This window comes from Streptomyces sp. NTD91 (genome assembly GCF_059510455.1).
In genome coordinates this window covers 506,429-562,127 of sequence record NZ_JCAJZW010000001.1, presented here as the reverse complement: position 1 = coordinate 562,127, position 55,699 = coordinate 506,429, and the positions used below count along the sequence as shown (strand labels likewise).

The window sequence follows — 55,699 nt, the reverse complement described above, 5'->3', positions numbered from 1 at the left end:
CGGGCGAGGGCGGTCATCCGCCCCTCGAAGGTGAGGCCGGGCTTTTCGGCGGCCGTGGCCAGGGCCCGGTTCAGTCGCTCGTACCCCTCCAGCGCGAGGGCGTCCATGAGCGCCTGCTTGTCCTTGAAGTGCCTGCCGGGGGCCGCGTGGCTCACCCCGACGTCCCGGGCCAGCTCGCGCAGCGAGAGCGCGCCGACGCCCTTGTCGCGCAGGGTGCGCTCGGCGCTCTTGAGCAGTGCTGCGCGCAGGTCTCCGTGGTGGTAGGGGCGGCTCGCGGGCGACGGGGACATGCCGGCCATCGTATCTCGATGTTGTCGTTGACAGCATTGTTGTCGATGTCTACTTTGGGGGCATGGCTGACAAGTGGAACGCGACCCGGCTCCCCGACCTCACCGGCCGTACGGCCCTCATCACCGGCGCCAACAGCGGCCTCGGCCTGGCCGCCGCCCAGGCGCTGGCCCGTGCCGGAGCGCATGTGGTGTTCGCCGTACGGGACCTCGCCCGGGGCGGCGCCGCCGCGGCGAAGGTGAGCGGCAGCACCGAGGTGCGGCGCGTGGACCTGGCCGACCTGGACTCGGTGCGGGAGTTCGCGGACGGCTGGGACCGCCCGCTGGACCTGCTGATCAACAACGCGGGCGTGATGATGCTGCCGGAGCAGCGCACCCGGCAGGGCTTCGAGATGCAGTTCGGCACGAACCACCTGGGGCACTTCGCGCTGACCAACCTGCTCCTGCCCCAGGTGCGGGACCGGGTGGTGACGGTGTCCTCCGCCTACCACCGCTACGGCGACGGAGTGATCCACTTCGAGGACGTGAACCTGCGCGGCCGCTACACGCCGACCCGCGCCTACGCCCAGTCCAAGCTGGCCAATCTCCTGTTCACCCTGGAGCTCCAGCGCCGCCTCGCCGGGACCGGCTCCCCCGTGCGCGCCCTGGCCGCCCACCCCGGCTACGCGGCCACCAACCTGCAGAGCCATCACGCGAACCCGCTGGCCAGGGCCGCCATGTCCGTCGGCAACAGGATCTTCGCGCAGAGCGACCGAGCGGGTGCCCTGCCCACCCTCTATGCGGCCGCCCAGGACCTGCCCGGCGCGTCCTACGTCGGCCCCTCCGGTCTCGGCGAGATGCGCGGCGCCCCCACCCTGGTCGGGCGCAGCGCGGCGGCCGCCGACCCGGAGGCGGCCCGGCGCCTGTGGACCCTGTCGGAGGAGCTGACGGGTGTGGAGTGGGGGCTGAAGCCGGTGGGCTCCTGATCACCAGTGACGTGACGTACCGTGATCACAGCAGGTCGAAGCGTCGAAGAGGTGTGACGGTGCCCCGCGTTGGTGCCTGCGGTGCGGCCCGTCGGAAGGTTTCACAGGAAAATCTCAGATAAGTCTCGGTCGGATTCTCACATTCGTGGGGGACAGTGAGCACTGATGAAGCGCACCTCACGCATCATGGTCACCTCGCGCCCCGCGTTGCTGGGCGTCGTGGTGATGCTCGCCCTGACCTCGGCGTCCGTCGCGGCCGCCGACGACGGGCCGGGGCCCCTCGGGGTCACCGCCGACGCCGTCGCCACGCGGCACACGGCGCGGGTCGGCGCGCTGTTCGGTGCCGACCGGGCCGACGACCTGGCCGGCGGTCACTTCTGCACGGCTTCGGTCGTGCACAGCCCCAAGGGCAACCTCCTCGTCACCGCGGCGCACTGTGTGAACGGCGCCGACAGCGACCTGGTCTTCGTGCCGGGCTACCGGGACGGACAGGCGCCGTACGGGGTGTGGAAGGTGCTCAAGCGCTACCTTCCCGACGGGTGGGCCAAGGACCAGGACGAGGACAGCGATCTGGCCTTCGTCGTCGTGGAGAACCTGGACGGCAGGCGCATCGAGGACGTCGTGGGGGGCAACCGCTTCACCACCGGTACGGCCACCGGGGCCACCGCCGTGACCGTCATCGGCTACCCCGACTCCCGTGACGTGCCCATCCGGTGCACCAACAAGCCGGTGTCGCACAGCCGCACCCAGCAGCGCATCGACTGCCCGTCCTTCGCGGCCGGCACCAGCGGCAGCCCCTGGATCAACGGTGACGCCCAGGTCGTCGGCGTCCTCGGCGGCCACGAGGAGGGCGGCTCGACCGACGACGTGTCGTACAGCGTGGTGCTGGGCACCGAAGCGGCCGAGCTGTACAAGGACGCGATCGGCGATCCCTGAAGCGCAGGCGACGGGGAGGCGGCCGGCGCGCCACCGGACGGCCGCCGTCCGGACGCACTGACCACCCGCCAGCGGATCGCCGCCACCGGGGAGGCCGAGCCGTCCGCCGCCGCCACCCTCGGCTTCTCGGTCCTGGCCTTCGCCGTCGTCGCCACCGGCGTGTGCTGGGCGAACCGGCGCAGGTACGGCGTGTTCGGGACCGGCGCCGGCGGGGCGCCGGCCACGGGCGCGCCCGGCGGGACAGCACCGGCCGGCGCGGGCGCGACGAACACGGTGATGGGGACGACGTCCATGAAGAGGGCACCGCTGAGCGGGCGCAGGTAGCGGCCGCCGGAGTTCCGGACGGGCGCGCCCACGCGGCTCGCGAGGAAGCTCGCGCGGGCCTGCCCGGGCAACTGCTGGTGCCGTCCGACCGGATGCGCACCGCGCGTGCGTGAGATTCCGCTGTGAGCGGCGAATTGGGTTCTCGTGCCGGGACCCGGTGCGCTCGTAGACTGCTGCGGACGGACTGGCCGGTGGCGAGGGGCGGTTGACGGTGCGTAAGGCGTGGGTGGCCGGGGGCGCCCTCGTGGGGGCCGGGACGGGCTTCGTGATGCTGCTCGTCGTCGGGGTGTACGTCGTCGCCGGGAACCTCGTCAACGGACTCGGCACGGGCGGCCGGGCGCTCGCGAAGGGTGCCGTACCGGCCGCCTACAAGTCGCTCGTGCAGGAGTGGGGCAACCTGTGCCCGGCGCTCACCCCCGCGCTGCTCGCCGCCCAGCTGTACCAGGAAAGTGGCTGGAACCCGAACGTCGTCAGCCCGGCGGACGCGCGCGGCATCGCCCAGTTCATCCCCAGCACGTGGGCCACGCACGGCATCGACGGCAACGGCGACGGCAAGAGGGACATCTGGGACCCGGGCGACGCGATCCCGTCGGCCGCTTCGTACGACTGCGAACTGGCGAAGTACGTCAAGGACGTGCCGGGCAACGTCTCCGACAACATGCTCGCCGCCTACAACGCCGGTGCCTACCGCGTCATACAGGCCGGCGGCGTCCCGCCGATCAGCGAGACGCAGAACTACGTCAAGCGGATCCGCAGCCTCGCGCAGAGCTTCGCGGCCCCCGCCGGCCGGATCGACCCCACCCAACAGGCCGCCGGGGCCATCGCGTTCGCGCAGAGCAAGCTCGGGACGCCGTATCTGTGGGGCGGCGAGGGAGCGGCCTCGCAGGGCGGGCGGTTCGACTGCTCGGGGCTGACGCAGGCCGCGTACGGGAAGGTCGGGATCAGCCTGCCGCGGGTGGCCAACGACCAGTACAACGCCGGACCGCACCCCTCGCGGAACCAACTCCTGCCGGGCGACCTGGTGTTCTTCTCCACCGACCTGGGCGACTCGCGGGCCATCCACCACGTGGGGATCTACGTCGGCGGCGGGTACATGATCGACGCGCCGCGCACGGGCGCCGTGATCAGGTTCGACCCCATCGACACCCCCGACTACTTCGGTGCCACCCGTGTCACCGAAGATGGCGCAAAAGCGCTCTCCACGACGGTGTGACACACCGTGAACCAACGCCCTGAGCTGCGGTGATGAATCTCTCTTCGATAACGTCTGCGTGATCGTTCAGTGGAGAGTGGAACGTATTGATGGGGACCGTGCGTTCCTGTTGACGTAGCCGAGCGGACGTCAGTACGGGCAGTGCGACAGTGCAGCGGAAGCGGATCTACGAACCACGGGGGTAGGAGCGACGCACACGAGGTGCGTCCGGCAGACGACGAAGGGGCCGCAGCACCATGGCTGTACTCGCCGAATCCGGATCGAACCCCGACGTCGGCCTGCTCTACGACATCAACGGCCTCGCCAAGGGCGCCCCGCACTGGTTCGACCGGGCCATGGAGTTCGTCGGTGAGTACGGCCTGCTGCTCGCCATGGTCCTGCTCGTGCTGTGGTGCTGGTGGACGGTGCGGCGCCGGGGCGGCGAGGACGCCGCGTCCTCTGTCGCCGCGCTGGTCTGGGCGCCGCTCGCGGCCGGTATCGCCGTGCTGGTGAACGTGCCCATCCGGGGCTTCGTGGAGCGCCCCCGGCCCTTCGTGGAACACCAGGGACTCGACGTCCTCGTCTCCGGCAAGACCGACTTCTCCTTCGTCAGCGACCACGCGACCATCACCATGGCCGTGGGCGTGGGCCTCTTCGTCGCCGACCGCCGCCTCGGCCTCGTGGGGATAGGGCTCGCGCTGCTGGAGGGCTTCTGCCGGGTCTTCATGGGCGTGCACTATCCGACGGACGTCGTCGGCGGCTTCGCCCTCGGTACGGCCGTGGCGCTGCTGCTGTCCCCGCTCGCCATGGCGCTGCTCACCCCGCTGATGCGAGCGGTGGAACGCTCGCCGAGGGCGGGGTGGATCGTGCGACGCGGTCCCCTGCCGGGCGTCCCGGTCGTCCCCGACGTCGGTCGCTCGGTCGAGTCCGAGGAACGGGACCTGGCGGCGTAGCCCGGCGCTGCCGCCGACCGTGGGCGGGACGGCCCGCCCGCGCCGATGCGCCGCCGCCCGCGCCCAGCCGTGCCGCCCGGCGAACCGCCCTCCGGGGGACGACTGCCGGCAGGCCACGGCGGCATGCCGGCCGCTCCCGGCCCGGCCCTACAACCCCTGCGCGTACGAGAAGAACCGTTCCGGGTCGTACTGCTTCTTCACCTTGGTCAGGCGGCTCGCCGCGTCCCCGTAGTAGGCCCTCTTCCAGTCCGTCAGCGTCGGATCCGTGTAGTTCTGGTACGCCGCGCCGGAGGCGTAGGGCGACATCGCCTTGTGCGCCGACGTCAGCCACGACTGCGCCGTACCGCCGGACGCCCCCGCGCTCCAGGACGCGATGTACTGGGCCAGCATCCGGGAGCGGCGGTGGACGAATGCCGTCGCCGTGGGGGAGACGCGGTTGACCGCGCCGCCGAGGGCCGTGAACGCGATGCTGCCCGCGCCGCCCCGCACCGAGGCGATCTGGTTCAGCACCGTCCGGATGCCCGCCGCCGACAGCGAACGGTCGAAGAAGTCGGAGCGGGCCGCGTACGTCTCCCGGCCGAGGCGCCCCTGCGGGGAGCGGCCCGGGGTGGAGCCCGGCAGGTGGCACTGGGCGTCGGTGGAGAAGGAGGAGCAGCCGGCGTAGATCTCCATCGCCTGTTCGTAGCCCCGGCGGCGCAGGCTGACGGAGGAGGCGTTCGTGCCGGCCGCGTGGGCCAGCCGGTCCACGGCGTTCTGGAGTTCGCCGTAGGTGCCGAGGGAGAAGCAGGCCACGGAGACGGTGGGGGTGCGGCCCGGCGCGCACTCCAGGTGCAGGGACGACCAGATCTCGTCGGGCTGGCCGGGGCCCCACTCCTGCCAGGCCTTGAGCACGGCTGCGGCCTTCGACCAGGGGCAGGTCATGTACGCCGTCACGGCCTGCGGCGCCGGGTGGGTCTTGAACTGCAGTTCGGTGACGACGCCGAAGTTGCCGTTGCCGGCGCCGCGCAGCGCCCAGAACAGGTCGGAGTGGCTGCTCGCGTCGGCCGTCACCTGAGTGCCGTCCGCGGTGATCAGGGTGGCCCGGGTGAGACTGTCGCAGGTCAGGCCGTACGCCCGCGAGGCGACCCCGTGGCCGCCGCCGAGGACCAGGCCGGAGACGCCGACGGTGGGGCAGGAACCGGCGGGTATGGTCACGCCCTTCGCGGCCAGCGCCCGGTACACGTCGATCAGTTTGGAGCCGGCCCCGACCACGGCCCGGCCGCCGAGGACACGGATGCGGTTCAGCCGGGACACGTCGAGGACGAGGCGGTCGTCGCCGGAGGAGTAGCCCGCGTAGGAGTGGCCGCCGTTGCGTATCGACACCCGTATCGCGTGCGCCCGGGCGTAGGCGAGGGTCGTCCGGACGTCTTCGGCGTGCGCCGCATAGGCGACCGCGGCGGGCTTCAGGCCGTCGAAGCGGGTGTTGTAGAGCTGGTGGGCCGTCGTCCAGTTCGCGTCCCCGGGGCGGACCAGGGTGCCGTCCAGGTCGCGGGCGAGGGCCGCCCAGTTCGCGGCGGCGCTGTCGCTGGTGGTCTTCAGCGAGGCGAGCGAGGATGATCCCGTGCGCGTCGAGGCGGTCGAGCTGCCCGAGCCCGAACTGCACCCGGTCAGTGCGGTCGCGGCCAGTACGGCTGTGCCGCCCGCGATGAACGTACGCCGTTCCATGCCCATCGTCCTGTGTCGCCCTTCCGCAGGCCCCCGTGGCCTGTCGAGGGGTGAGACGACCGCTTCGGCGCGTTGGTTCGTAACAGTTCATCCACAGGGAACCGAACGCCGAAGACACACCCGCGCACCCCGACGGTCGGAACCTCCGTGTGCCCTCCCCGTGAGCATTCCGTGACCTAACCGGGCCGACGGCAGGGGTTCACCCCCCGTTCACTTCCGGCCATCGGCGGCTTCACCTGTTCTGCCTAATTTCGGCCGTGCACGGTGCGGAGCGCGGCCATATGCGCCCGCGCTCCTCCATACCTCGCACGCCGCCGGACAGCGGCGGCTCCTGGAAGGAACTCCTGAAAGTGATGCTTCAGCGCAAGAACCGGCTGCGGGCCCTGTCGCTCGGTGCGATCGCCGTCTCCGGCGCCCTGGCCCTGACGGCGTGCGGCTCCGACAACAACAACGACACCGGCGGCAAGAGCACGGCCTCGGCGTCGACCCAGGCCGGCTCCATCAAGTGCGACAGCGCCAAGGGCAACCTGCTGGCCTCCGGTTCCACCGCGCAGCAGAACGCGATCGGGCAGTGGTCGAAGGACTTCATGGCCGCCTGCAACGGCGTTCAGATCAACTACAAGGGTGTCGGCTCCGGCGCCGGCATCCAGGAGTTCCTGCAGGGTGCCACCGCCTTCGCCGGCTCCGACTCCCCGCTGAAGCCGGAGGAGATCGCTGCTTCCAAGAAGGTCTGCACCGGTGGCCAGGCCATCGACCTGCCGATGGTGGGCGGCCCCATCGCGCTGATCTACAACCTCGAGGGTGTCGACAACCTGACCCTGGACGCCAAGACGGTCGCCCAGATCTTCGACGGCAAGATCAAGAAGTGGAACGACCCGGCGATCGCCAAGCTGAACCCGGGCGTCAAGCTGCCCGACCTGGCGATCCAGGCCTACCACCGCACCGAGGACTCCGGCACCACCGACAACTTCACCAAGTACCTGAAGGCCGCCGCGCCGGCGGACTGGAAGTACAGCGGCGGCAAGGCCTGGCAGGCCCCGGGCGGCCAGTCCGCCAAGGGATCCTCCGGCGTCGCCGCCGGCGTCAAGCAGACCAACGGCGCCATCGGCTACGACGAGCTGTCGTACGCCACCTCCGGCAAGCTGCAGATGGCCCAGCTGAACACCGGCGCCTCCAAGCCGGTCGCGCTGACCACGGACTCGGCGTCCAAGGCGATCGCCGATGCCAAGATCGTCGGCACCGGCAGCGACCTGGCGCTCCAGCTCAACTACGCCACCAAGGCGGAGGGCGCCTGGCCGATCGTCCTGGTCACGAACGAGATCGTCTGCGACAAGGGCAACAAGGCCGACACCCTGCCCGCCACCAAGGCCTTCCTGAGCTACATCGCCGGCGAGGACGCCCAGTCCAAGCTCGCCGACCAGAGCTACGCCCCGCTGCCGGCCGAGATCGCCACCAAGGTGCGGTCCGCGATCAGCAGCCTGTCCTGACGCCCGGCGCCCGTCCCGCACCCGCAGGGAGCGGGAGGGCGCCCGAAGAGGCCGGTCCCGCGTCGTGACGACCGCGGGACCGGACTGGCGTCATCACCCATCCGGTGCACCGCCGCCGGGGGAGCGATCCCCCAACCAGACCGGAGAACGACATGGGAATATCGGTAGAAAAGAACTCACCCGCGCCTCCAGCGCCTTCCGCCGGAAAGGGAGCACGCTCCGTCACTCAGTTCGGTGACCGCGTCTTCTCGGGTCTGTCCCGGGGTTCCGGCATCCTGCTCCTCGTGATCATGGCCGCCATCGCGGTCTTCCTCACGGCGCGCGCCGTCAACGCGATCTCCCACGACCACGGCGACTTCATCACCACCTTCGAGTGGAACGCCAATGCCACCCCGCCGGTCTTCGGCATCGCGGTCCTGCTCTACGGCACGATCGTCAGCTCGCTCATCGCGATGATCGTCGCCGTGCCCATCGCGGTCGGCATCGCGCTGTTCATGACGCACTACGCCCCCCGCAAGGTGGGTGGCGCGCTCGCGTACATCGTCGACCTGCTCGCCGCCGTACCGTCCATCGTCTACGGCCTGTGGGGCGCCCTCTTCCTGGTGCCGCACCTGGGCGGGCTCACGTCCTGGCTGGACAAGTACCTCGGCTGGACGGTCGTCTTCGACCAGTCCAACCCCGGCACCGCGCCCCGCAACCTGTTCACGGTGGGCATCCTGCTGGCGATCATGATCCTGCCGATCATCACCAACGTCAGCCGGGAGGTCATCCGCCAGGTCCCGCAGGCGCACGAGGAGGCCGCGCTGGCCCTCGGCGCCACCCGCTGGGAGACCATCCGCATGGCGGTCCTGCCGTTCGCCCGCTCCGGCATCATCAGCGCCTCGATGCTGGGCCTGGGCCGTGCGCTCGGCGAGACGATGGCTGTCGCCACTGTGCTGTCGTCCTCGGACACCCTGAGCGCACACCTGCTCGACCCGGGCGGCGGCACCTTCGCCGCGAACATCGCCTCGCACTTCGGGGAGGCCACGGACCTCGGCCGTGACGCCCTCATCGCCTCCGGTCTCGTGCTCTTCGTGATCACCCTGGTGGTCAACGGCGCGGCCCGGCTGATCATCGCCCGCCGCAAGGAGTACTCGGGGGCCAACGCATGAGCGACACCATGACCGACCAGCGCCCGACCCGGGACCCCCTGGTCCCGCGCGGCGCCCTCACCCACCGCCGGTTGCCCCGGTGGGTGCCTGCCGCCATCGCGGTGATCGCCATCGCTCTGGGCGTCACGATCGGGCAGGTCCTCGACCTGTCCAGCCACGTGCAGTGGGGCCTGATCGCCCTGGTGCTCTTCGTCCTCGGAACGTACGTGACCACCGCGGTCATGGAAGACCACCGCCAGGCGAAGGACCGGGTGGCCACCAGCCTGGTGTGGGCGTGCTTCGTTCTCGCCGTCGTACCGCTGTACTCGCTGGTGGAGACCACCATCGCCAAGGGCGCGAAGGACCTCGACGGCAACTTCCTGACCCACTCGATGGCCGGCATCCTCGCGGGCGACGAGGGCGGCGGTGTCTACCACGCCATCATCGGCACCCTGGAGCAGGTGGGTCTCGCCTCCCTGATCGCCGTGCCGATCGGTGTGCTGACCGCCATCTACCTGGTCGAGTACGGGCGCGGCAAGCTGGCCCTGGCGGTCACGTTCTTCGTGGACGTCATGACCGGCATCCCGTCGATCGTCTCCGGTCTGTTCATCCTGGCCTTCTGGATCCTGGCCCTCGGCTTCCACTACTCCGGCTTCGCCGGCTCGCTCGCCCTGGTCATCCTGATGATCCCGGTCGTCGTGCGGTCGACCGAGGAAATGCTCAAGCTGGTGCCCAACGAGCTGCGCGAGGCGTCCTACGCGCTCGGCGTGCCGAAGTGGCGCACCATTCTGAAGGTGGTCCTGCCCACCGCGCTCGGCGGCATCACCACCGGCGTCATGCTGGCCGTGGCCCGTATCGCCGGCGAGACCGCCCCTGTCCTGCTGCTCGTGTTCGGCAACCAGATGATCAACAACGACCCGTTCAACGGGCCGCAGTCGTCGCTGCCGTTCTACATCTACGAGCAGTACCTCCTCGGCACGGACCAGGCGTACGCCCGAGCCTGGTCGGCGGCCCTGGTGCTGATCGCCTTCGTGATGATCCTCAACCTGGTGGCCCGCGGCATCGCCCGCTGGAAGGCCCCGAAGACCGGTCGCTGACGCGGCCACACAGCGACCGAGCTTGAATTTCTGGAAGTGAAGTAGACATGGCCAAGCGAATCGACGTAAGCGGTCTCACCGCCTACTACGGCTCCCACAAGGCGATCGAGGACATCTCGATGACCGTCGAGCCGCGGTCGGTGACGGCGTTCATCGGCCCCTCCGGCTGCGGCAAGTCGACGTTCCTGCGCACCCTCAACCGCATGCACGAGGTCACGCCCGGCGGGCGGGTCGAGGGCAAGGTCCTCCTGGACGACCAGGACCTGTACGGCTCCGGGGTCGACCCGGTCGCCGTGCGCCGCACCATCGGCATGGTCTTCCAGCGCCCCAACCCGTTCCCGACGATGTCGATCTACGACAACGTTGTGGCCGGGCTGCGCCTGAACGGCCGGTTCAAGAAGAGCGAACTGGACGACGTCGTCGAGAAGTCGCTCAAGGGCGCGAACCTCTGGAACGAGGTCAAGGACCGCCTGAACCGTCCCGGCTCGGGTCTGTCCGGCGGTCAGCAGCAGCGCCTGTGCATCGCCCGCGCGATCGCGGTCGAGCCGCAGGTCCTGCTGATGGACGAGCCCTGCTCCGCCCTGGACCCGATCTCGACCCTCGCGATCGAGGACCTGATCGGTGAGCTGAAGGAGCGCTTCACGATCGTCATCGTGACGCACAACATGCAGCAGGCGGCGCGTGTCTCGGACCGTACGGCGTTCTTCAACCTCGCCGCGGTGGGTCAGCCGGGCCGGCTGATCGAGATCGACGACACCGAGCGCATCTTCTCCAACCCGTCCGTGCAGGCGACCGAGGACTACATCTCGGGCCGCTTCGGCTGACGGACGCTGCCGCTTCGGCCTGGCCGGGGCGGCGCCGAGAACCCCTCGCGGTGCTGCATGGCGGTGCCACCGCGAGGACGCAAGAGGGCCCGCCCCCGTCCGGGGGCGGGCCCACTGCGTTCTCCTTCCGCGCCGCGCTCGGGGGCTCCGCCCCCGACCCCGCGGCCCACCGGGACCGCACCCCGCCTCTCGGTCCACCGGTCCCGCGCACCCTCGCTGCGCTTACCCGTGTCGCGGCTGTGCACCTGCGCTGTCTCTGTGGTGCCTCCGGACGGCCCGACCTCGTTGCTGCCTGGTGGCGGAACGCCCACCCTTCTTCGGCCCGCTGAAGAGTGGGTGGCCGAAGGGGGGGTGGGCGTTCCGGGCGGGAAGAGGGAGTTACAGCACCGTCAGCTTCAGGATGCCGAAGGCCAGCGCGGCGACCACGGCCGCAGCCGGCATCGTGATGAACCAGCCCAGGACGATGTTCTTGGCCACCCCCCAGCGGACGGCGTTGAGGCGCTTGGTGGCGCCCACGCCCATGATGGCGGACGTGATGACGTGGGTCGTGGAGATGGGGGCCTTGAAGAGGAACGCCGTGCCGAACATGATCGACGCGCCGGTCGCCTCCGCCGCGAAGCCCTGCGGCGGGTCCAGCTCGATGATCTTCCGGCCCATGGTGCGCATGATGCGCCAGCCGCCGGCGTAGGTGCCGAGGGACATCATCACGGCCGAGATCACCTTCACCCACACCGGGATCGGGTCGCCGAACGTCTCATGGCCGGAAATCACCAGTGCCATGACGACCACACCCATGGTCTTCTGCGCGTCCTGGAGACCGTGGCCGAGGGCCATGCCGGCCGCCGAGACCGTCTGTGCCATACGGAAGCCGCGCTTGGCCTTGTGCGGGTTGGACCGGCGGAAGACCCACATGATCACCAGCATGGCGACGAAACCGACGATCAGGCCCACCACGGGGGAGAGGATCATCGGAATGATGATCTTGTCGACCACGCCGTTCCAGTGGACGCCGGTGCCGCCCGCGAGAGCCGCTCCGACCAGGCCGCCGAACAGGGCGTGGGAGGAGGACGAGGGCAGGCCGAAGTACCAGGTGACCAGGTTCCAGGTAATCGCGCCGATCAGGGCCGCGAAGAGGATGCCCATCCCGTGCGAGCCCGAGGGCGACTCGATCAGGCCCTCGCTGACCGTCTTGGCGACCCCGGAGCCCAGAAAGGCGCCGGCCAGGTTCATGACCGCCGCCATGGCGAGAGCCGCCCGCGGGGTCAGCGCCCGCGTGGAGACCGAGGTGGCGATCGCGTTCGCCGAGTCGTGGAAGCCGTTGGTGTAGGTGAAGAAGAGCGCGACCGCGATGGTCACGACCAGGGCGAAGGTGGCCATCGACGCCTCAGGACTCCTTGACGGCGATGGTCTCCACCGTGTTCGCCACATGCTCGAACGCGTCCGCCGCCTCTTCCAGGACGTCCACGATCTGCTTGAGCTTGAGCACCTCGATCGCGTCGTACTTGCCGTTGAAGAGGTGGGCCAGCAGCTTGCGGTGGATCTGGTCCGCCTGGTTCTCCAGCCGGTTGACCTCGATCCAGTACTCGGTGAGGTTGTCCAGTGTGCGGAGGTTCGGCATCGCCTCCGCGGTCAGTTCGGCCGCCCGGGCCAGCACCTCGATCTGCTGCTCGACACCCTTCGGCAGGTCCTCGACGTTGTAGAGGACGACCAGGTCGACGGCCTCCTCCATGAAGTCCATGATGTCGTCGAGGGATCCGGCGAGGGAGTAGATGTCCTCGCGGTCGAACGGCGTGATGAACGAGGAGTTCAGCTGGTGGAAGATCGCGTGTGTGGCGTCGTCACCTGCGTGTTCCGCGGCCCGCATACGCTCTGCGATCTCGGCCCGGGCGGATGCGTCCGCCCCGAGCAGTTCCATCAGGAGTTTCGAGCCGGTGACGATGTTGTCCGCGGACGCGGCGAACATGTCGTAGAAGCTCGTCTCCCTGGGGGTCAGACGAAAGCGCACGTGGGTTCCTCTAGGTGCTTCGGTTTCGGTCAGGCTGATGCTAGGCGCATCATCCGGCCACGGCTAATGGGCCGCATCCCAGTGTCGCCCATCGGTCAGCGCGATCGGCACGGGGGCGGACCAAGGGCTCTCTACCCCGGAAAGTTGGTTACCATATACCCAGTAGGGGTATGTATCCCCGATTGTGCCCGACGCTTGTCCCGACATGGAGGCCCGCGATGACGACGACCGAGGCCGGCGCCACGGCACCCTCCGAGACCACCGGCGAGGCCATGGGTGAGACCCCGCACACCCCGCGCGCCACGCACGGCTACCACAAGCAGAAGGACGAGCACCTCAAACGGCTGCGCCGGATCGAGGGCCAGATCCGCGGCCTGCAGCGGATGGTCGACGAGGACACCTACTGCATCGACATACTGACCCAGGTCTCCGCCTCCACCAAGGCGCTGCAGTCCTTCGCGCTGCAGCTGCTGGAGGAGCATCTGCGGCACTGCGTGGCCGACGCGGCCCTCAAGGGCGGCGACGAGATCGACACGAAGGTGGACGAGGCGACGAAGGCGATCGGCCGCCTGCTGCGGAGCTAAGGGTTTTCGTTCGGATCAGAGCGGACCCGGGCCGATCCGAACGAACCCCCCAGGTGTACTCGGCCCAGAGTTGTTGCTCGCGTCGGTAGTTGATCGAGGGAAGACCTCCGGGCACGCCCGGGTGTTCTCAGGCTCCACGGTCCTCGCGTTCCTCGGCGACGCGCAGCACCTCGTCGATGCTCTCCAGACTGAGCCGGTCCTCGGCCGCGGAGGCCGCGATGATCAGCTCCCCGCACAGCTCGATCTCGGCGAGGGCCACGTAGTCCTGCACCGCCGTACCGCCGACCGGAGCCACCCGCCTCACCTCGTCTCTGCCGTCACCGGCTTCCAAGAGTAGGGAGTGGTCTACACACCGCGCATGGCACGGACGGGCTACTTACGCACCGGCGGTAGGGACTAGGGCGTGTTTCGAAAGTCCCGTCTGGTCCGCGACGCCTGGCACGGCACCTCGCCGCGTTGTCGGGATCGTCCCCGTACGCCCGGTACGAGGACGACCCTCCGCCTTGCGATGCACCGCACCAGACGCCGCGGACCCCGCCCTCCGGGCGGACGACGCCACTTTCGAAACACGCCCTAGTCGCCGTCCTCGGCGATGCGGCCCGCGTAGATGTCCGAGGAGTGCGGCAGCCGTACGTCGGCGGGGGCGCCGAAGTCGTACAGCAGGGTCGTCGAGGCGACCGCCACGGGGGTCTTCTGCCTGCCGTTGACGAAGCTGAAGCGCTGCCTGAGCTTGCGGATGCGGCCCTGGTCGTCGAGGTAGGCGTCGAACGGGACTTCGGCCGTGGCAAACCCTTTCGCCGCCGCGGCCAGCGGTCCCCTGTTCCCTGCGGAGGCCAGGCGGGCCGCGCTGCCCAGGTCGGCTGTGCCGCGGTAGTGCAGTACGGGAGTCCCGCCGACCTCGGTCCGGCCGACGTAGGTCGCGGTCCGGGTGCCGCGCAGAACCTCGGCCGCCGCGTACGGGTCGGTCGCGCCGCCGGTGACCAGATTGCCGTCGGACAGCGTGGCGATGTCCACTCGCACCCACTTGTCGGCGGGCACGCCCGCGCCCCGGTTCTTCATGAACAGGGCGCCCGGGGCGAGCAGTTCGGTGATCGGTTTGTGCTCGGAGGCACCTGTGGGGTCCTCCGGCAGGACGACGGTGAGCCGGCCGAGGCGGTGCCGGTAGTCGTAGACGCCCTGACCACGGATGGTGACCCGGGTGCCGCCCGTGGCCATCTCCATGGAGGTGGTCGCCTGCGAACTTTTCGCGCCGCGCAGCGTGTCGGCTGCCCGGCGCAGCACGGCGACCGGATCTCCGCCGCCCTTGACGTCCTCGGCGGCGGCGCCGCTGCCGGAACAGCCCGTGGCACCCGCCCCGAGGCCGAGCATGATGCCGACCGCGAGGACCGTAGTGCCCGCGCTCCTGTGCTGCCGCCGCTCCATCGCCTGCCTACCCCCAGCCGGTACGTCCGTCACGGGCCCCCACTCGTCCGGTCAACGACGAGCAGGGGGCCGCCGTCACGCGGCGAACGGGGTGGACAACGCTCTACGGTTCCTTTTTCCCAGGGGCCGGTAACGTTGTCGAAGTGGCGCAGCAGGAGGGGCCGGAGCGCGTCCGGCAGGGGCAGGAGCACCTCACCTCGACGACGGAACAGGGCCGTTTCTGCGTGGCTCGCTGCACCTGCGGCTGGCGCGGACCGGCCCGTCGCGCCCGCAGCCAGGCGCGTACGGACGCGGAGGCTCACACGGCGGGCCCGTGAAGGGCGTCGACCAGTTCGCGGTCCTGGACCCGGGTGAGCCGGCTGCGGGCGGCGGTGGGGGAGAGCCACAGGATCCGGTCCACCTCGGCGTTCGGGGTGAAGCGGCCGGAGACCGCCTCGGCCGCCCAGTAGCGCACCTGCTTGGGGCGGCCGCCCGCGACGTAGTGCAGGGTGGGCAGCTCGGCCCCGGGCCGGGCGGTGTACCCGGTCTCCTCCGCGACCTCGCGCAGGGCGCCCGCCAGGGGGTCCTCATCCCGCTTGAGCTTGCCCTTGGGGTGGGACCAGTCGTCGTACTTCGGCCGGTGGACCAGACAGATCTCCAGGTCCCCGGAGACCGGCGAGTGGCGCCACAGCACACAGCCGGCCGCCCGCACCAGGATGTCGCTCACACCGCCTCCTCGGGAAGCACTCAGGGCGTGCCGACCGTCCGCTTCTGCCAGGCCTGCTGGAAGGCGAACCTGGCGGCCTCCACCTCGTGCCGCTGATCGGCGTGGAGCACGCCGAGCGCGTACGCCGTCGCCGGGGCGATCCGGGGCGTACGGGCGGCCTGGGCCGCCGCCGCTGCCGCCTCCGAGGCGTCCCGGTGCCGGTTCAGCGCCCGGCCGGCCGCCAGCAGCCGCCCGTCCACCGGTGTCCCCCCAGGCTCTCGGCCTCGCTCCGGCCCGGAGGTACCCATATCGCCGTGCAGCGCCTCCTGGGCGTACCGGTGCAGCCGCAGCAGCAGCCTGACCTGGTGCCAGGGGCCGTCCTGGGGATGCGGGGACGGGTCCGGCGACAGGCCGTGCACCAGGGCCTCCGCGTTGTAGGGATGGCCCGCCGTGACCAGGGGGAGCGCCGCGATGGCGTCTGTCAGCCGTTCCTCGGCAGCGGCTGCCGGAGAGCGCAGGTCGGTGGTGGGCGCGGTGGGGGTGAGGGGAACCTCGCTGGCCAGCACGGCGACCTTGTCGGCGACGGCGTGGAAGCGGGACGAGCCGAGGGCCTGGAGCGCCGTGGAGTGGGCCCTTGTCCGGGCCAGGGTCAGCTGGCGTTCCAGCAGGGCGCCCGCCTTGGCCGCACCCACTGTCAGGTTGCCGCGCTCCTGAGTTGCCGTCGGGTGGGTCGGACCGCCGGGGTCCAGTCCCTCCTCCACGCTCGAATGCGCTCGCGCGGGGGCACGCCCACCGCCCACCCGTGCCGCCCCGGAGACATGGCTGCCCGCAACGACTGCCTGGGCGGGCAGGGCCGTCGCCCCCGACAGCCGGTGCAGGGCCAGCAGCAGTCGCTCCAGACGGGCCGCGTACGCGTGTTCAAGGCCCAGCGTGCCGGACAGCCACGCCAGTTCGGGACGCATCTCCTCGGACCAGTCGGGGTCGAGCAGCGGACGGAAGGTGTGCAGGCTGCCGCTGATGCGGCGGGCCGAGCGGCGCAGCAGGCGCGCCGCGTCGACGGACTCATCTTCACCGCCGTCCCCCACGCCCGCCTGAGCGCGCGCGGGAGCAGCCCCGCCTGCACCGCCGGTCTCGCGGTGCAGGCGCAGGGCACGGAGGAACTCCGTGGCCTGGGCGCGCAGGTACGCCGCGAGGGCCTCGCCGGTCACCACCCGGGCCGTGGGGTCCGTCGGGTCAAGGTGTTGCTGTGCCACGCCGGCGCCTCCGGGCGTCTATGAGCATCTCCTGGACGTTGCGCAGCGGCTGTCCGTCCGCGTCGGTCGCGTGTCGCGTCCACTCGCCGTCCGGACCGAGGTGCCAGGAAGAGGTCGCATCGGACATGCCGGTGTCGAGCAGCCGGTTCAGGGCCGCCCGGTGGGCGGGATCGACGACCCGTACCAGGGCTTCTATCCGGCGGTCGAGGTTGCGGTGCATCATGTCGGCGCTGCCGATCCACACCTCGGGCTCGCCGCCGTTGCCGAAGGCGAAGACCCGGGAGTGCTCCAGGAAGCGGCCGAGGATCGAGCGGACCCGGATGTTCTCCGACAGGCCCGCCACGCCCGGGCGCAGCGCGCAGATGCCGCGCACCCACACGTCCACCGGCACGCCCGCCTGGGACGCGCGGTACAGGGCGTCGATCACGGCCTCGTCGACCATGGAGTTGACCTTGATGCGGATGAACGCCGGGCGGCCCGCCCGGTGGTGCTGGACCTCCTTCTCTATCCGCGAGATCAGACCGTCGCGCAGCGACTTGGGGGCCACCAGCAGCCGGCGGTAGGTCTCCCGGCGCGAGTAGCCGGACAGCCGGTTGAACAGGTCGGAGAGGTCGGCGCCGACCTGCGGGTCGGCGGTGAGCAGCCCGAGGTCCTCGTACAGGCGCGCCGTCTTCGGGTGGTAGTTGCCCGTGCCGACGTGGCTGTAGCGGCGCAGGGTCTCGCCCTCCTGGCGGACGACCAGGGACAGTTTGCAGTGCGTCTTGAGGCCCACCAGGCCGTAGACGACGTGGCAGCCGGCCTCCTCCAGCTTGCGTGCCCACTTGATGTTGGCGTGCTCGTCGAAGCGGGCCTTGATCTCGACCAGGACGAGGACCTGCTTGCCGGACTCGGCGGCGTCGATCAGCGCGTCGACTATCGGGGAGTCGCCCGAGGTCCGGTACAGGGTCTGCTTGATCGCGAGGACGTCGGGGTCGGCCGCCGCCTGCTCCAGGAAGGCCTGCACGGACGTGGAGAAGCTGTCGTACGGGTGGTGCAGCAGCACGTCCCGGGTGCGCAGGGCGGCGAAGATGTCCGGCGCGGACGCCGACTCGACCTCGGCGAGGTCGCGATGGGTGCCGGCGACGAACTTCGGGTACTTCAGCTCGGGCCGGTCGAGGCTGTGGATGCGGAAGAGGCCGGTGAGGTCGAGGGGACCCGGCAGCGGGTACACCTCCGCCTCGCTGATCTTCAGCTCGCGGACCAGCAGGTCCAGCACCTCGCGGTCGATGGACTCCTCGACCTCCAGGCGCACCGGCGGGCCGAAGCGGCGCCGCATGAGCTCCTTCTCCAGGGCCTGGAGCAGGTTCTCGGCGTCGTCCTCCTCCACCTCCAGGTCCTCGTTGCGGGTGAGCCGGAAGGCGTGGGACTCCAGCACCTCCATGCCCGGGAACAGTTCCTCCAGGTGCGCGGCGATGACGTCCTCGACGGGGACGTACCGGCCGGGGCTGCTCTCCAGGAAGCGGGACAGGAGCGGCGGCACCTTCACGCGGGCGAAGTGCTTGTGGCCGCTGACCGGGTTCCGCACGATCACGGCCAGGTTCAGGGACAGGCCGGAGATGTACGGGAAGGGGTGCGCGGGGTCGACCGCCAGCGGGGTGAGCACGGGGAAGATCCGGTGCCGGAAGAGCGTGAACAGGCTGGCCTGCTCCTTGTCGGTCAGCTCGTTCCAGCGGACCAGGTGGATGCCCTCCTCCGCGAGTGCAGGGGCGACGTCCTCCTGGTAGCAGGCGGCGTGCCGGGCCATGAGCTCGCGCGAGCGGGCCCAGATCATCTCCAGCACCTCGCGCGGCTGCAGCCCGGAGGCGGAGCGCGTGGCCACGCCGGTGGCGATACGCCGCTTCAGCCCTGCCACCCGGACCATGAAGAACTCGTCCAGGTTGCTGGCGAAGATCGCGAGGAAGTTCGCACGCTCGAGCAGCGGCGTGTTCGGGTCCTCGGCCAGTTCCAGCACCCGCTCGTTGAAGGCCAGCCAACTGCGCTCACGGTCGAGGAAACGACCCTGCGGCAGTGGAGCGCCGTCGGTCTTCGACTCCTCGTACGCGTCGAGATCCGCGTCGATGTCGGGTTCCAGGTCGGAGACCGCGCCCTGCGCGAAATGCGTGCGGTGCGCGGCTATGGAGCCCACGTCGGGCTGGATGCGCTTGACCTCTGCCTGGGTGTCGTGCTGACTCATGAACCCATTCTTCCGCGCTACCGGCATCACGGGCGCATCGGAACGTGCGGGAGGGAGCGTCCCGGCCCCGTTCTGGGCGGGCCCCTCGGGGGGCGGCGAAGGCTCTGGCACGGCGGGCGTCATTGGCCGAGGGTCGCAAGCCAGGCTGAATCAATGGTTACGGAGACATGACGTGCGGGATAGCGAGGGGCGGATCACAGGGGTCGCGGGAGCAGAAGCGACGGATGCGGCGCGGGCCCGTCGGGCTGACGGGTGGGCTCGGCCGCCCGCGCGTGCGGGGTGCCTCCCACAGGGGGCACCTCAGCGCCCACCCGTGCCGTCCGGGATCCCCAGGCCCTTGAGGCACCGGCAAAGGCGCGCCTGCCCGCAGCGGCGGCGCTGGAAAACGGCGGCACTGCGGCGCCCCGTGAGGACACGGACCCGCACCGCGCACGGCGATCCGGTGTCACGGCGCCCGGACGGACGGCCCCGGCCCCCGCGGGGTCAGGTCTCCGTGCGGTACATCAGGTCCGTCTCGTACGTCGTGAACCCCAGCCGTTCGTACACCGACACCGCGGCCTGATTGTCGGCGTCGACATAGAGCATCGCGGTCGGCAGCTGCTGCCCGGCCAGGTGCCGCAGGCCGATCGTGGTGAGGGCCTTGCCGAGGCCGCCGCCCTGCTCACCGGGGCGGACCCCGAGGACGTACACCTCGCCGAGACCCTCCTCGGCGTGCACCTTGGTCCAGTGGAAGCCGATCATCTCCCCGCGCCGCTCGGCGAGGAAGAACCCGGCCGGGTCGAACCACGGCTGGGCCTTGCGGTCGTCGAGGTCCCGCTGGGTCAGCGAACCCTGCTCGGGGTGGTGGGCGAAGGCGGCCGCGTTGACCGCGAGCCAGGGGGTGTCGTCCTTGCCGGGCACGAAGGTGCGCACGCTGACGCCCTCCGGGAACACCGGCTCGGGCAGCTGCAGGTCCGTCAACGGACGCCGCATCTGCCGCAGTTCGCGGAACAGGGTGAGGCCGAGCACCTGGGCGAGGTGCCGGGCGGCGGGATGCCCGCCGTGCGCCCACACCCGCAGCCGCTTGCCGGAGGCGGCGAGCAGTGCCGCACCGAGCGCGCGCCCGTGCCCGTGCCCGCGGTGCGCGGGATGTACGACGAGTTCGGCGGCCGGTGCCTCCACCGGGTCGGTGTCCTCCAGCTGGGCATAGCCGACGAGTTCGCCGTCGAGGGCCAGCAGCAGGTGCGAGACGCCCTCGCGGGCCTCGCCGCGCAGCTGCAGCCGGCCCTGCTCGGACACCGGCTGCTGCCCGTCGGCCGCGGCGGCCTCGGCGAGCAGGGCGCGCACCGCCTCGGCCTGGTCCGGGGTGAGCGCGGAGTGGGTCTCGATGGAGCGGGCGGGGAAGGCCCGTACGGTGTCGTCGCTGCTCATGCGTAGAGAGTACGGGGCGGGCCGGGTGAAGCGCAGGCAGCGCAGCGGGTGAGGAATCGGCAGACGGAGACCAGGACGTGACCATGGAATCCCGGTCGCGCTCCGCGCGTTGATCCTGGGCTGCGCCGCGAACGGCCACGTTCCGCAGCCGACCCGCAGAGGCGTTCCATGCCGGTATCCGGGCGCACCCGGACGCCTTACCTCATTCGCTCCTGGCCGCCACGGCGGCGGCCCGCCCTCGTGCCCGCGGTTCCGTGCACCGGCGGTTCTGTGCACCGGCGGGTCGGCGCGCCAGCGGCCCCGCGCCTCGGCGGCCAGGTGGGCTCGACGGCCGGTACCGCCAGCTCAGCCGGTGAGTGGACCCCCGGCCGGTCAGCAACCCGTGCTCGGTCGGAACCCGCCGCTCACCCCGCCAGCACCTCGCTCGTCTCCGATGCCTCCGGCGGCGGGACCGGCGCGCCCGGCAGCCGTACCGTCGCGATCGTGCCGCCGCCCTCCGCGCGGGTGAGCGTGACCTCGCCGCCCGCCTGCTGGACCGTGCGGGCCACGATGGACAGGCCCAGGCCCGAGCCCGGGAGGGCCCGCGCGCTGGGGGAGCGCCAGAAGCGGTCGAAGACGTGCGGGAGTTCGTCCTCGGGGACGCCGGGGCCGTGATCGCGGACGGTCAGGACGCCGTCGGCCAGCTGCACCTCGATCGTGCCGCCCTCGGGGCTGAACTTCACCGCGTTGTCCAGTACGTTGACGACCGCCCGCTCCAGCGCGGAGGGCTCCGCGCGGACGTACCAGGGCTCCAGGTCCGCCGTGATCGTCAGCTCGGGTCCGCGCAGCCGGGCCCGGCGCAGCGCCGCCTCGACCGTGTCCTCGAAGGACACCACCTGGACACGCTCGCCGCGCTGGCCCTCCGAGCGGGACAGCTCCTGCAGGTCGCCGATCAGCGCAGCCAGCTCGGTCACCTGCGCCTTCACGGAGGCGAGCAGCGCCTTGCGGTCCTCCGGCGGCAGCGGTCGGCCCGTCTCCTCGCTGCGGGTGAGCAGCTCGATGTTGGTGCGCAACGACGTCAGGGGCGTGCGCAGCTCGTGCCCGGCGTCCGCGATCAGCTGCTGCTGCAGGTCGCGTGAGCTGGCCAGCGAGGCGGTCATGGAGTTGAAGGAGCGGGACAGGCGGGCCACCTCGTCCTCGCTGTCGTCCTCCACGGGGATGCGGATCGTCAGGTCCTCCGTCCGGGCCACGTGCTCCACGGCCTCGGTGAGCTTGTCGACGGGACGCAGGCCCGCCCGGGCGACGGCGAGGCCCGCGGCACCGGCGCCGAGGACTCCTATGCCGGACACGAGGAGGAGGATCAGGGCCAGGTCGTTGAGGGTCTTCTCGGTGTTCTCCAGCGGTACGGCGGTCATCCAGGCGGCGCCGGAGTACACCTGGGGCCCGGTGTCGGTGAGGACCACCAGCGGCATGGTGAGCACCCGGACGGGGTTGCCGTCGGTGTCCGTGCCGTCGCGCAGGATGCCGCCCTGGCTGGTGTCGTGCCCGACGACCGCCCGGTCGGCGGAGGTGGTCCGCACCACGCCCGGTGAGTCCACCGAGACGCAGGCGGTGCCGTCCGCCTTGACCAGCTGCGAGTAGATGTTGTTGTGGGCCGGAAGCCCGTTGGAGGAATCGGTCGGGCTGCGCGGGCACGCCGCCAGCAGATCGAGCACCTGCCCGGCCCGCACGGGACGCTGCGAGGAGTTCTGCAGATCCTTGTCGATCAGGTCGTACAGCTTGCCCTGCACGATGAACCAGGCCGTCACCGACACCGCCGCCACCGCGAACGCCACGGCCGCCGCGACCAGCATCGCCAGGCGGGTTCTGATCGGCAGGGAGCGGTAACGCCGTACCAGCTTCTTCACTCGGCGCCACCCTGTCGCAGGACGTACCCCACGCCCCGCACGGTGTGCACGAGCCGCGGCTCGCCACCGGCCTCCGTCTTGCGGCGCAGGTACATCACGTAGACGTCGAGCGAGTTGGAGGAGGGCTCGAAGTCGAAGCCCCAGACTGCCTTGAGGATCTGCTCGCGGGTGAGGACCTGGCGCGGGTGCGCCATGAACATCTCCAGGAGGGTGAACTCCGTGCGGGTCAGCTCCACCGGTCGGCCGCCGCGGGTGACCTCCCGGGTCGCGAGGTCCATGCGCAGGTCGGCGAAGGTGAGTGCCTCGTCCTCCTGGGCCTGGGCCGACACCGCTGCCGCGTACGAGCTGCGCCGCAGCAGCGCGCGGATGCGGGCGAACAGTTCGTCCAGCTCGAAGGGCTTGACCAGGTAGTCGTCGGCACCGGCGTCCAGCCCGGTGACCCGGTCGCCGACCGTGTCCCGGGCCGTCAGCATCAGGATCGGCGTCGTGTCGCCGGCGCCGCGGATGCGGCGGGCCGCCGTCAGGCCGTCCATGCGCGGCATCTGGATGTCCAGCACGACCAGGTCGGGCCTGTAGGCGGTGGCCTTCTCCAGCGCGTCCGCGCCGTCGACGGCGACCTCCGTGTCGTACCCGTCGAAGGCGAGACTGCGCTGGAGCGCCTCGCGTACGGCTGGCTCGTCGTCGACGATCAGGATGCGCTGGGGGTCACGGTCGCCTTCGGCGGGGCTCATCGCTCGCGGTTCCTCGGGATGCGGTGGGTGGGGTGTACGGGTCTTCACGGTCTCTTCGCTGTCTCTCAGCGTGCCACGGCCGGCGGGCCGCAGGCACAGAGCCGCGAGGCGCGCCCCCGCGGGTCAGGCGAGGGCCGGGACCGCGGTCAGGCGGTGCAGCAGCACCTTGCGGCGGTGGGTCCGGAGAGGGCCGGTGTGCAGACCCATCAGCTCGGGCACCGGTGCGGCGGCCACCTCCGGCGCGCGTGGCACCGACTCGGGCCTGCGGGGCGCCGGGATGGGGATGTGCAGGTGGAGGGCGACCGCGAGGGCGAGGACGACGTCGGTGGGACCGTGGTCGGCGATCTGGTGCGAAACCTTGGTGATCATGACGTTCTCCCTGCTGACCGTGCGTGTGTTAGCTGTTGTTGCCCGCCCGCAGCCTGGCCAGGTCGGACTTGACGGTGTCGATGGGGATGGCGAAGCCGAGGCCGATGCTGCCGGCGTCCGAGGACGACGAGGACTGCTGGCTGGAGGAGTACATCGCGGAGTTGATCCCGATGACGTTGCCGTTCGCGTCGATCAGCGCGCCCCCGGAGTTGCCGGGGTTCAGCGAGGCGTCGGTCTGTATCGCCTTGTACGTCGTCGTGGACGAGCCGGTGTCGCCGTTGAACTGACGGCCGCCGAACTGGAACGGCCACTGGCCGTCGCCGCCCTGGTCCTGGCTCTCGTCGGTGGAGACGGTCACGTCCCGGTTGAGGGCGGAGACGATACCGCTGGTGACGGTGCCGGTCAGACCCTCGGGGGAGCCGATCGCGACGACCGAGTCACCGACCTGCACGCTCGAGGAGCTGCCCAGGGACGCGGGCTTGAGGCCCGAGGCGCCGCGCAGCTTGAGCAGCGCCAGGTCCTTGGAGCTGTCGGTGCCGACGACGTCGGCGGTGTAGCGCCTGCCGTCGCTGGTACGCACCTTGATCGACTGCGCGCCGGCCACGACGTGGTTGTTGGTGACGATCTCGCCGTTCGACGTGATGATCACGCCGGAGCCGGTGGAGGAGCCGTTGCCGAGCGTCGCGTTGATCTCGACCACGCTGGGGCTGACGGCCGCGGCGATCGCGGCGACGTCACCGCGCTTGCTCGACGGCACCACGTGGGTGGTCGTACCGGTGGAGGCGACCGTGTCCTTGCCGGTCAGCTCCTGGAACCCGTAGGCCGTGGCGCCGCCGACCGCGGCGGCGACGATCGCGACGGCCGCGAGGAGGGCCACCGGGCCCCGGTTCCGCCTGCGCCCGTGCGGAGCGGGATCGAAGGCCGTCGGCGGCTCGTGCGGCGGCGGGGGCGGCCACTCCGGGTTCACGGGAGCGGCATGGCTCTGCTGCTGCGGGGTGTACCCACCCTGGCTCTCGGTCATGACACAAGCCTCCCCTGTGACCATGAGAGCTTCCTGAGTGCCCGCTGAGAAGCCCGGCAGAAGCTCGTTTGCCCGAAATAAAGGCGCTTCCCGTGGCCCGGACCGGGCTCTCACCCGGCGTTCAGAACGCCTGGTCGGAGCCGGGTCAGCCGGTGCAGCCGCAGCTCGTGCGCACCACGAGCCGGGACGGGAACGTCTTCAGCCGCTCCCGGCGTGAGCCCGCCACCCGCAGCCCGTCGTCCAGGACCAGGTCGACCGCGGCCCGGGCCATCGCCGAGCGGTCCGAGGCGACCGTGGTCAGCGGCGGGTCGGCCAGCGCCGCCTCCTTGATGTCGTCGAACCCGGCCACCCCCAGCTCGCCGGGCACGTCGATGCGCAGCTCGCGCGCGGCCCGCAGCAGGCCGATCGCCTGGTCGTCGGTGGAGCAGAAGATCGCCGGGGGCCGTTCGGGACCGGAGAGGATCTCCAGGGCGATGCGATAGGCGTCGTAGCGGTTGTACGGCGCCTCGAACAGCCGGCCCTCGGTGGGCAGGCCCGCCTCGGCCATGGCCCGCTTCCAGCCCTCGACGTGGTCGGAGACCGGGTCGCCGACGGCCGGCGTCTCGGCGGTGCCGCCCATACAGGCGACATAGTCGTAGCCGTGCTCCAGCAGGTGGCGTACGGCGAGCTGGGCGCCGCCGAGGTCGTCCGTGACCACGGCGACGTCGTCGATGGCCTCGGGGCGCTCGTGCAGCAGTACCACCCGGGCGTCCCAGGCGTCGATCTCGGCGGCGGCGAGGTCGTTCAGCGCGTGGCTGACGAGGATCAGGCCGGAGACGCGCATGCCGAGGAAGGCGCGCAGATAGTGGACCTCGCGTTCGCCGATGTAGTCGGTGTTGCCGACCAGGACCATCTTTCCGCGCTCGGAGGCGGCCTGCTCGACCGCGTGCGCCATCTCGCCGAAGAAGGGCTGGCGGGCGTCCGGGATGATCAGGCCTATCAGGTCGGTGCGCCGCGAGGCCATCGCCTGGGCGACCCGGTCGGGGCGGTACCCCAGTTCCTTGATCGCGGCGAGGACACGCTCGCGCGTGGCCGGGGCGACCGGCCGGGGTCCGTTGTTGATGACATAACTGACGACGGCGGTGGAGGTTCCAGCCAGCCGTGCCACGTCATCGCGAGTCACCTTGGCCACGCGCGGAGTCTACGCGGATTGACCCGCTCTGGGCAGGGCGTATCACTGCTTGGATGTGCGGAAGCAATGCCCGGCCGGACGGGTGTCCATGCCTTGTCGGGGAAACGCGCGGAAATCCCGGGGGAATCATGCCTCCGCGTGGACCTCGGCACCGTCACGGTCGGGCGAAGTGTCCGTGTTCTCCGTCTTCGCCCGGTCCGCCCTGGCCTTGGCCTCCTCGCCGGACCGGTCGGTCTTCTCCGGTGTAACGAATCGATAACCGACGTTCCGGACCGTGCCGATCAGCGACTCGTGCTCCGGGCCGAGCTTGGCGCGCAGCCGCCGTACGTGCACGTCGACCGTCCGGGTGCCGCCGAAGTAGTCGTACCCCCACACCTCCTGCAGCAGCTGGGCGCGGGTGAAGACGCGGCCCGGGTGCTGGGCGAGGTATTTGAGCAGCTCGAACTCCTTGAAGGTCAGGTCCAGGACCCGGCCCTTGAGCTTGGCGCTGTAGGTCGCCTCGTCCACGGAGAGGTCGCCGTTGCGGATCTCCATCGGGGAGTCGTCGTTCACGAGCTGCTGGCGGCCCATGGCGAGCCTCAGCCGCGCCTCCACCTCCGCCGGGCCGGCGGTGTCGAGGAGCACGTCGTCGATGCCCCAGTCGGCGGTGACGGCGGCGAGACCGCCCTCCGTGACGACGAGGATCAGCGGACAGCCGGGGCCGGTGGACCGCAGCAGCTGGCACAGGCTGCGCACCTGGGGCAGATCGCGGCGGCCGTCGACGAGGACGACGTCGGCGCCGGGCGTGTCGACGAGCGCGGGGCCCTCCGCCGGGGCCACCCGCACGTTGTGCAGCAGCAGGCCGAGAGCGGGCAGCACCTCCGTGGACGGCTGGAGGGCGTTGGTCAGGAGCAGCAGAGAACTCATACGTCTGGTTCCTCCTCGGTCCCTGCGAGCCTGTGCGGACGGGCACTGCGCTGCGATCCCGAAGGCCCCGTACACCGGCGGTCACCTGAGGTTTCCCGCTTCGTATACAACGCTTCCGAAAGCACAAAAGGACCCGGGGGCTGCGCTGCCCGAGTCCTCTGCCAGCAGAATAGCCCACATGAGCAACGGTCCGGCAGGTCATATGGCACGTTCCACCGTTCGTCCGAATTCCGAGACAGGCGGACAGGGCCCTATCCGGACGTTTCTGCGCACCGCCGACGGGATTTCGGTCGAATCCGTATACGATCCGGGCGCTGTCGTATACGAAAGTGCCGAAAACTCTTCGGACGCAGGCCGTTCCGCCTCCCGCGACCTGGTGTTCGTCGTCGCCCACGGGTTCACCGGGGACGTGGACCGCCCGCACGTGCGCCGGGTGGCGGGCGTGCTGCGCGGGTACGGCGCCGTCGTCACCTTCTCCTTCCGCGGCCACGGGCGCTCCGGGGGCCGTTCCACGGTCGGCGACAAGGAGGTCCTCGACCTCGCCGCCGCCGTGGAGTGGGCAAGCGGGCTCGGACACACGCGCGTGGTGACCGTCGGCTTCTCCATGGGCGGCTCGGTCGTCCTGCGGCATGCGGCCCTGTACCCCGGGACGGTGGACGCGGTGGTCTCGGTCAGCGCCCCGGCCCGCTGGTACTACCGGGGCACGGCTCCCATGCGCCGGCTGCACTGGCTGGTCACCCGCCCCGAGGGACGCCTGGTCGGCCGCTACGGCCTGCGCACCCGCATCCACCACCGGGACTGGGACCCGGTGCCGCTGTCCCCGGCCGAGGCGGTGCCGCGGATCGCCCCGGCCCCGCTGCTGATCGTGCACGGCGACCGGGACGGCTACTTCCCCCTCGACCATCCCCGGATGCTCGCCGAGGCGGCCGGTGACCAGGGCGAACTGTGGGTGGAGCCGGGCATGGGGCACGCCGAGCACGCGGCGGACGACGGCCTGCTGGGTCGGATCGGGGAATGGGCGGCGGCCAGGGCGGGCTAGCCTGACAGCACTCTTATTTCTTTCTTGCTGTCGATCGAGGAACGAGATGCCCAAGGTCACGGTGCGCTACTGGGCCGCCGCGAAGGCCGCCGCCCGGGTCGCCGAGGAGCCGTACGAGGCGGACACGCTCGCCGGCGCGCTGGCCGCCGTGCGCGCGCGACACCCCGGTGAACTCACGCGCGTGCTGCAGCGCTGCTCGTTCCTCGTCGACGGAGACCCCGTCGGGACCCGCGCGCATGAGACGGTACGGCTGGCCGAGGGCGGCACGGTCGAGGTGCTCCCGCCGTTCGCAGGAGGATGAGGCGATGAGCGACCAGCCGTATCAGGGCGGCCAGCCGTACCAGGGCGGCCCGTACGAGGGCTACGACCCGCATCAGCAGCAGTACCCGCATCAGCAGCAGTACCCGCAGTGGTCCGGGCAGGAGCACCAGCAGCAGTCCTACGACCCGCAGCTCACCCAGCAGTGGCAGGGCCGGACCTGGGAGACGCAGACGCACGCGCCGGTGCGGACGCCCGTACCGCCGGCGGAGACGGCGTACCTGCCGCCCGGGCAGCAGCAGCCGTACGAGGGGCAGTACCAGCAGCAGTACGCGGTGCCCTCCACGCCGGAACCGCAGCCCGCACCCACGTTCACGCCCGCACCGCAGGCCGTGGCCGAGCCCGGGCCCGCCTACGGGCCCGCCACCCTCGCCGGGAACTCCCGGGTCACCGATGCGCAGCGGGCCCGGCTGGAGGGCCGTTCGCCGATCATCGAGCCCGGCATGCAGCCGGCACTCCTGACCGCGGTGCTGGGCCTGCTGCTGGCCGTGACGGCGCCGATCGCGTCGTACGCGCTCCTCGTGCCGCTCGTGGTGCTCCAGGGTGTGACCGCGGCGGGCTGGTTCCGTCTGAACGGCATGTGGCCGGCCCGGCAGGGCATCGCGCTGGCGTTCCTGGGTGGACTGACAGCCGACGCGGCGGTCCTGGTCACCGGCCGCGACCACGCTCCCGCGGCCATCCTCGGGCCGCTCGGCGTCTGGGTCGTGCTGTCCCTGGTCCTGCAGCTGCGCTCGCACGCCTCGCCGGACGAGCGGATGTACGGCCTGATGGCGACGGTCGTCTCGGCGGCGCTGTCGGTCCTGGCCACCGGGTATCTGGGCGCCGGCGCCCACGCGGTGTCCGTGGGCGCGGCGGCGGTGGCGGTGGCGGTCCTGGCACGGGCCCTTCCCCTGCCGACCCCGGCGTCCGTCGTGGTGTCCCTGCTCGCGGCGGCCGGTGCGGGAATCGCGGCCGGGGGGATGACCGGGCTGGGTGCGAAGGGCGCGCTGCTGGGTGCGGCGGCCGGCGTCTGCGCCCTGATCGGGCACCGGGTCGCGAGCTACGACTACCCGTCCCGCTTCGTCCACTTCACGGCCGGCGTGGCGCTGCCGCTGTCGGCGGCGGCGCCGGTGGTATGGGTGCTGGGACGGGCGCTCGGCTGAGTCGTTTCCTTCGGGCCGCGCCCGGGGCGACTCGGTCGGCGGGTGTCCGGAGGCCGGGCGAGTACGGTGGCGTCGTGCGCCCGGGTCCACCGGGCGCGCGCCGCGCGTGTCTTTACCGGACAATGAAACAAGCCGGATCCCCGGCCCGATTCCGGCGGGCCGGGGATCCTTGTCATGCGGCGGGCTGTGGATCAGTTCCAGCCGCCGTCGCCGCCGCCCCAGCCGTCGCCGCCCCAGCCGCCGTCGCCGCGGCCGCCACGGCCCCAGTCGCCGTCGTGGTCGCAGACCACGCGGAAGCTGCCGATCACGCCGCCCCTGACCCTGATGCCGCGCGTCGGGTGGACGAACACGCCGTCGCTCTGGCTGTGGGGGCCGACGATGGCGACGGGGGCGCCGTTGTCGCACACCGCTCCACGGAAGACCTCGACGCGCTGGTGGCTGTCGTTGCGGATGTTCAGGCTCCGGGCGCCCAGGCCACTGATCACGGTGATGCAGTCGCCCGGGTGGGCCGAGTAGGACCGCTCGTTGACCTCGATCCGGCCCTCGTAGCCGCGGAAGAAGCCTCCACGGCCGCCGCCCCCGTGGCCCTCGTTGCCCTTGCCCTCGTTGCCCTTGCCGTTGTTGTTGCCGTTGTTGTTGTTGCTGGCACCGCCGTCGAAAGGCGCGACAGCCGCCGGAGCAGCGGCCGGGGCCGCCTCGGGCGCGGACGCGGCCGCAGCGTAGGTGACACCGGTCGCGGCCAGAGCCGCGGCAGCCGCCGCAGCGGCGGTGACAGCGGTGGAACGAGAGATCTTCATGGTGCTTCTCCAGTCTCTGAGACTCGCCGACTCGTCGGCCGGTCGTGAGGAACGTATTGACCGAACGCCGCCGCTGTCACGCCTGAAATGACCTGAGCCTCATTTTTTGTAGGCCAATCGAATGATATTCAGTGCTTGTTCGCCATTTGGCGCTCGCTGGCATGGTGTCAATTCGCCCTGAAAAAAGGGCAGTTGTCAGGCGCTAGCCCTTTTGGATGATCTTATGACTATTGGCCACCCTGGTGGCAAGCGTGTCGTTGCCGCCGCAACGGGGCGGGTCGCGCTAAGGCCTGTCCGACAATCCGCGTCGTCGCCCGAAGGGCGGCTGCGCGGCGAGCGCGCGTGCATGGCGTCGCGCGACGGACGGGAATTGTCGGACAGGCCCTGGGGACGGTCGGCCGGGCATGCCGAAGGGCCGCGCCCCGCGGGCGTCCGGCGGGGCATGCGAAGGGCCGCACCCCGTGGGCGTCCGGCCCCAGGGACACGGCCCTTCGACGGCTCCTGAACGGTCCTTCGGCCGGCACCCTGCCGCTGCCGCTGCCGCTGCCGCTGCCGCTGCCGCTGCCGCTGCCGCTGCCGCTGCACGGCCCGGTCGGCCCGGTCGGCCGTCAGGGCCCGCGAGGAGGGCCTCAGCCGGGCGTGTGGGCCCCTCTCCGCCGCGAAGACCTTCCAGGTCCGTCGTGGCGCATGAAAAGGGCCGAGGGCGCGGTTCACGCACCCTCGGCCGTCGTGGCCCGTCACCGGCCACCCGCCGCCGCGGTTCACCGGCGCCATGGACCGTCGCCAGTTCGCTGCCGTCGCGTCACTCTCCTTCCCCGCGACGCTCCTTGGCCCGCTCCCCGCCCCGGCCCTGTCCTTGTCCGGCTCGACCGGGAGGCAGGTCGGAGCGCCGGACGTGCCGGAGCCCCGGCCCTATTCCGGCGGGCCGGGGCTCCATGTCATGCAAGGGGCTGTGGATTACCTTCCACCGTTGCCGCCGTCGCCGCCGCCCCAGCCGCCGTCGCCGCCGCCCCAGCCGCCGTCGCCGCCGCCCCAGCCGCCGCCCCAGCCGCCGTCGCCACCCCAGTCGCCGCCGTGGCGCCCGACCACGCGGAAGCTGCCGATGACGCCGTCCCGGACGCGGATGCCCGGCGTGCAGTGGACGCGCACGCCGTCGCTCTGGCTGTGGGGGCCGACGATGGCGACGGGAGCGCCGTTGTCGCAGACCGCCCCGCGGAACACCTCGACGACCCGGTGACTGTCGTTGCGGATGTTCAGCGTCCGGGCGCCCAGGCCGCTGACCACGGTGATGCAGTCGCCCGGGTGGGCCGAGTAGGACCGCTCGTTGATCTGGACCCGGCCCTCGTAGCCGCGGAAGAAGCCTCCACGGCCGCCGCCCCCGTGGCCCTCGTTGCCCTTGCCGTTGTTGTAGTTGCCGTTGTTGTTGTCCCCGCCGGAGCCGCCGAGCGGTGCGGCAGCGGGAGCGGCCGCCTCCGGCGCATGGGCGACGACGGCCGGGGCCGCCGCCTCCGGTGCCGAGGCGGCCGACGCGTAGGTGACGCCCGTCGCGGCCAGAGCCGCGGCAGCCGCCGCGGCGGCGGTGAGGGCGGTGGAGCGAGAGATCTTCATGGTGCTTCTCCAGTCTCTGAGACACCGACACGTTGGCCGGTCGCTTGGAACGTATTCGGCGACCGACACGGCTGTCATGTCGGAAAAGTTCGGAGACTGGGTTTTTGTGGGCCGATCGAGGGATTTGTGTCTTATGTTCTCCACACATCCCTCGCCGGGCAGCCATCAACTTCACGCTGGCGAAGGAGAATTGACACACCACTAGACCCTTTGGATGATCTTATGACAAATCGCTACCCCGCGAACGAGCGTGTCGATGCTGGCGCACAGAGGCGGGACGCGCTAGGAACGGCCGGCCGGACATGCCGAAGGGCCGCACCCCGCCGGCGTCCAACCCCAGGGGTGCGGCCCTTCGACCGTCACTGTGCCGCTGCTGCGCGCGGGCCCGCTCAGACCGCGATGGCGACCTCGGCCAACGCGCCCTTCTCCGCCACGACGACCGTGCGGTCCGCCGTGGCGCCCGGCACCAGGGCGCGCACGGTCCACGTGCCCTCGGCCGCGTAGAACCGGAACTGGCCGGTCGCCGAGGTGGGCACCTCGGCCGTGAACTCGCCGGTCGAGTCCAGGAGGCGGACGTAGCCCGTCACCGGCTCGCCGTCGCGGGTCACCTGACCCTGGATCGTGGTCTCACCGGGCTTGATCGTCGAGGCGTCCGGGCCGCCGGCCTTCGCTCCGCACATGCTTTTTCTCCAGAGGGGTCGCTGAGGGGTCGCTTACTTGCCGGCGCCGAGCTCGATCGGCACGCCGACGAGGGAGCCGTACTCGGTCCAGGAGCCGTCGTAGTTCTTGACGTTCTCCACGCCGAGCAGCTCGTGCAGCACGAACCAGGTCAGGGCCGAACGCTCACCGATGCGGCAGTAGGCGATCGTGTCCTTGCCGAGGTCCACGTTCTCCTCGACGTAGAGGGCGTTCAGCTCCTCGTCCGACTTGAAGGTGCCGTCGTCGTTGGCGTTCTTCGACCACGGGATGTTCTTGGCACTCGGGACGTGACCCGGGCGCTGCGACTGCTCCTGCGGCAGGTGGGCCGGGGCGAGCAGCTTGCCGGAGAACTCGTCGGGGGAGCGGACGTCGACCAGGTTCTGCGAGCCGATGGCCGCCACGACGTCGTCACGGAAGGCGCGGATCGAGGTGTCCTGCGGCTTGGCCGTGTACTCGGTCTTCGGCCGCTCGGGGACCTCGTCGCCCGGGACCAGCTCGCGGGCGTCCAGCTCCCACTTCTTGCGGCCGCCGTCCAGGAGCTTGACGTTCTCGTGGCCGTACAGCTTGAAGTACCAGTAGGCGTACGAGGCGAACCAGTTGTTGTTGCCGCCGTAGAGGACCACCGTGTGGTCGTTGGCGATGCCCTTCTCCGACAGGAGCTTCTCGAAGCCCTCCTGGTCGACGAAGTCGCGGCGGACCGGGTCCTGGAGGTCCTTGGTCCAGTCGATGCGGATCGCGTTCTTGATGTGGTTCTTGTCGTAGGCGGACGTGTCCTCGTCCACCTCGACGATGGCGATGGCCGGGTCGTCCAGGTGCTCCTGCAGCCAGTCGGCGTCGACCAGGACGTCGGTGCGGCTCATGCTCTTTCTCCTCCGGGGCAGTTGCGGCGGGGCGTGCGGGTAGACAGGGGGCGCGTCCGGGAATGCCGGGCGGCGCACGGGTGCCCTTCCAGCAGGGCAGGGCTGAGATGCGGAAGTCGGGGACTTTCGCTCAGAAGGTGCGACAGAGCATGGCGGCCACGCGGCACAGGTCCACTGCCCGCCGCTTCGTGAGGTCCGCCTGTCGCTTCATGGGAGCGATCGTAGGGACGTCCGGGCGGGCGTGTCACCGGTGTGTCGTATTCCGAGACACGATCGTCCGTATAGTGGGACGAGGTGACCATCCCGAGCGTCGGCGGACCGTCGGCGGGCGTTCGTGGGGTGACCGGATCTACCGTACGGACATGACCGTCTCGCCAGTCGGACGCAAGCGGTCCACACCGGTCCCTCCGCCCGGCCCGCCCCTTCCTCTACCCTGCCAGCTTGACGTCCGAACCCTTCACGCTGACCTGCACACCGTCCTGCGCCGCCCGCACCGAGTCCAGCCTGATCCCGCCGGGAAGGTGGTCGATGGCCTGCTGGAAGTCGGTGATGTTGCGGATGCGGTTCTCGGCCAGGGAGATGGCGGCCAGCTTCGGCAGGGAGTCGGCGTGCACCTCGACCTTGTTGTTCACCACGGTCACGGAGCTGAGCACGGACACCGTACGGTCGACCGGGACGGTGAGGAGCCTGCCGATCACGCGCACCGCGACCTTGATCTTGCCGTTGCCGCCGTCGGAGAGGCCCACGACCTTGGCGGTGATCCCCGGGGTCACCTCGGTCGGCTGCGACTTGGCGGTCCTCAGCAGCTCGGCGTAGGAGATGGTCGCGGTGCCGGTGGCGCTGGTCGCGGTGGCGGAGCTGTAGTCGCCGGAGAAGGAGACGCCCTTCATGTCGGCCTGCAGGTCGTCGATCCGGATCGTCTGGCCGGCGGTGCCGGTCGCGGCCTCGTAGTCCTTGATCCCGACCTGGACGTCGTCCAGCGACCCGCCCGCGACCTGGGTGAGGAACGGGAACCCCTTGATGTTCACGTCAGGCGTCGAGGCCAGGCTCTCGGTCGACTTCAGCTTGGCCGCGGCCTCCCCCTCCGCGAAGTGCACGGCCACCCGGTCCGCGATCACGAACAGCCCGCCCAGGATCACGACGAGGATCAGGAGTATTCGCAGGGCGCGCATGTGGTCTTCCCCCGGGAGAGAGCGGTGTACGGCTACGTCACGGTAACTCCACGGGTGCGGGTCGGGCGGCGATTGTCGATCAGTTGTGACAGCCACGGCCCGCCCTACCCTGGACGTATGTACGCACGGCGGCGGCACGTCTACTTCGCCATGATGGGGACCTGCATCGGTCTCTTCGTCCTGGCCTGGGGAGTGGTGCGGATCTGGTCGGTGCCGGCGGCCGTCGGCATGTGTGTCGTCGCCATGGTCATCCCGCCGGTCGCCGCGATGATCGCGAACCGGCGGGGTCCCGAGGACCGCTGGTGGGACGACCCCTCCGGCGATCCCCAGTCGGACGAGTGGTGGGACGAGCTGGACGGCAAGAAGCGCCCGCGTCCGTGAGGGACCGCGAGCGCGGTCAGTACACGAGCGCCTGGGTGTCGTCCGCGAGTGCCTCCTGGACGAAGACCTGCGCGCCCGCGATCCGCACGCCCTCGATGACGTCCTTCTCGGTGATCTCCCGCCGGGCCGCGCACTGGGTGCACAGGGTGATGCGCCCGGCGGCCAGGACCGAGTCGATCAGATCCGGCAGCGGCGCCGCGTGCGGCAGTTCGAACCCGGCCGCCCGCCCCGGCAGCGCGAACCAGGACGACTCACCGGTCAGCCACAGCGACACCTCGACCCCGCTGGCCACGGCCACCGCGGCCACCGTGAAGGCCTGCGAGCAGCGCTCGGGGGCGTCCGCCCCGGCCGTCACCTTGATCACGAGCTTCTTGGTCATGCCGGAAGCCTAGAGGGCCTGTCGTCGAACTCGCGTCGTCCGCCCGACGGGCGGGCGCGAGTGGGCCGAGGCGGGCGGCTCGTAACGGGGTACGCCGTACGGCACCTCGCAGGGAGGGCCGGCTTCCGGCCGCGTAAGCTGGGGCCCGGCTCTGTCGTATGCCCACCCTCGCTCAAGGAGCACCCGTGGAGACTTTCTTCGAAACCCTGCTGGTCCTGGTCTGCGTCGGCGTGCTCGCGTTCGCGTACGTGACCGTGAAGAAGCTGTACCAGGGCCAGCGCTGACCCCGTACCCAGGAAAGATCCAGGAAAGCCGCCGCTCATGATCGAGATCCCGTCCGACCTGCACAAGAGCCTGGTCCCGCTCGCCTTTCTGCTCGGCAACTGGGCCGGTGCGGGCGTGCACGACTTCCCCGGCTCCGAGAAGTGCAACTTCGGCCAGGAGGTCAGCTTCACCCACGACGGCCGCGACTTCCTGGAGTACCACTCCCACACCTGGGTGCTGGACAAGGACGGCGGCAAGGTCCGCCCGCTGGAGTCGGAGCACGGCTTCTGGCGGATCGACTCCGAACGCAGGGTCGAGGTGACGATGACCCGCGACGACGGTGTCATCGAGATCTGGTACGGCGAGATGGCCGACAAGAAGCCGCAGATCGACCTGGTCACGGACGCCGTCGCCCGCACCCCCGGCTCCCGGCCCTACAGCGGCGGCAAGCGCCTGTACGGCTACGTCAAGAGCGACCTGATGTGGGTCGGCGAGAAGCAGACCCCCGAGGTCGAGCTGCGCCCCTACATGTCGGCCCATCTGAAGAAGGTCGTCACCCCCGAGGACGTGGAGCGCTGGGCCAAGGCCCTCCCGGACGACCTCCCGGACGACGGCATCGCCTTCTTCAAGTGAGCCTTCCCACCCCGTAGCTCTAGACTTTCGGGTGTGGTGAGCACCGACTGGAAGAGCGACCTCAGGCAGCGCGGCTACCGGCTGACGCCGCAGCGGCAGCTTGTCCTCGAAGCCGTGGACACCCTTGAGCACGCGACCCCCGACGACATTCTCTCGGAAGTGAGGAAGACGGCGTCGGGGGTCAACATTTCCACGGTCTACCGGACGCTGGAGCTGCTGGAGGAGCTGGGGCTGGTCAGCCACGCCCACCTCGGTCACGGTGCGCCCACCTATCACCTCGCCGACCGCCACCACCACCTGCACCTGGTGTGCCGGGACTGCGAGAACGTGATCGAGGCCGACGTCGACGTGGCCGCCGAGTTCACCGCGAAGCTGCGCCGGCAGTTCGGGTTCGACACCGACATGAAGCACTTCGCGATCTTCGGCCGCTGCAAGGACTGTTCCCTGAAGAGTTCAACTACCACGTCGTAGGCTGGCGATATGAAGAGCCCCCTGCTGTCCCTGCCCGGCGCCGTCCCCGCGGAGGGTGTGGACGAAGGTGTCGCCGCGCACTACGGCGACCTGTTCCGCGAGCAGCGCGCCCTCGCCGACGGCACCGGTTTCGTCGACCTGTCCCACCGCGGTGTCGTCACCGTCTCCGGTGAGGACCGGCTGAGCTGGCTGCACCTCCTGCTCACCCAGCACGTCAGCGAGCTGCCGGTCGGTGAGGCCACCGAGGCGCTGATCCTCTCCGCGCACGGGCACATCGAGCACGCGCTGTACCTGGTGGACGACGGGACGACCGTCTGGGCGCACGTCGAGCCCGGGACCCAGGACGCGCTGCTCGCGTACCTGGAGTCGATGAAGTTCTTCTACCGGGTGGAGGTAGCCGACCGGACCGCCGACGTCGCGCTCGTCCACCTGCCCGCCGGGTCCATCGCCGAGGTGCCGGAGGGCGTCGTCGTCCGCGAGACGCCGTACGGCCGTGATGTGTTCCTGCCGCGCGAGGACCTGGAGTCCTTCGCCGCCGCGCACGGGCCGGCCGCCGGCCTCCTCGCCTATGAGGCGCTGCGCGTCGAGCAGCACCGGCCCCGGCTCGGCTTCGAGACCGACCACCGGACGATCCCGCACGAGCTGGGCTGGATCGGCACCGCCGTGCACCTCCACAAGGGCTGCTACCGGGGCCAGGAGACGGTCGCCCGCGTCCAGAACCTGGGCAAGCCCCCGCGTCGGCTGGTCTTCCTCCACCTGGACGGCAGCGAGGTGCACCTGCCGGTGCCGGGGACCGAGATCCGGCTCGCGGACGAGGGCCCGGACGGCCGCAAGATCGGTTTCGTGACGACCTCGGTACGGCACCACGAGCTGGGTCCGGTGGCGCTGGCGCTGGTCAAGCGCAACGTACCGGTCGACGCGAGGCTCCTGGCCGGGGAGACGGCGGCGGCCCAGGAGACCGTGGTCGAGCCATAGCCGCACGGCCCCTTCGGGACACCGCCGCGCATCCCGCACCACCCTCCCGCCCGACCGGGGCCGGCGGTGCGGTCCCGGTGTGCCGGTACCCGCCCGCCGCGGCGCCCGGACACCGGCCGGCGCCCGCCACAGCGCGGGTCACCGGGCAGCCGGTGCTGTTCACCCCGGCCCCGCCCGCCGACCGGGGCCAGGGGGGTTTCGTCCGGATCAGGTCGGACAGGCCGCGGCGTCCGGCGCGGTGCCTCGCAAGGCGGAGGATCACCCGCGTACTGGGCGTACTCGGGTGGTCCCGTGCCGGGCGTCGCCGGGCACGCGCCGGACGCCGCCACAGCCCCGCCCTATCTGGGCCGAACCGTTGCCGGGCCCGACAGCCCGGCGCGCAACCGGTCGAAGACCTGCCGGTAGCCCAGCCCGTTGAAGAGCGCTCCGACCAGCAGCGGGTAGACCGTGACCCGCGCCGGAAGCAGACGGATCCTGCGCTGCACCGCACCGGTCTCCACCAGCACCTCGTCGACCATCTCGAACGGGATGATCCGGGTCAGCTCACCGAGGTGCCCCGGCGCGAACACCCCGTCCGCCACCCCGGCCGTCCCGGTTATGGCAGCCTGTTCCAACAGCGGGGCTCCCGCGGTGAGGATGTCTTGGAGGACAAACCTCTTCCGCGGCAGCTCCGCTGCCTCATTCACCAGCCTTGACGAACGACCTCCACGCCTAAGGGCCTGCCGGGAAACAAGCCGTCGCTTCCGTAACTGAACGGCGTTGGGACTAGGGCGTGTCTCGAAAGTCCCGTCTGGTCCGCGACGCCTGGCACGGCACCTCGCCGCGTTGTCGGGATCGTCCACGTACGCCCGGTACGAGGACGACCCTCCGCCTTGCGATGCACCGCACCAGACGCCGAAACACGCCCTAGATCTCCAGCAGCACCGTGAAGGGCCCGTCGTTCGTCAGGGAGACCCTCATCCGCGCGCCGAACCGGCCCGTCGCCACCGTCGCGCCCAGTGCCCGCAGCTGGGACACCACCTCGTCGACCAGCGGCTCGGCGACGTCGCCCGGGGCCGCCGCGTTCCATGTGGGCCGGCGGCCCTTCCTGGCGTCGCCGTACAGCGTGAACTGGCTGATCACCAGCAGCGGGGCGTCGACGTCGCTGCACGACCGCTCGTCGTGCAGCATCCGGATCGACCAGAGCTTGCGCGCCAGCTGCGCCGCCTTCTCCTTGGTGTCCTCGTGGGTCACCCCGACGAGGACGCACAGCCCCTCGCCCTCGATCGCGCCGACCGTCTCGCCGTCCACGACGACGCTCGCGCCGTCCACTCTCTGCACCACCGCACGCATGCGGACCATCATGCCGGGTGCCCGGTACGCGGTCACAGGGGGTCCAATATCGATCCCTTACCCCCCCATCTGGGGCCGTTCGGGGGCACTCGGTCACATAGCGGCCAGTTGGGGTGGCACGATGCTTCCACACGCCGGTCGAGGGGACGGTCACAGCACCATGAGCACACCGAGTACCAGCGGGCGGCTGGGCGCGCAGGGGACGTACCGGCCCCCCGTCCAGCGCGCCGACGCGCCGGAGGGCCCGATGCATCCGGCGGGCGTCACGCCGTCCGCGCGGCCCCAGCCCGAGCTGGCCCGGCTGAGCCTGCCCGAGCTGCGCACCCTGCGCCGCGACGCCCAGCGCGACGAGGCGGACCTCAGCTATGTGCGGCGGCTGCTGCAGGGCCGGATCGACATCCTCCGCGCGGAGCTGTGCCGGCGCGGCCGGGCGTCCGTGCCGGCGCCCGCGGACGGTTCGGTGGTCGACCGGCTCCCCGAGATCCTCAAGGACGCCCCGGCCCGGCACCGCTCCTCGGCCCGGCATGTCACGCTCGGCACCCCGCACAACGAGGAGTACCGGCAGCTGGCCGCCGAGATGCTCGCCGAGGTCGAGCTGAGCGATCTCCAGGCGCGCACGGATCTGGAGCTGACCGCGGCCATGGGGCGCCTGACCCGGTACGAGCAGGAGGTCTCCGGGCGCCGACAGCGCCTGCAGCGCACGACCGACGAGTGCAGCGCGGAGATCGCCCGCCGGTACCGGGTGGGCGAGGCGCAGGTGGACGACCTGCTGATGTGAACGGGGCGAAAAGGACGCGACACACGGTGCGCGGCGCGCCTACGGTGGGCCCATGACCGACGTCCGTACCGTCACCGAGGCCGAGTTCGACGACTGGCAGCGTGCCCTGAGCACCGGTTTCCTGCGGCCGCCCGTGATGCCCGCCGAGCAACTCGAGGCCCGGCGAGCGCAGTTCGTCCCGGGGCGGCTGCTCGGCGCGTTCGACGGTGGCCGCTGCGTGGCCACCTTCCGCTCCTTCGCGCAGGAGGTGACCGCGGTCGGCGGCGCGACCGTCCCCGCGGACGCGATCTCCAGCGTCACCGTCAGCCCCACCCACCGCCGCCGTGGCCTGCTCACCCGCATGATGAGCCGGGACCTGGCGACGGCGAAGGAGCGCGGTGACGTGGTGGCCACGCTCATCGCCGCCGAGTACCCGATCTACGGCCGGTACGGCTTCGGCCCGGCGACCTGGACGAGCGAGTGGACCGTCGAGGTGCCCCGGGCCGGTCTCGACTCGCGCTGGTCCGGCCCCGCCGACGGCGGCCGGATCGACCTCGTGGACGGCGAGGACGTGCGCAAGCTCGGCCCCGAACTGCACGAGCGGTTCCGCCGGGCCCAGCCGGGCGCGGTCAGCCGGAACGAGTTGTGGTGGCAGGCGCACACCGGAGCCGTCCGTCTGCACGCCGACTGGACCGAGCCGTTCCATGCCGTCCACCGCTCGGCCGACGGCGAGGTCCAGGGCCTGGTGACGTACAGGTCCGACGAGACGTGGAACGGCATGCAGCCGGACCAGACCGCCACCGTGCAGGAGCTCATCGCGACCACCCCGGCCGCCGAGCGCGCCCTGTGGCTCTACGTGTGTTCCATCGACTGGATCACGAAGGTCAAGAGCGGCTCCCGCGGCCCCGACGACCTGCTGCCGTACTACCTTCCCGACCGGCGCGCGGCCCGGATCGCCGACCACTCGGACTGGCTGTGGGTGCGGATCCTGGACGTCGTACAGGCCCTTCGGGCGCGCACGTACGACGTGACGGGCACGCTGGTGCTGGAGGTGGTGGACGGCGACGGGCCGGCCGGGGGGCGGTTCCTGCTGGACGCCTCGCCGGAGGGCGCCTCCTGCGCGCCCACCGGTCGGAGCGTCGATCTCACGCTGGACGTCCGCGAGCTGGCGTCCGTCTGGCTCGGCGGTGAGTCGGTGCTGCGGCTCGCGGCCCTCGGCCGTGTGCGGGAAGAACGAGAGGGCGCCGCCCGGAAGGCCGACGCCCTGTTCCGCTCGCCCGGGCGACCCTGGTGCCCGGACCTCTTCTGATCGCTCCCCTCTCCCGGTGACGCTGACTGTGCATCCGTAGCGAGCTGTTCAGTTGTGACTGTGCTGAGCGGTGTTCAGTTGTGGCTGTACGATGTCGTGTTCAGTTGTGGCTGTACGATGTCGTGTTCAGTTGTGGCTGTGCGCTTCGGTGGCCGTCCCCTGTCCGGGCTCCCGGCTCCCCTCCGGAAGGGAGCCCGGTCGGCCAACCACTGGGAAGCTTGACCATGTTGTGCAAGTTGGCAGCCAACTTCACCTTCCTTATGTCCGTTGGGAAGCGGCTCATAACCAGCTATCGCGGAACTGCCGCAAGTTGGCGGGAAGTTGTACTGTTTGTCCGTGGACCCGGAGCACGCCTCCGCCAGTGGACGGACGAGGTCACAGCGGTCTCACCCGTCCCACCGCGACATCGCCGACGCACTGCGCAGCCGGATCAGGGCCGGTGTGCTGCGGGCGGGACAGCGCATGCCCACGCAGGCGGAACTGGCCGACGAGTTCGGCGTCGAGCGCGGTGCCGTGCGCCAGGCCTTGCGCATCCTGCAGTCGGAGCACCTGCTCACCAACGTTTCCAAGGGCAGTCCGGCCACGGTGGCGGGCGCGCCGGGTCCGGCCGGACGGCCCGCCGGCCCCGCGGCCCCGCCGCAGCCCACCATGGTCGGGCTGGCCCCGCGGATCGCGGAGGCCTTCGCCGCGCCCCACGTGCGGATCGACGCGCTCTGCCTGACCTCGGTCTCGCTCACGCTGGCCATGGGTGAGCCGCTGAGGCAGATCCACGCGGGACGGCTGGAACCGGCCAAGATCGATGTGCGGGTGCTGCTGCCCAGCCGGGACATCGACCTCGCCTTCCCGGCGCCGGTGGCCGCCGACGACCACGGCCTGCTGCACCGGCGCTGGCTGGCCCAGCGCAACGCCCAGGGCCTGGTGCTGCGGCAGAACCTGCTGGCCCTGTGCGCCACGCACGGCATCGACGTGCAGGTGTCCTTCCGCGCGCTGCCGTTCACCCCGCCGGTCAAGCTGTATCTGCTCAACGGGTCCGAGGCGCTGTTCGCGTACTACACGCTCAAGCGCCGTGAGCGGGAGATCGAGCACGAGCATCTGGAGCTTTACGACGCCGACGGCACGCGCTCGATGCTGTTCGCCTTCGAGCGGCGTGCCGGGCGGCGGGACGGCACCTTCGTGGAGCAGTCGCAGCGGTGGTTCGACGCGCTGTGGGAGACGATCAGTTCGGAGCTGCTGCTCAGTTCCTAAGGCGGGGTACGGGAGTTACAGCGCCGGGCCCGCGAGGAGCACGGCGAGCAGGACGGCGCCGGCCGAGACGGCCTTGTGACTCTTGGTCTCGATGCCCACGGAGATCAGGAGCAGGCCGACGGCGCCGGCGACACCGTACTTCCACTGGACGAGTTGCTCGACGAGGAGAGCGAAGGCAGGCACGGTGATTCCCCCATTCCGAAGATTGGCCAACTTGCAAAAGTTGGCAACCAACTCCATCTGAGTTGTCCCCACTTGGTCATGGTTAATAAACAACTTCCTGGCAACTCCCCAAAGATGGATCAGAGTTGTAGCGTTTGGTCGTGACTCAGGAGCATCTGGCAGTGAACGGCAGCAGGAGGCTCACGCCCCAGGAGATCGCCGACACCCTGCGCCGGCGCATCCGCAGCGGGGAGCTGCGGCCCGGCGAGCGTCTGCCCACCCAGGCCGAGCTGGCCGGGGAGTTCGGCGTCGAGCGGGGTGCCGTGCGCCAGGCGCTGCGGGTGCTCCAGGAGGAGGGGCTGCTCGCCGACGTCAGCAAGGGCAGCCCGCCGCGGGTCGCCGAGCCGTCGGCGCCGCGCGGGGAGCCGCAGCCCACGATGGTGGCGCTCGCGCCCCGGCTGACCGAGGCGTTCTCGGCGCCGCACGTACGCATCGACGCCGTCTGCCTGACCGCGCAGAGCCTGATCCCGGCGCTCGGCGAGCCGCTGCGCCTGATCCACGAGGGCCGGCTGCGCCCCGAGCGGATCGACGCCCGCATCCTGCTGCCGTCCCGCGACATCAACCTCGCCTTCCCGGTCTCGGTCGACGCCGGGAGCGAGGAGGACGACACCGTGCACCAGCGCTGGCTGGCCATGCGCAACGCCCAGGGCCAGGTGCTCCAGTACAACCTCCAGGCGCTGCGCGGCACCCATGACATCGACGTCCAGGTCACCTTCCGGGCGCTGCCGTTCACCCCGCCGGTCAAGCTGTATCTGCTCAACGGGGTGGAGGCGCTCTTCGCGCACTACATGATCACGCGCCGAGAGGAGTCCACCGACAGCGGGCAGACGCTGGAGATGTACGACACGCTGGGCTCGGAGTCGTTGCTGTTCTCCTTCGAGCGGCGTGCCGGAGAGCGGGACGCTGCGTTCGTGGAGCAATCGCAGAAGTGGTTCGACGCCCTCTGGGAAACCATCACGACGGACCTGACACTCTCCTAGTGACTTCTGATGCGACGCAGACTGAGACGACGGAGACCGGACTGACCGCGAACAAGATCGAGTTGTTCCGGGAACTGATCGAAAACGCCCGGGTGGTCCTGTGGGACTTCGACGGACCGATCTGCCGTCTGTTCGCGCGGCACAAGGCCGAACGGGTGGCGACCGGACTGGTGGAATGGCTGGCCGGGCGAGGGCTGCACAATCTGCTCAGCGACTCCGAACGCGGCTCGCTGGACCCGCACGAGGTGCTGCGCGCCGTGGACCTCCGGCACCCGGGCAGCGACCTGGTGACCGAGCTGGAGGAACGTCTCACCCAGGAGGAGCTGCGGGCCGCCGGCTCCGCGCTCCCCACCGCCCATGCCGACCCCCTGATCCGCACCTGGACCGCGGTGGGCGCCCGGCTGGCCATCACCACAAACAACTCCCCGAAGGTGGTCGCCACGTACTTGGCCGACCGCGGTCTCACCGCGTGCTTCGCCCCCCACATCTACGGCCGCACCACCGATCTGCAGCTCCTCAAGCCCGACCCGCACTGCCTCAACCGGGCGTTGGCCGCGATGGGTTCCGCCCCTTCGGCGGCCCTGATGATCGGCGACTCACCCTCCGACCTCGCCGCCGCGCGCGGTGCGGGCGTGCCGTTTCTCGGCTACGCGCGTAACGCGGAGAAGGGGAAGCTCCTGCGGGAGGCCGGAGCCGCGCACGTGGTCGCCTCGCTGAAGCCGTTGCTGGGGCTGTTGTGGAGCCGGTGACGGCGGGAGCGTGGCGTCCGGGACCCCGGCCGCCGCGCGGCGCGGGGCTCGGCGCGACCCTCACCCACCACGTGCGCGACGGGGAGGCCGGATCCGCCGGGAACGACCTTCGTGGACAGCGTGACGTCGTGGTTCGAGTCGGTGTGGCAGCTGCTGACGGACGAGTCCGCGGACGGAAGGCGGAGCGGTGGCCCTGGAGGCTCGAGGGAGACACGATTCCTGTGATGTAGCATGCGCCCACCGCGTGAGCAACCGCTCCCGTTCACATGCAGGGGATGGCACACGCGCCGACCCTCGAACGACCTGACGCAGCCGAGCGCCGGACACACACCCGTTGTGGCTACTCGACCACGCCTCCGGTCGTGCGGACCGACACCCGCGTTTACCGTTTGCCGTACTTTCCAGCCAGCGCGAGTCATTCGGAGCGGCCAGTGGGCGCACCTCCTGTTCCCCGTCTTCACGGGGAACGCGCCGAGCCCGGTGCAGTACCCGCGCGGTACGAAGGGTTCGTGGCCTACGCCCGCAGTCACGGCGAGAAGAGCAGCGGCCACCACAACGACAACTTCCGGATCCCGCTCACCGCGCCGATGGCGCAGACCCTGGGGCGTGAAGCCGGTACGCCCGTGACCGTGCGGATCCGGCGGGCGACGGCACTACCGGTGGTGATCAGGACCTGGGACAACGAGGCGGAGATCCTGCGGGCGGTCAAGAGCGCCCTGCCGCACGTGCCGGAGTGCCTGGCCGAGGGGGACGGGTTCGCGATCCACAGCCATGTGGAAGGCGTGCCGCTCTCCGGTGTCTGCGGCAACGGAAAGCCCGTCGACGCGCTGCTGATCAAGGCGCTCGCCGGGCTGCTCGCCCAGACGGCCCAGGTGCGCCGGGGCGCGCTGCCGCCGCTGCCGGCCGCCTGGCCCCGCAACGACCAGGACAGCCAGGGCTTTCTGCAGACGCTGGCGCGCCTCGCCGACCAGCAGATCCGCCGCCCCAACTGGAGGGCGTTCGGCGGGCTGTTCGCGGCGCTGGGCATTGCGGAGGACGCGCTGGTCCGACTGGCCGAGCGGGTGCCGCCGATGGCGCGCCGGCCGTACAGCCTGCTCCACGCCGACCTGCACCGCGAGAACCTGATCATGACCTACGCCGGGGACCCTCCCCTGGTCTGCGTCGACTGGGAGCTGGCGACCTACGGCGACCCCCTGCACGACCTGGCGACCCATCTGGTGCGGATGCGGTACCCGAGACATCAGTGGCCCGAGGTGATCGACGCCTGGGCCGCGGCCATGCAGCGGATCCGCCCGGGCGCGGTCAACGGGCTGGCCAGGGACCTGCGGCACTACATCGCCTTCGAGCAGGCGCAGTCGGTGTACCCGGACGTCATGCGCGCCGCGATCTCCCTGGACGAGACGTTCGACCAGAAGGGGCTGGACCACGCCACGGCACGGGTGCGCCGGGCTCTGGAGGCGGCCCAGGGTCCGCTGAACCTGCGGAGCCTGCCCGGCGAGCCGGAGATCGAGCGGGTCCTCTTCCGCTGGCGCGTGTCCAGGGGCGAGACGCGGGGGGGCCTGTTCGCCACCTTCGTCTCCCCGCCCTGGCACCCGGACCGGCGGGTGCCCGAGCGTGTGGACTTCCCCCACTGGGCGGTGTACGCGGCGCTGCACGCGGAGGGTGCCGCACCGGCCGGACGCGTGTTCAAGGGAACGGCCCATCTGAACTCCGTCGTCCGGGTCCCCGGCATCGGGTTCCCCGTCGTGGTGCGGCGGAAAGTGGCGAACGTGTGCCGGCGCGAACGCAGCTTCCTCAGCGAGCACGCGGTGCTGCGGGCCATCGAGGATTCCGGGGTTCCGGTGGCGGCGCCGAGGATTCTCGCCCTGGGCGAGAGCTACCCCGGGAAGTTCCGCAAGGACAGCTTCGCCATCCACACCTACGAGGGCCCGCTCGACACGAAGCGGCCGCCCGACCACCCGGTGCACGGCCTGCTCCCGTACGAGGCGGACCGGCTGGTCGACCAGCTCTGCGCGCTGAAGGGCGTGGACCACGCCGAACTCGACCCCGCGGCGGCCGAGCGGGGCTTCGGCTTCTACGGCTGGCTCGCGGACCAGCTCGTCATGCTGGTCCGCGACCTGCCCAAGGAGTCCCAGCAGCTGGCCCGGCTGCTCGGCCTGCCGGAGGCCGGCCGGCTGCGACAGATGCTGGCCCGGTACGACGTGAGCCACCGGCAGCCGAGCCTGCTGCACGGTGACCTGAACCCGTGGAACCTGGTACGACGCGACGACCACCTGGCGCTGACCCTCATCGACTGGGAGATGGCGACCGTGGGCGATCCCCTGTACGACCTGGTCCGGCACATGCATCTGACGCCGACCCGGCCGGAGATCCGGGACCGGATGTTCCGCCGCTGGCAGTCCCTGATGCCGCCCGCGTACACCCGGGACTGGCAGAAGGACTGGCGGGTGTACCGGTGGGTGGAGATCGTCCGCTCGGCCTATGTCGACCTCGACCGTCTGGTCACCGGCGCGGGCCTGGACGCCCCCAACGTCCGCCGTGCCGTTGACTCGTACGCCATGACCCTGGCGGCGGCCAAGGGCTCCCTGGGGCTACCCGTCCGCCCGACGGCCAACCCCTACCTCGCCCGCGCCCTGGCCTAGGTGTATTGCCCTGTGAGGTTCGTGAAGATCTTGCTGAGGGGCTGTCCGGCCGAGCGAATGCCGTCCTCGTGCCCTGGTGGGGGCTGCCGCCGCCGGCGGTCCCCGCCCGGCCGGACGAGGCCGAGCCTCCCGGCCCGCTCCACCGAGGACCAGGCCCCTGATCGCTTGGGCGGCGGGCCGCCCCGGCGTCCGGCTGGACGACGGGATCACCCGACGCACCTGACCGCCGCCCACCATCCGGCACCTGCGCTGCGGCACGGGGTCGGCCACCGCTACGGACTGACGGACGCCGACTTCGGGGCCGTACAGGAAGGGCCGACGGCGGTCGGCCGAGCGGAGGACGCGGCGGCTCGGGCAAGCCACAGCTTGGGTCTGTGGAGGAAAACCAAGGATTGACCTGCCCGTATCCGCCGCTGGACGATCGACGGGCGATGTCCAGCGGACCGACGGACGGAGGAAGCCGTGCCGGACGCCTTCGCCACCGCATTGGCGTTTCTGCGCGACCTGGGAGCCGCCGAACTCGCGCATCCGGGCGGCACCCTCCTCGCCCATCTCCAGCGCGTCGAGCGGCAGCTCGCCGAGTGGGGCGGGCGCCCGGCCCTCAGGCTCGCGGGACTGTGCCACGCCTGCTACGGCACCGACGGCTTCCCCGACGCCCTGCTGCCGCCGCAGCGCCGGGCCGAACTGGAGGCCGTCACAGGCGCCGAGGCGGAGTCCCTCGTGTACCTGTACGGTTCCTGCGACCGCGAGGCCGGCTATCCGACGCTCGCCGAGGCCGACGGGGTCTTCCGGGACCGGTTCACCGGTCTTGCCCATGTCCCCGAGGCGGGCCCGCGCCGGGACTTCGCCGAGCTGACCGCAGCGAACGAACTCGACCTGGCCCGACGGGACCCCGCCTTCCGCGCCCGCTGGGGCCCGGACCTGCTCGTCCTCTTCACTCGCGTACGCACGCTGCTGAGCCCGCCGGCCTGGTCGGCGTGCGAGACGGTGCTGGACGGGTAGGCCGGCGACGGCCGATGGCGACGTCGGCGGCCGTGGTGCGTGGCGGCTGGTCGCACCTCCAGGTTCTCGCCATCGGCCCCCTCACGCCCCCACGTACGCCGCCAAGTGCTCCCCCGTCAGCGTCGACCGTGCCGCGATCAGGTCCGCCGGGGTGCCCTCGAAGACCACGCGGCCGCCGTCGTGGCCCGCGCCGGGGCCGAGGTCGATGATCCAGTCGGCGTGGGCCATGACCGCCTGGTGGTGTTCGACCACGATGACCGACTTGCCGGAGTCCACCAGGCGGTCGAGGAGGGCGAGGAGTTGTTCCACGTCGGCCAGGTGGAGGCCGGTCGTCGGCTCGTCGAGGACGTAGACGCCGCCCTTGTCGGCCATGTGCGTGGCGAGCTTCAGCCGTTGCCGCTCGCCTCCGGAGAGCGTGGTGAGCGGCTGGCCCAGGGTGAGATAGCCGAGGCCCACGTCCGACATGCGCTCGAGGATCTTGTGGGCCGCGGGGACCCGCGCCTCGCCCGTGCCGAAGAAGTCCTCGGCCTCGGTCACCGACATCCCCAGCACCTGGGCGATGTCCCGCCCGCCGAGGGCGTACTCCAGCACGGAGGCCTGGAACCGCTTGCCCTCGCACTCCTCGCACGTCGTCGCGACCCCGGCCATCATCGCCAGATCGGTGTAGACGACCCCTGCACCGTTGCAGTTCGGGCAGGCCCCCTCGGAGTTCGCGCTGAACAACGCCGGCTTCACCCCGTTGGCCTTGGCGAACGCCTTGCGGATCGGCTCCAGCAGACCGGTGTACGTCGCCGGGTTGCTGCGCCGCGAGCCGCGGATCGGGGTCTGGTCGATGGAGACGACGTCCGCGTCCGCCGGCATCGAGCCGTGCACCAGCGAGCTCTTGCCGGAGCCGGCGACACCGGTGACCACGCAGAGCACGCCCAACGGGATGTCGACGTCGACGTTCTGCAGGTTGTGCGTGGTCGCGCCCCGGATCCGAAGGGCGCCCGCCGGCCCCCGCACCGTGTCCTTCACCGACGCCCGGTCGTCGAGGTGCCGGCCGGTCAGGGTGCCGCTGGCGCGCAGGCCCTCGACCGTGCCCTCGAAGCAGACCGTGCCGCCCGCCGTACCGGCGCCCGGCCCGAGGTCGACGACGTGGTCGGCGATCGCGATCGCCTCCGGTTTGTGCTCCACGACCAGCACGGTGTTGCCCTTGTCGCGCAGCCGCAGCAGGAGTTCGTTCATCCGCTGGATGTCGTGCGGGTGGAGGCCGATGGTCGGCTCGTCGAAGACGTACGTGACGTCGGTGAGGGAGGAGCCGAGGTGACGGATCATCTTCACGCGCTGGGCCTCGCCGCCCGAGAGCGTGCCCGCCGGCCGGTCCAGGGAGAGATAGCCGAGGCCGATCTCCACGAACGAGTCGAGGGTGTGCCGCAGGGACGCCAGCAGCGGTGCCACCGTCGGCTCGGCCAGCGACCGTACCCACTCGGCCAGGTCGCTGATCTGCATCGCGCACGCGTCGGCGATGCTGACGCCCGCGATCTTCGAGGACCGGGCCGCCGCGGTGAGCCGGGTGCCCTCGCAGTCGGGGCAGACGGTGAAGGTGACCGCGCGGTCCACGAACGCCCGGATGTGCGGCTGCATGCCCTCCTTGTCCTTGGCGAGCATCGACTTCTGGATCCGCGGGATCAGACCTTCGTAGGTCATGTTGATGCCCGCGATCTTCATCCGGGTCGGTTCCTTGTGGAGGAAGTCCTGCAGTTCCCGCTCGGTGAACTTCCGGATCGGCTTGTCGGGGTCGTACAGGCCGCACTCGGTGTAGAGCCGGTAGTTCCAGCCGCCCGTCTTGTAGCCGGGGATCGTCAGCGCTCCCTCGTTGAGGGAGAGGGAGTCGTCGTAGAGCTGGGTGAGGTCGAGGTCGGTGACCGTGCCCCGGCCCTCGCAGCGCGGGCACATGCCGCCGGTGATGCTGAAGCTGCGCCGCTCCTTCACCTGCTGTCCGCCGCGCTCCACGGTGACCGCGCCGGCCCCGCTGATCGAGGCCACGTTGAAGGAGAACGCCTTGGGCGAGCCGATGTGCGGCTTGCCGAGGCGGCTGAACAGGATGCGCAGCATCGCGTTGGCGTCGGTGGCGGTGCCGACGGTGGAGCGGGGGTCGGCGCCCATCCGCTGCTGGTCCACGATGATCGCCGTCGTCAGCCCGTCGAGCACGTCGACCTCGGGCCGGTTCAGCGTCGGCATGAACCCCTGCACGAACGCGCTGTACGTCTCGTTGATCAGCCGCTGCGACTCCGCGGCGATGGTGTCGAACACCAGGGAGCTCTTGCCCGAGCCGGACACACCGGTGAACACGGTCAGCCGGCGCTTGGGGATTTCGACGCTGAGGTCCTTGAGGTTGTTCTCCCGGGCGCCGTGCACCCGGATCAGGTCGTGACGGTCGGCGGCGTGCGGTGCGATGGCGTCGTCCATGGCGGTCACGGTAGCCGGGGCGTCCCGGTCGGCGCTTCTCCGATTCTGACCGTCCGCGCCCCGATGCGCGGCCGGGTGTCGCATCCGCGCGTCCGGCGGTGTCTTCCCGCCGAACCGGTGCGTCGTGCCGGGCCTGCCGGGCACCGGGCACAACCCGGCGGTCGCCGGGGGGCCAGGGGATGGACGTGGTCATGGTCCCCGACGGGGCGGGGTGGTGGCCGCCGGTCCTACGCCGTTCCACGGAGCCGACGCCGCGGCACGGGTGCTCGCGCGCGCCCACCGGGTGGTGGACACGCCGGACGTGACGGGACCGCCGAACTCGGCCCGGGCGAGGAAGTCGTCGACGTCTTCGCGTGCCCCTGCTGTCCTGTCCCAGATAACTGTTGGCATGGCGTGGCCCTGACCTGCTGTGCTTACGGTTGAGTGGGACGAACGTGCTCTCCCCGTCCCGCTCAACGGTAGGCAGCCGCCTCTATGGCGTGCTCGGAAGTCCACTGATCGGCTCGGAGGTCTCATGTCCCTGCAGATGGAACTGGTCGCGATAACGCTGGATTGCCCTGATCCGCTGGCTCTGGCGGCGTTCTATCAGCAGGCCACCGGCTTTGAACCACACCCGAAGTCGGACGCCGAGTTCGCCGGTCTCAACCGTGAGGACGGACTCTTCATCGGCTTCCAGCGGGTTGAGGACTACCGGGCTCCGAGTTGGCCTGGCCAGATCGTTCCCCAGCAGCTTCACATCTGCTTCAAGGTCGCGGAAAGCCTGGACGAGGCCGAGGCCCGACTGCTGGAACTGGGTGCGGGAAAGCCGGATCACCAGCCGCATGGGGACAAGGCGCGGGTCCTCACCGACCCTGCTGGGCATCCCTTCTGCATCGTCACGCGCTGACCGGTGTCTTGCCTGGGATGCGTCGGCCGAGGTTGTCCCGCCGGGGCGGCATTCGGCGTATGCCGGCGGTCAGCAGGGGCGACCTCGACGAGCCAAGATCTGGATTCCCTTTGACTCGTTCCCGTTCATGGCGTCCTGCGAGCAACCGCGCGGTCCGGCCAGGGACTGAGAGTCCGGTGTTTATACCTTGCTCGCGACCACCATGTAGTTCTCCGCCTCAAGATCGAACGTGCTCACTTCCGTCCGGAGTCCGACCCGGTGCAGCTCGACTTCGAGTTCCTCGTACCGGTAGGGCCAGCAGGACAGCAGTTCCGAGCGGACAAGAACCGGCCCAGTCGCATCAACTTGGGCGATCGCAATCTCGATGTGATGCTCCTCCTCCCAATGCGGCGCAATCTCCCAGCGGTAAATTACGACGGCATCGCGACCGTTCCGGCGGACGAGTCGGTCCCAGATGTCCAGCCGGGAACCCCTGGCCCTCACGAGTTCCCAAGTGCGGGATGTGAGCACCAAGCGCCCGCCAGGGCGCAGAAGCCGTGACATCGACTCCAGAGCAGCACCCCTGCCTGTCGCGCCCGCGGCGTGATGAAGCGAGTTGCCAACGCAGAACACCATGTCGAACGTGTCGTCCTCGAAATGGTCGGGCAACTCTTCCCAGTTCGCCCGTACGGCCCGGACGGATGCCCCGAACTCCTCAGACAACTCTGCAGTCCGACGAACCATGGCCTCGCTGGCATCAGTTGCGACAACCTGCATGCCACGACCGGCGAGGCCAACCGCCAACTGTCCGGTTCCGCACGAACAGTCGAGGACGTGAGCGTTCGACGGCAGGAGATTGAGAACGTCGTCGAACGACGCAGCGAACTCGGCTGGAGGCAACTTCGCATCCGAGATGAGCCATTCGTATACCTCGGCAAGCACGCCATAGCCTGTCACAACCACTACCTCCGTCACGCGGCAGCCTCACGGTAGGACGTCAGTCCATCAGCGGAGCAAGCCGGGCACCAATGGTTTTCGCAAGGACGGCTCTGACGGTGTTTGTGGGTTGTCAGTTGTCCGTCTGAGTGGATTTCGTCGCCGGGTATGCAGGTCAGCACGGCGAAGAGGAGGACCACGTCGAGGTTCGCGTCCGGATGGCCCAGCTTCGACGGTGTGTCCAGCACGGCGAAGTGCATCGTGGCGTGCAAGGTGGGCCTGGGAGATCATCCCTAGTGAGGTGTCGACGCCGGTGAGGTTGGTAAAGCCCTGCTCGTCGAGGGCTTCCATGGTCTGGCCGCAGCCGCAGCCCTAGTCGAGGATCGCGGCATGCCGGTCGACGCCGTCCAGCCATGGCACGTGCAGCGGATGCGTGAACGTCTTGGTCGCCGCGGCGGCGTCCCAGTAGGCGGTCTGGCTGTCGAGGTCGGACATGGCGGATGCCTCCGTCAGCGCCCTGAAATGGTGATCACGCTGCCATGATCTCGGATGCTGTGACCTGGCGTTGCGTCTCACTCAACTCGGGGCAAGTGCGCCCGGTTCTCATCGACTTGGGTTGCGGGCTCCTTGACCTCTGCGGACTTGATGGCCAGCTCGATGCGCCATGCAGTCATGATCATCTCGGTGAGGAACCAGTGCCTTGCGGTGGTGCGAAGAGAGCGTTCTTGGGGCAGACGTCGATGGAACTCCGCCTTGAACAGTCTCGTCTGCTCCTCCTCGCCCAGTGCGAGGCTGCGCCAGTGCGCAGACGCGTAGAGCGACATGGCTTCGACGATCTCGGGATAGACCGCCGCATATCGCTGTGGTTGCCAAGGTCGGACCTGGCGGTCGTTCGGCGACATCCGCCGGAGCCGTTCTGCCCGATCACTCAGGCGGTAGCCCCGCTGGAACAGGCTGTGCCAGAAGGTGGAGCATCGGTCATAGCAGGCAGCGATCACCGCCGGGCCGTAGCGGCGTAACAACCGGTAGTGCCGCCGCTGAGCCTGGACGACTTCAGGCAGGTCAACCAGGTCGTATTGTCCTGCCGCACTGTCGACGGCACGGCCGATCCAGAGACGATGGGGGATGCAGACATGGTCGTGATGCTTCGACATCCAGATCATGACGTCCTGCTGTGGATTTCCGATCCTGCGGGCGACGCAGCGCCGACACGCCCACCGAGGAGTGAGTGCAAGGGGCCCGTTCGAGACGTTCCACGACTTGTTCTCCCAGCGAGGAATCGCGTACTGAATCGTGGTGCGGGACTGCCCGCTGAGGACGCTGAGCTGGTCGATCGGATCCAGCCGGGACGCCAGCCAGAGGGAGGGCCGCTGCAAGCGTTGGACGGGCAGAGCGTTCGCCGCGGCCAGTCTGCTCAGGAACGAGGATTCAGTCTCCTGCGGGAAGGGCTTGAGCGGACGCGGCAGCGGCCGGACGACAACGGGATCGAACCCCGCGCTCATCCGACTGCCCTGGGAGGCTCGGGCGGGCCTTCCGACTCGCTGTTGTGGTCGATGCGGACGGCCCGCAGGCTGGTCTTGGTGATGTGTTCACTGCCGTCGAGGATGGCGGAGATGGCCGCAGCCCGGATGAGGTGCGAAAGACTTCCGATCATGCCGCCGGTTCTCTGATGCAGGTATTTCGACTGCTTGACCAGGGTGCCGGCCTGGTGCCGGTGCAGGCGCAGGGTGTTCTCCAGCGAGGCGACCAGTGCTCGCCACTCGGCAGTGCAGGGAAAGCGGCCCGTGCGGACCATGATGCAGCGGCCAGCCAGCTGCTTGCCGCGGATGCCGGTGAACAGGCCGGACTTCTCGACGTTGATGCCGGCATAGACGAAGGTCGCGGGCAGGTGCTCGGTGAAGTACTTCAGATGGTCGGATAGGTCCTCTCCGGCGATGGTCGCGTGGTTGAGCAGGTGGATCTCATCGACGAGGACCAGGTCCGTGCGGGCCTCGATGAGGACCTGACAGACGGCACTGGTGACGTCGATGGAGTTGTGCCGTGGGCTGATCACGGGCAGGCCGAGGAACCGGGCGAACTCCATGGCGAGTTTGCGCGGGGAGCCCTTGGGCGGGGCGGTGATGTAGACGACCGGAATGCGGTCGCTTCCTGGGTAGCGCTGCCGGACGCGGAGTTCGTGCGTGCGCCCTAACTGCTTGAGCGCGGTGGTCTTCCCCGTAGTCCAATCCCCGGAGACGATCATCCCGCGCCGGGCGCCGTGCTCACGCTGATTGAGCAGGGTCAGCAGCCGCCCCTCGTGGGAGATCTCCTTGACCGTGGACGTGCGCACGACCTGAAGCTCGGAGTGATAGGCGATGCGCGCCTCGTCGTAGGAATCCCGCAGTTGCGGCGGCATCGCCTGCCACTGCTGCTCGGGTAGCAGGTCGAAGACGGCCAGGTCGGCCTCGACGAAACGTCGCCAGCCCTCCAGCCTGGTCGAGGGGTCGGTCCAGTTGTCTTGCAGGCCGCCGTCGTCCCCATCCGAATCGGCAGTGTTCACCACCACTTCTCGGCCTCCTTCCGCGCGTCGAAGATCTCCAGAGGGACGACATCGGCGAGTTCACCGTCGTCCTCGTCATCCGCAAGAACTGGCTGCGACGCTGGCAGGGGCTCGGGGGCCGGCCTCGGCCAAGCCGGTTGGCTGGTGGCCCGGGTGCGGGCGGCGACCTTGCGGTCCCGGCGGCTGCGGCGTGACGGGCGGGGCGGCTTCACGGGTTGGCTCTCAGGGCCGTCGGCGGCGCGGTCCAGGAGGGCGACGGCGGCCTGGGCGATCTCGTCCTCGGTTGCCCGGTCGGTGCCGCGCTGGGCCAGGATGCGGCGGGCGTGGTCCCAGGCCAGCTCTCCCATAGGTGTCGGAGCGGTGCGAAGGTGCCGCCAGATCGCGGTGATCCAGCCGCTGCCGTGGTGGTCGCGTACCCAGATGCGGGAGATGTCGTAGGGGTCGTAGTGGACCTCCCAACTCCGCCCGTCCGCTCCGGCCCCGGACGGCTGGCGGCGGAACGGGCTCAACTCTTGGCTGTCGTAGGTGCGGTGGCCCAGGCGGATGCCGTAGGAGTTGATCCTCCTCCGGCAGCGGGGCAGCAACTCGATGTATTCCTCCGGGCTGAGCGCGACCGGGACGTGTCCGGCAGCCGCGACCAGGGCGGCGTACTTCTCGTTCGGGCTCAACGCCTTGCCGGGCATCAGCGGATCCCGCAGGCCGTCGTGCGGCCGCATCTGCCAGTGGATGATCCACTCCTGCAGCAGTTCCTGTAGCCGATGGATTGTCCAGACCGCCTCCGCGGCCGGATCGATGCCGCGATGCTCTGTACTGCGACCCTTATGGCCGCGAAGGTACTGGACGAACATCGAGGCCACCGAGCCCAGCGTCGTCTCGATATGCGGTTTATCCGTCGGAGTGTCGGGATGAGCGGGCTGGAAGGAGATGCCCAGCGACTGGCAGGCCGAGCGGAATGTGTTGGAGATGTAGGTCTTGGCCCGGTCGCAGACGATCGTCTCCGGAGTAATCACGGGGACGGCCGCCGCGCTGGCCAGGCGTTCGTCCAAGGCCATGAGCGAGGCGTGCGGCAGCACCGACCGGGACATCCGTAAGGCGTCCGCCCAGCCGGGCCGCATCGGCTCCGGCGTCATCGCCCGTGCCAGCAACAGCGCGGCGTCCACTGCCTTCGTCGACGGCCGCAGCACCGCCGCGGCCAGCGTGCGGGTCGCGATGTCCACGATGCCGGTCAGTTCGACGGTGTCCACCGTGCCGTCGTCGTGAACGACCAGCACGTCCAGCGGAGTCGAGTCGATCTCCATGACCTCGCCCGGGCGGGCGGCGGTGAGCTGGCCGAACATGCCGTCCGGTTGCTTGGCCAGCGAGCGGCGGGTGCGGGCCG

The 55,699-nt window shown here is 70.5% G+C and carries 56 protein-coding genes (2 of these 56 cut by a window edge); 24 read left to right on the top strand and 32 right to left on the bottom strand.

Annotation, left to right across the window (positions count from 1 at the left end; genetic code table 11):
* Nucleotides 1–299: the beginning of a TetR/AcrR family transcriptional regulator gene (locus AC5WRT_RS02650; RefSeq protein ID WP_496098620.1), read on the bottom strand. 316 nt of this gene lie to the left of the window's left edge; only the first 299 of its 615 coding nucleotides appear in the window; the start codon lies at nt 297–299; its stop codon lies beyond the left edge, outside the window.
* A gap of 53 nt (nt 300–352) precedes the next feature.
* Here AC5WRT_RS02650 and AC5WRT_RS02645 point away from each other — a divergent pair, with 53 nt between their 5' ends.
* The 4 genes from AC5WRT_RS02645 to AC5WRT_RS02630 all read left to right on the top strand — a co-directional run bounded on the left by AC5WRT_RS02645 (nt 353) and on the right by AC5WRT_RS02630 (nt 4,657).
* Entirely contained in the window at nt 353–1,252 is a 900-nt protein-coding gene (locus AC5WRT_RS02645) for an oxidoreductase (protein WP_496098619.1), read from the top strand.
* Nucleotides 1,253–1,417: 165 nt separating this feature from the next.
* Nucleotides 1,418–2,188: a trypsin-like serine peptidase gene (locus tag AC5WRT_RS02640; protein WP_496098618.1), complete on the top strand. Its 771-nt coding sequence runs from the start codon at nt 1,418–1,420 to the stop codon at nt 2,186–2,188.
* Nucleotides 2,189–2,717: 529 nt separating this feature from the next.
* Complete coding sequence (locus AC5WRT_RS02635; RefSeq protein WP_496098617.1) at nt 2,718–3,725, top strand: C40 family peptidase; 1,008 nt, start codon at nt 2,718–2,720, stop codon at nt 3,723–3,725.
* 236 nt (nt 3,726–3,961) lie between these two features.
* Entirely contained in the window at nt 3,962–4,657 is a 696-nt protein-coding gene (locus AC5WRT_RS02630; protein ID WP_496098616.1) for a phosphatase PAP2 family protein, read from the top strand.
* A 147-nt stretch (nt 4,658–4,804) separates the two neighbouring features.
* Here AC5WRT_RS02630 and AC5WRT_RS02625 read toward each other — a convergent pair whose 3' ends face one another.
* Nucleotides 4,805–6,361: an FAD-binding oxidoreductase gene (locus tag AC5WRT_RS02625; protein ID WP_496099884.1), complete on the bottom strand. Its 1,557-nt coding sequence runs from the start codon at nt 6,359–6,361 to the stop codon at nt 4,805–4,807.
* A 350-nt stretch (nt 6,362–6,711) separates the two neighbouring features.
* On the opposite strand from AC5WRT_RS02625, the gene pstS reads away from it, so the two are divergent.
* The 4 genes from pstS to pstB all read left to right on the top strand — a co-directional run bounded on the left by pstS (nt 6,712) and on the right by pstB (nt 10,899).
* Nucleotides 6,712–7,848: a phosphate ABC transporter substrate-binding protein PstS gene (gene pstS / locus AC5WRT_RS02620; RefSeq protein ID WP_496098614.1), complete on the top strand. Its 1,137-nt coding sequence runs from the start codon at nt 6,712–6,714 to the stop codon at nt 7,846–7,848.
* Between the two features lie 152 nt (nt 7,849–8,000).
* Entirely contained in the window at nt 8,001–8,999 is a 999-nt protein-coding gene (gene pstC, locus AC5WRT_RS02615) for a phosphate ABC transporter permease subunit PstC (RefSeq protein ID WP_496098613.1), read from the top strand.
* On the top strand, nt 8,996–10,075 hold the full coding sequence (gene pstA / locus AC5WRT_RS02610; RefSeq protein ID WP_496098612.1) for a phosphate ABC transporter permease PstA: 1,080 nt from the start codon (nt 8,996–8,998) through the stop codon (nt 10,073–10,075). The genes pstC and pstA overlap by 4 nt, the downstream gene beginning before the upstream one ends.
* A gap of 47 nt (nt 10,076–10,122) precedes the next feature.
* Nucleotides 10,123–10,899: a phosphate ABC transporter ATP-binding protein PstB gene (gene pstB / locus AC5WRT_RS02605; protein ID WP_496098611.1), complete on the top strand. Its 777-nt coding sequence runs from the start codon at nt 10,123–10,125 to the stop codon at nt 10,897–10,899.
* Between the two features lie 378 nt (nt 10,900–11,277).
* Here the strand turns inward: pstB and AC5WRT_RS02600 are convergent, their stop codons facing one another.
* Both AC5WRT_RS02600 and AC5WRT_RS02595 read right to left on the bottom strand, forming a co-directional pair.
* Nucleotides 11,278–12,276: an inorganic phosphate transporter gene (locus AC5WRT_RS02600; protein WP_496091984.1), complete on the bottom strand. Its 999-nt coding sequence runs from the start codon at nt 12,274–12,276 to the stop codon at nt 11,278–11,280.
* 7 nt (nt 12,277–12,283) lie between these two features.
* Nucleotides 12,284–12,904: a DUF47 domain-containing protein gene (locus AC5WRT_RS02595; RefSeq protein WP_496091983.1), complete on the bottom strand. Its 621-nt coding sequence runs from the start codon at nt 12,902–12,904 to the stop codon at nt 12,284–12,286.
* Between the two features lie 218 nt (nt 12,905–13,122).
* Here AC5WRT_RS02595 and AC5WRT_RS02590 point away from each other — a divergent pair, with 218 nt between their 5' ends.
* The gene (locus AC5WRT_RS02590; protein WP_496091982.1) at nt 13,123–13,488 is read left to right on the top strand and encodes a metal-sensitive transcriptional regulator; all 366 of its coding nucleotides are present in this window, start codon (nt 13,123–13,125) and stop codon (nt 13,486–13,488) included.
* 127 nt (nt 13,489–13,615) lie between these two features.
* On the opposite strand, the gene AC5WRT_RS02585 is transcribed toward AC5WRT_RS02590, so the two are convergent.
* The 12 genes from AC5WRT_RS02585 to AC5WRT_RS02530 all read right to left on the bottom strand — a co-directional run bounded on the left by AC5WRT_RS02585 (nt 13,616) and on the right by AC5WRT_RS02530 (nt 26,554).
* Nucleotides 13,616–13,783, bottom strand: coding sequence for a hypothetical protein (locus AC5WRT_RS02585; RefSeq protein ID WP_496099892.1), 168 nt, complete (start codon nt 13,781–13,783; stop codon nt 13,616–13,618).
* Nucleotides 13,784–14,061: 278 nt separating this feature from the next.
* Nucleotides 14,062–14,910: an SCO4651 family lipoprotein gene (locus AC5WRT_RS02580; RefSeq protein WP_496099883.1), complete on the bottom strand. Its 849-nt coding sequence runs from the start codon at nt 14,908–14,910 to the stop codon at nt 14,062–14,064.
* 298 nt (nt 14,911–15,208) lie between these two features.
* A complete protein-coding gene (locus AC5WRT_RS02575; protein WP_496091980.1) occupies nt 15,209–15,616 on the bottom strand; it encodes an NUDIX hydrolase in 408 nt (135 codons plus the stop codon).
* A gap of 20 nt (nt 15,617–15,636) precedes the next feature.
* Nucleotides 15,637–16,848 (bottom strand): CHAD domain-containing protein, encoded by a 1,212-nt coding sequence (locus tag AC5WRT_RS02570; RefSeq protein ID WP_496091979.1) that lies wholly within the window; start codon nt 16,846–16,848, stop codon nt 15,637–15,639.
* A complete protein-coding gene (locus AC5WRT_RS02565; RefSeq protein ID WP_496091978.1) occupies nt 16,829–19,183 on the bottom strand; it encodes an RNA degradosome polyphosphate kinase in 2,355 nt (784 codons plus the stop codon). Before AC5WRT_RS02565 ends, AC5WRT_RS02570 begins: the two co-directional genes overlap by 20 nt.
* 360 nt (nt 19,184–19,543) lie before the next feature.
* Nucleotides 19,544–20,470, bottom strand: coding sequence for a mycothiol synthase (mshD, locus tag AC5WRT_RS02560; protein WP_496091977.1), 927 nt, complete (start codon nt 20,468–20,470; stop codon nt 19,544–19,546).
* A 404-nt stretch (nt 20,471–20,874) separates the two neighbouring features.
* Nucleotides 20,875–22,356, bottom strand: a complete 1,482-nt coding sequence (locus AC5WRT_RS02555) for a HAMP domain-containing sensor histidine kinase (RefSeq protein ID WP_496091976.1) — start codon at nt 22,354–22,356, stop codon at nt 20,875–20,877.
* Complete coding sequence (locus tag AC5WRT_RS02550; RefSeq protein WP_496091975.1) at nt 22,353–23,087, bottom strand: response regulator transcription factor; 735 nt, start codon at nt 23,085–23,087, stop codon at nt 22,353–22,355. The genes AC5WRT_RS02555 and AC5WRT_RS02550 overlap by 4 nt, the downstream gene beginning before the upstream one ends.
* A gap of 123 nt (nt 23,088–23,210) precedes the next feature.
* Complete coding sequence (locus tag AC5WRT_RS02545) at nt 23,211–23,456, bottom strand: hypothetical protein (RefSeq protein WP_496091974.1); 246 nt, start codon at nt 23,454–23,456, stop codon at nt 23,211–23,213.
* Between the two features lie 28 nt (nt 23,457–23,484).
* Nucleotides 23,485–24,477 (bottom strand): S1C family serine protease, encoded by a 993-nt coding sequence (locus AC5WRT_RS02540; protein WP_496091973.1) that lies wholly within the window; start codon nt 24,475–24,477, stop codon nt 23,485–23,487.
* 145 nt (nt 24,478–24,622) lie between these two features.
* Nucleotides 24,623–25,648, bottom strand: coding sequence for a LacI family DNA-binding transcriptional regulator (locus tag AC5WRT_RS02535; RefSeq protein ID WP_496091972.1), 1,026 nt, complete (start codon nt 25,646–25,648; stop codon nt 24,623–24,625).
* Between the two features lie 126 nt (nt 25,649–25,774).
* Nucleotides 25,775–26,554, bottom strand: coding sequence for a response regulator transcription factor (locus AC5WRT_RS02530; protein ID WP_496091971.1), 780 nt, complete (start codon nt 26,552–26,554; stop codon nt 25,775–25,777).
* Nucleotides 26,555–26,732: 178 nt separating this feature from the next.
* Here AC5WRT_RS02530 and AC5WRT_RS02525 point away from each other — a divergent pair, with 178 nt between their 5' ends.
* The 3 genes from AC5WRT_RS02525 to AC5WRT_RS02515 are packed head-to-tail and all read left to right on the top strand — an operon-like array spanning nt 26,733 to nt 29,053.
* Nucleotides 26,733–27,593: an alpha/beta hydrolase gene (locus AC5WRT_RS02525; RefSeq protein WP_496091970.1), complete on the top strand. Its 861-nt coding sequence runs from the start codon at nt 26,733–26,735 to the stop codon at nt 27,591–27,593.
* A 46-nt stretch (nt 27,594–27,639) separates the two neighbouring features.
* Complete coding sequence (locus AC5WRT_RS02520) at nt 27,640–27,894, top strand: MoaD/ThiS family protein (RefSeq protein ID WP_496091969.1); 255 nt, start codon at nt 27,640–27,642, stop codon at nt 27,892–27,894.
* A gap of 4 nt (nt 27,895–27,898) precedes the next feature.
* Nucleotides 27,899–29,053, top strand: coding sequence for a hypothetical protein (locus AC5WRT_RS02515; protein ID WP_496091968.1), 1,155 nt, complete (start codon nt 27,899–27,901; stop codon nt 29,051–29,053).
* A 191-nt stretch (nt 29,054–29,244) separates the two neighbouring features.
* On the opposite strand, the gene AC5WRT_RS02510 is transcribed toward AC5WRT_RS02515, so the two are convergent.
* From AC5WRT_RS02510 to AC5WRT_RS02485, 6 genes are all read right to left on the bottom strand, one after another.
* On the bottom strand, nt 29,245–29,850 hold the full coding sequence (locus AC5WRT_RS02510) for a hypothetical protein (RefSeq protein WP_496091967.1): 606 nt from the start codon (nt 29,848–29,850) through the stop codon (nt 29,245–29,247).
* Nucleotides 29,851–30,807: 957 nt separating this feature from the next.
* Nucleotides 30,808–31,458, bottom strand: a complete 651-nt coding sequence (locus AC5WRT_RS02505) for a hypothetical protein (RefSeq protein WP_496091966.1) — start codon at nt 31,456–31,458, stop codon at nt 30,808–30,810.
* Nucleotides 31,459–31,847: 389 nt separating this feature from the next.
* On the bottom strand, nt 31,848–32,138 hold the full coding sequence (locus AC5WRT_RS02500; RefSeq protein WP_004000115.1) for a DUF1416 domain-containing protein: 291 nt from the start codon (nt 32,136–32,138) through the stop codon (nt 31,848–31,850).
* Between the two features lie 33 nt (nt 32,139–32,171).
* Nucleotides 32,172–33,017, bottom strand: a complete 846-nt coding sequence (locus tag AC5WRT_RS02495) for a sulfurtransferase (RefSeq protein WP_496091965.1) — start codon at nt 33,015–33,017, stop codon at nt 32,172–32,174.
* 130 nt (nt 33,018–33,147) lie between these two features.
* Nucleotides 33,148–33,228, bottom strand: a complete 81-nt coding sequence (locus AC5WRT_RS02490; RefSeq protein WP_350310325.1) for a putative leader peptide — start codon at nt 33,226–33,228, stop codon at nt 33,148–33,150.
* 217 nt (nt 33,229–33,445) lie between these two features.
* The gene (locus tag AC5WRT_RS02485; protein WP_496099882.1) at nt 33,446–34,189 is read right to left on the bottom strand and encodes an LmeA family phospholipid-binding protein; all 744 of its coding nucleotides are present in this window, start codon (nt 34,187–34,189) and stop codon (nt 33,446–33,448) included.
* 117 nt (nt 34,190–34,306) lie between these two features.
* On the opposite strand from AC5WRT_RS02485, the gene AC5WRT_RS02480 reads away from it, so the two are divergent.
* Nucleotides 34,307–34,570, top strand: a complete 264-nt coding sequence (locus tag AC5WRT_RS02480) for a DUF3099 domain-containing protein (RefSeq protein WP_496091963.1) — start codon at nt 34,307–34,309, stop codon at nt 34,568–34,570.
* A gap of 16 nt (nt 34,571–34,586) precedes the next feature.
* On the opposite strand, the gene AC5WRT_RS02475 is transcribed toward AC5WRT_RS02480, so the two are convergent.
* On the bottom strand, nt 34,587–34,949 hold the full coding sequence (locus AC5WRT_RS02475) for a DsrE family protein (protein WP_496091962.1): 363 nt from the start codon (nt 34,947–34,949) through the stop codon (nt 34,587–34,589).
* 321 nt (nt 34,950–35,270) lie between these two features.
* On the opposite strand from AC5WRT_RS02475, the gene AC5WRT_RS02470 reads away from it, so the two are divergent.
* The 3 genes from AC5WRT_RS02470 to ygfZ are packed head-to-tail and all read left to right on the top strand — an operon-like array spanning nt 35,271 to nt 37,292.
* The gene (locus AC5WRT_RS02470) at nt 35,271–35,846 is read left to right on the top strand and encodes a heme-binding beta-barrel domain-containing protein (RefSeq protein WP_496091961.1); all 576 of its coding nucleotides are present in this window, start codon (nt 35,271–35,273) and stop codon (nt 35,844–35,846) included.
* A gap of 33 nt (nt 35,847–35,879) precedes the next feature.
* Nucleotides 35,880–36,317, top strand: coding sequence for a Fur family transcriptional regulator (locus AC5WRT_RS02465; RefSeq protein WP_496091960.1), 438 nt, complete (start codon nt 35,880–35,882; stop codon nt 36,315–36,317).
* A 9-nt stretch (nt 36,318–36,326) separates the two neighbouring features.
* On the top strand, nt 36,327–37,292 hold the full coding sequence (gene ygfZ, locus AC5WRT_RS02460; RefSeq protein WP_496091959.1) for a CAF17-like 4Fe-4S cluster assembly/insertion protein YgfZ: 966 nt from the start codon (nt 36,327–36,329) through the stop codon (nt 37,290–37,292).
* Between the two features lie 338 nt (nt 37,293–37,630).
* Here the strand turns inward: ygfZ and AC5WRT_RS02455 are convergent, their stop codons facing one another.
* Together AC5WRT_RS02455 and dtd are read right to left on the bottom strand one after the other, a co-directional pair.
* Nucleotides 37,631–37,906 (bottom strand): transposase domain-containing protein, encoded by a 276-nt coding sequence (locus AC5WRT_RS02455; protein WP_496091958.1) that lies wholly within the window; start codon nt 37,904–37,906, stop codon nt 37,631–37,633.
* Between the two features lie 292 nt (nt 37,907–38,198).
* Nucleotides 38,199–38,624, bottom strand: a complete 426-nt coding sequence (gene dtd / locus AC5WRT_RS02450) for a D-aminoacyl-tRNA deacylase (RefSeq protein ID WP_496091957.1) — start codon at nt 38,622–38,624, stop codon at nt 38,199–38,201.
* Between the two features lie 160 nt (nt 38,625–38,784).
* Here dtd and AC5WRT_RS02445 point away from each other — a divergent pair, with 160 nt between their 5' ends.
* From AC5WRT_RS02445 to AC5WRT_RS02435, 3 genes are all read left to right on the top strand, one after another.
* Entirely contained in the window at nt 38,785–39,402 is a 618-nt protein-coding gene (locus tag AC5WRT_RS02445) for an RsiG family protein (RefSeq protein WP_496091956.1), read from the top strand.
* 52 nt (nt 39,403–39,454) lie between these two features.
* A complete protein-coding gene (locus tag AC5WRT_RS02440) occupies nt 39,455–40,690 on the top strand; it encodes a GNAT family N-acetyltransferase (protein WP_496091955.1) in 1,236 nt (411 codons plus the stop codon).
* A gap of 330 nt (nt 40,691–41,020) precedes the next feature.
* Nucleotides 41,021–41,935 carry a winged helix-turn-helix domain-containing protein gene (locus tag AC5WRT_RS02435; RefSeq protein WP_496091954.1) on the top strand — a complete coding sequence of 305 codons (915 nt, stop codon included), beginning with the start codon at nt 41,021–41,023 and terminating at the stop codon, nt 41,933–41,935.
* A gap of 15 nt (nt 41,936–41,950) precedes the next feature.
* Here AC5WRT_RS02435 and AC5WRT_RS02430 read toward each other — a convergent pair whose 3' ends face one another.
* On the bottom strand, nt 41,951–42,118 hold the full coding sequence (locus AC5WRT_RS02430) for a hypothetical protein (protein ID WP_496091953.1): 168 nt from the start codon (nt 42,116–42,118) through the stop codon (nt 41,951–41,953).
* A 134-nt stretch (nt 42,119–42,252) separates the two neighbouring features.
* Between AC5WRT_RS02430 and AC5WRT_RS02425 the strand changes: the two genes are divergently transcribed.
* The 4 genes from AC5WRT_RS02425 to AC5WRT_RS02410 all read left to right on the top strand — a co-directional run bounded on the left by AC5WRT_RS02425 (nt 42,253) and on the right by AC5WRT_RS02410 (nt 47,530).
* A complete protein-coding gene (locus AC5WRT_RS02425) occupies nt 42,253–43,137 on the top strand; it encodes a winged helix-turn-helix domain-containing protein (protein WP_496091952.1) in 885 nt (294 codons plus the stop codon).
* Nucleotides 43,137–43,886 carry an HAD family hydrolase gene (locus AC5WRT_RS02420; RefSeq protein WP_496091951.1) on the top strand — a complete coding sequence of 250 codons (750 nt, stop codon included), beginning with the start codon at nt 43,137–43,139 and terminating at the stop codon, nt 43,884–43,886. Before AC5WRT_RS02425 ends, AC5WRT_RS02420 begins: the two co-directional genes overlap by 1 nt.
* A gap of 431 nt (nt 43,887–44,317) precedes the next feature.
* A complete protein-coding gene (locus tag AC5WRT_RS02415) occupies nt 44,318–46,528 on the top strand; it encodes a phosphotransferase (protein ID WP_496091950.1) in 2,211 nt (736 codons plus the stop codon).
* A gap of 462 nt (nt 46,529–46,990) precedes the next feature.
* Nucleotides 46,991–47,530 carry a DUF6817 domain-containing protein gene (locus AC5WRT_RS02410; protein ID WP_496091949.1) on the top strand — a complete coding sequence of 180 codons (540 nt, stop codon included), beginning with the start codon at nt 46,991–46,993 and terminating at the stop codon, nt 47,528–47,530.
* An 81-nt stretch (nt 47,531–47,611) separates the two neighbouring features.
* Here AC5WRT_RS02410 and AC5WRT_RS02405 read toward each other — a convergent pair whose 3' ends face one another.
* Complete coding sequence (locus AC5WRT_RS02405) at nt 47,612–49,981, bottom strand: ATP-binding cassette domain-containing protein (protein WP_496091948.1); 2,370 nt, start codon at nt 49,979–49,981, stop codon at nt 47,612–47,614.
* 514 nt (nt 49,982–50,495) lie between these two features.
* On the opposite strand from AC5WRT_RS02405, the gene AC5WRT_RS02400 reads away from it, so the two are divergent.
* Nucleotides 50,496–50,867, top strand: a complete 372-nt coding sequence (locus AC5WRT_RS02400) for a VOC family protein (RefSeq protein ID WP_358869910.1) — start codon at nt 50,496–50,498, stop codon at nt 50,865–50,867.
* A gap of 180 nt (nt 50,868–51,047) precedes the next feature.
* On the opposite strand, the gene AC5WRT_RS02395 is transcribed toward AC5WRT_RS02400, so the two are convergent.
* The 5 genes from AC5WRT_RS02395 to AC5WRT_RS02375 all read right to left on the bottom strand — a co-directional run.
* Nucleotides 51,048–51,803 carry a class I SAM-dependent methyltransferase gene (locus AC5WRT_RS02395; RefSeq protein WP_496099891.1) on the bottom strand — a complete coding sequence of 252 codons (756 nt, stop codon included), beginning with the start codon at nt 51,801–51,803 and terminating at the stop codon, nt 51,048–51,050.
* A 351-nt stretch (nt 51,804–52,154) separates the two neighbouring features.
* Nucleotides 52,155–52,277, bottom strand: coding sequence for a hypothetical protein (locus AC5WRT_RS02390; RefSeq protein WP_496099881.1), 123 nt, complete (start codon nt 52,275–52,277; stop codon nt 52,155–52,157).
* Nucleotides 52,278–52,354: 77 nt separating this feature from the next.
* Nucleotides 52,355–53,284 (bottom strand): hypothetical protein, encoded by a 930-nt coding sequence (locus AC5WRT_RS02385; protein WP_496099880.1) that lies wholly within the window; start codon nt 53,282–53,284, stop codon nt 52,355–52,357.
* A complete protein-coding gene (locus AC5WRT_RS02380) occupies nt 53,281–54,327 on the bottom strand; it encodes a TniB family NTP-binding protein (RefSeq protein WP_496099879.1) in 1,047 nt (348 codons plus the stop codon). The genes AC5WRT_RS02385 and AC5WRT_RS02380 overlap by 4 nt, the downstream gene beginning before the upstream one ends.
* Nucleotides 54,318–55,699 carry the 3' portion of a transposase gene (locus tag AC5WRT_RS02375; protein ID WP_496099878.1) on the bottom strand. 709 nt of this gene lie beyond the right edge of the window, so only the last 1,382 of its 2,091 coding nucleotides appear in the window; its start codon lies off the right edge, out of view; it ends in the stop codon at nt 54,318–54,320. The genes AC5WRT_RS02380 and AC5WRT_RS02375 overlap by 10 nt, the downstream gene beginning before the upstream one ends.

Excerpts from the sequence above, each read along its gene's own strand:
- AC5WRT_RS02400 (WP_358869910.1), top strand. The coding sequence starts at position 50,496 with ATGTCCCTGCAGATGGAACTGGTCGCGATAACGCTGGATTGCCCTGAT.
- AC5WRT_RS02495 (WP_496091965.1), bottom strand. The coding sequence starts at position 33,017 with ATGAGCCGCACCGACGTCCTGGTCGACGCCGACTGGCTGCAGGAGCAC.
- AC5WRT_RS02515 (WP_496091968.1), top strand. The coding sequence starts at position 27,899 with ATGAGCGACCAGCCGTATCAGGGCGGCCAGCCGTACCAGGGCGGCCCG.
- AC5WRT_RS02485 (WP_496099882.1), bottom strand. The coding sequence starts at position 34,189 with ATGCGCGCCCTGCGAATACTCCTGATCCTCGTCGTGATCCTGGGCGGG.
- AC5WRT_RS02445 (WP_496091956.1), top strand. The coding sequence starts at position 38,785 with ATGAGCACACCGAGTACCAGCGGGCGGCTGGGCGCGCAGGGGACGTAC.
- AC5WRT_RS02500 (WP_004000115.1), bottom strand. The coding sequence starts at position 32,138 with ATGTGCGGAGCGAAGGCCGGCGGCCCGGACGCCTCGACGATCAAGCCC.
- mshD (WP_496091977.1), bottom strand. The coding sequence starts at position 20,470 with ATGAGCAGCGACGACACCGTACGGGCCTTCCCCGCCCGCTCCATCGAG.
- AC5WRT_RS02640 (WP_496098618.1), top strand. The coding sequence starts at position 1,418 with ATGAAGCGCACCTCACGCATCATGGTCACCTCGCGCCCCGCGTTGCTG.
- ygfZ (WP_496091959.1), top strand. The coding sequence starts at position 36,327 with ATGAAGAGCCCCCTGCTGTCCCTGCCCGGCGCCGTCCCCGCGGAGGGT.
- AC5WRT_RS02390 (WP_496099881.1), bottom strand. The coding sequence starts at position 52,277 with ATGTCCGACCTCGACAGCCAGACCGCCTACTGGGACGCCGCCGCGGCG.
- AC5WRT_RS02385 (WP_496099880.1), bottom strand. The coding sequence starts at position 53,284 with ATGAGCGCGGGGTTCGATCCCGTTGTCGTCCGGCCGCTGCCGCGTCCG.
- AC5WRT_RS02540 (WP_496091973.1), bottom strand. The coding sequence starts at position 24,477 with ATGACCGAGAGCCAGGGTGGGTACACCCCGCAGCAGCAGAGCCATGCC.
- AC5WRT_RS02490 (WP_350310325.1), bottom strand. The coding sequence starts at position 33,228 with ATGAAGCGACAGGCGGACCTCACGAAGCGGCGGGCAGTGGACCTGTGC.
- AC5WRT_RS02520 (WP_496091969.1), top strand. The coding sequence starts at position 27,640 with ATGCCCAAGGTCACGGTGCGCTACTGGGCCGCCGCGAAGGCCGCCGCC.
- AC5WRT_RS02600 (WP_496091984.1), bottom strand. The coding sequence starts at position 12,276 with ATGGCCACCTTCGCCCTGGTCGTGACCATCGCGGTCGCGCTCTTCTTC.
- AC5WRT_RS02440 (WP_496091955.1), top strand. The coding sequence starts at position 39,455 with ATGACCGACGTCCGTACCGTCACCGAGGCCGAGTTCGACGACTGGCAG.
- AC5WRT_RS02530 (WP_496091971.1), bottom strand. The coding sequence starts at position 26,554 with ATGAGTTCTCTGCTGCTCCTGACCAACGCCCTCCAGCCGTCCACGGAG.
- AC5WRT_RS02645 (WP_496098619.1), top strand. The coding sequence starts at position 353 with ATGGCTGACAAGTGGAACGCGACCCGGCTCCCCGACCTCACCGGCCGT.
- dtd (WP_496091957.1), bottom strand. The coding sequence starts at position 38,624 with ATGCGTGCGGTGGTGCAGAGAGTGGACGGCGCGAGCGTCGTCGTGGAC.
- AC5WRT_RS02475 (WP_496091962.1), bottom strand. The coding sequence starts at position 34,949 with ATGACCAAGAAGCTCGTGATCAAGGTGACGGCCGGGGCGGACGCCCCC.
- AC5WRT_RS02565 (WP_496091978.1), bottom strand. The coding sequence starts at position 19,183 with ATGACGCCCGCCGTGCCAGAGCCTTCGCCGCCCCCCGAGGGGCCCGCC.
- AC5WRT_RS02625 (WP_496099884.1), bottom strand. The coding sequence starts at position 6,361 with ATGGAACGGCGTACGTTCATCGCGGGCGGCACAGCCGTACTGGCCGCG.
- AC5WRT_RS02525 (WP_496091970.1), top strand. The coding sequence starts at position 26,733 with ATGAGCAACGGTCCGGCAGGTCATATGGCACGTTCCACCGTTCGTCCG.
- pstB (WP_496098611.1), top strand. The coding sequence starts at position 10,123 with ATGGCCAAGCGAATCGACGTAAGCGGTCTCACCGCCTACTACGGCTCC.
- AC5WRT_RS02470 (WP_496091961.1), top strand. The coding sequence starts at position 35,271 with ATGATCGAGATCCCGTCCGACCTGCACAAGAGCCTGGTCCCGCTCGCC.
- pstA (WP_496098612.1), top strand. The coding sequence starts at position 8,996 with ATGAGCGACACCATGACCGACCAGCGCCCGACCCGGGACCCCCTGGTC.
- AC5WRT_RS02550 (WP_496091975.1), bottom strand. The coding sequence starts at position 23,087 with ATGAGCCCCGCCGAAGGCGACCGTGACCCCCAGCGCATCCTGATCGTC.
- AC5WRT_RS02580 (WP_496099883.1), bottom strand. The coding sequence starts at position 14,910 with ATGGAGCGGCGGCAGCACAGGAGCGCGGGCACTACGGTCCTCGCGGTC.
- AC5WRT_RS02505 (WP_496091966.1), bottom strand. The coding sequence starts at position 31,458 with ATGAAGATCTCTCGCTCCACCGCCCTCACCGCCGCCGCGGCGGCTGCC.
- AC5WRT_RS02405 (WP_496091948.1), bottom strand. The coding sequence starts at position 49,981 with ATGGACGACGCCATCGCACCGCACGCCGCCGACCGTCACGACCTGATC.
- pstC (WP_496098613.1), top strand. The coding sequence starts at position 8,001 with ATGGGAATATCGGTAGAAAAGAACTCACCCGCGCCTCCAGCGCCTTCC.
- AC5WRT_RS02630 (WP_496098616.1), top strand. The coding sequence starts at position 3,962 with ATGGCTGTACTCGCCGAATCCGGATCGAACCCCGACGTCGGCCTGCTC.
- AC5WRT_RS02510 (WP_496091967.1), bottom strand. The coding sequence starts at position 29,850 with ATGAAGATCTCTCGTTCCACCGCTGTCACCGCCGCTGCGGCGGCTGCC.
- AC5WRT_RS02590 (WP_496091982.1), top strand. The coding sequence starts at position 13,123 with ATGACGACGACCGAGGCCGGCGCCACGGCACCCTCCGAGACCACCGGC.
- AC5WRT_RS02480 (WP_496091963.1), top strand. The coding sequence starts at position 34,307 with ATGTACGCACGGCGGCGGCACGTCTACTTCGCCATGATGGGGACCTGC.
- AC5WRT_RS02545 (WP_496091974.1), bottom strand. The coding sequence starts at position 23,456 with ATGATCACCAAGGTTTCGCACCAGATCGCCGACCACGGTCCCACCGAC.